The sequence below is a fragment of the Rhizobium sp. Root482 genome (assembly GCF_001426565.1).
In the GTDB taxonomy this organism is placed as follows: Bacteria; Pseudomonadota; Alphaproteobacteria; order Rhizobiales; family Rhizobiaceae; genus Pararhizobium.
In genome coordinates this window covers 1-56975 of sequence record NZ_LMFA01000009.1, presented here as the reverse complement: position 1 = coordinate 56975, position 56975 = coordinate 1, and the positions used below count along the sequence as shown (strand labels likewise).

The following is a 56975-nucleotide window of genomic DNA, read 5'->3' as shown; positions in this document are numbered from 1 at the left end:
TCATAGCCGATATCGGTGCGCCTGAGGCCAGCAGGGCCTCGTTTAGCGTGATCTCGTCTTCGAGCGTCAGGCCCGACGGGGGGGAGGGAAGAAGCGCGGATCCACCGCCGCAAATCAGGGCGATAACGAGATCGTCAGGGCCTAGACCGCCGACCTGCTCGAACAGCCGTTTCGCCGCATCCATACCGGCAGCGTCTGGAACCGGGTGCGATGCCTCTAAAATGTCGATGTTCTTCACATGGCAACCATAGCCGAATCGGGTTACGACCGTGCCTGTGAGTTGACCGTCCCAGACACTTTCCAGCGTGCGCGCCATGTGCGCCGCACCCTTGCCTGCACCAACGACTATCGTTTGGCCCTTCGGCTTTGCGGGCAGATGCGCCTTAATGCCCGTCAACGGATCGGCGGCAGTCACTGCGGCCTCGAACAGTGATCTTAGAAAAAGGCGAGGGTTAATGACTGGCAAAACATACTCCAACGAGAAAACGACGTGCCTCGGACATGGCGGGCTGTGTCATGGCACCTCGAATGGTCTTGATCGATGCTGTTCATCATCATGAAAGCGAGCGACTCTCAACTTCTGGGAGAAAAGCGACGCTGCGGTCTAAAGGCTACGTGTCGTGCGGGTCCCGCAGAAAACGGCACCGGAAAGTGCTGACTTTCTGTTCGAAGAAAATGTGGCCCCAGCCTTACCGATCGTAAGGTGCGTCGAGGCCAAGCTCGCGGAGGAGGCGCATCAACTGATTGGCTGCGATGACCATGTCGCGACCGCGTTTTCGCGCGAACGTTTTACGGTCCTCGACTGCTCCTGCCGCGGCCAACTCAATCCAGAATTCGCTGACCGTTGCGGCGTCGCGGGCAAGCTCTCTAGCCGCCGAGCCTTTACTCGCGATGTCGGCGAGGCCTTCGTCGGTAACCGAGCCGATGCCGGTCGGGACGCGCGGGCCGCCATTGCGATACCCTTTCGGCAGGTCGCCCTTCAGATTATGGACGCACTTGTCCTGAATGACGGCGAAGATCTGGTCGATGGCCTGCTTGGCACCGGCGACCCGGGACGGATGGTCGGTGTCGGCTGCCGCGTGCGGCAGCAATTCCACCCGGCTGCCGAATTCTTTCACGAGCGCCAGATAGGGCAACATCGGACCGGACAGAGCACCGGTGGTCGAGTCCTTGAACAGGTCGGCGTCGATGGCTGCATACGCAACGCGGCCGGATGACAAGGCGCGCGCGAGAGCCGGTACATCCACCAGCTCACCACGATCGTAGTTGATGAGAACGGCGCGGGGATTGAGTACATGGAGCACGTCGTCGTCGATCAGCGCGGCATTGGCGTAACGGTGAAGCGTTTCGTCGAAGGCACCGAGGCCGATGTGAACAGACAGGGCATCGGCACCGCGTGCGGCGGTAATGATAGTCGGCGCGTAATCGAACCCTTCCGCCTCGATCCACTCGCGATGGCGCTCGCGCGCATGTATCACGACGTTCATACCGAAGGCGCGGCCAAGCTTTGCGAATTCACGGCCAATATTGCCATAGCCGATGACGGCGAGCCGCTTGCCTTCCAGCTTTTCGGTCGGGAAGTCTCGTAGCTGCCTGCCGGTGTCGAAATTACCGGCAGCGACCAGCGCGTGGAGCTCATCGACCGGCAGGTCCGGTCTTACTCTGAGGAGCGCCTTCATAGCCATTTGTGCGGTAGCCCGGCTGTTGATGCCGGGTGTGTTCATGAGCGGCGCCCGGCCGCCGTGGCCACTGCCGCCGCCCCAAGAGACGGAGCCCATATTGCCGGTGCCGGCACCGATGCGAACGCCGCCAAGTTGAAACAAGGTTTCCCGCGGCAGATAGGTCGCCGCCGCAATCACGGCGTCATACTGGCCGTCGGCCGCCGCCGCCATCAGTTCCTCGCTGGTGCTCAGGTTTGGTTGGTAGAAGAAGTGAAGCCGTCCATCTTCCAGCGTGCCTGTATTCTCCTGTGGACAGTCGTGAAAGACACCGCCCCTGGCCTCAATATAGGCTTTGGCTTCGCTGAAATCCGGACGCCCGTTCTCGCCGTGGCGAAGGCCGATCAGATCGCAGATGAGAATCTTTGTAGTAGTCACGAGTGGGTCCTATCCCTCTATATTGCTTATCTTCGCTTCGATATTCAGAAGCGTTTGACGCGGAACGGAGTAAGGTCGACCGACGGCGTCTGACCGGCGGCAAGTTCGGAGACGATCTTGCCGGTTACCGAACCCCCGATCAGCCCCTGATGTCCGTGACCGAACGCGTAGATGACGTTCCGGGCTCTGGTGGCGCGATCAATGACCGGGATGCTGTCTGGGGTTCCGGGACGATGCCCCATCCAGCGCGTGACTTCACCTTCCAGCGGCTTGTTGAACATCGGGCGTGCCTGTTTCAGCAGGGCGTCGGCGCGGAACATGTTCGGCGGCGGCTTCAGGCCCGAGAATTCGACATTGCCTGCAATGCGCAAGCCGGCTTCCATCGGCGAGGCGACGAACTTGCGGTCCGCGGAAATCGTCTGGATGCGCAGGCCGGTATCCGTCTTGATCATGGTGTGATAGCCGCGCTCGGTCTCGAACGGAATTCGGTCGCCGAGTTGGCGCGCAAGATCCGCTGACCATGCACCGGCCGAGAGCACCATCTGGTCGATGGCGCGGCGTTCTCCATTTTCGAGGTGGACCGCCGCGATCCCCGACGGGCCCTTTTCAAAGCCTCGGACCCGGGCACGGGTAAAGGTCGCCCCCCGGCGGGCCGCATTTTCGGCGAACTTGGCGACCAATCGACCCGGATTGGGACACTGGCCCTGCTCGGGCAGGTAGACTGCGCTCTTGAAAATGGGGGAAAGTGCCGGCTCGAGCTGGCGGATTTCATCGGCGTTAAGGATTTCGACCTTCACTCCATGACGGCGGCGCAGATCGAGACTGTAGGCGCCGCCGGCAGGCCCGTCGGCGCTTTCGTAGACGAACAACTGACCGCGTTTCTGCAAAAGCTCTTCGCAGCCGGCTTCCTTCATCAAGGGCTCATAACACTCGAAGGTCATGCGGTGTAACGAGCGCATCGCGGCCGAGATCTGTTCGACACGCGGCTTGCGGCTGGCTTCGAGAAAGCGCAGCAACCAAGGAAGAGCGTGCGGCAGATAGGCTAGCCGCACGTAGAGGGGGCCTTCCGGATCCATGAGCCACTTCGGCACGTTCTTCATCACGCCAGGCATGGAATTCGGTATGCAAGAGCCGGGGCAGATGCCGCCGGCATTGCCGAACGAGCACTGGTCCTCCGATCCGGGCAGTGCTGGGTCGATCACCTCAACCTCAAAGCCCTGCCGAAGCAGGTAATTGGCCGAGCAGACCCCAACAATGCCGCCGCCGACGACGGTGACCTTACGACCGATTCCGGATTTATCCGGCTGTCCCATACCTTGTATAGACATGCTGAAGATGACCCTTCGTCAAATTACGGCGTCAGCTCGCTGACAGAGCCGTCGCGGAACGCCTTGAGGTTGCGCGAAACGGATTGCTGCAACATGCGAAAGTCCGAGAGGTAAGCCATGAAGCGATAGCCCATCTTGCGCATGTCCACACCGTAGGCGACCGAGCCGCAATGGATGCCCGGAATGACGCCGGCTTCCTTGCACTTGGCAGCGATGTATTCGATCGCCTCGTAGACCGCCGGATAGCGCGGATCAAAGCCGGGAACTTCGCCCATAGTGACGGCGAGATCGGACGGGCCGACGAAGATCGCGTCAAGGTGAGGTGTCTTAAGGATGTCCTCGAGGTTCTTGACGGCTTCCTCGCTCTCGATCATCGCCATGGTCACGACGGTGTCGTTGGCGTGGTGGAAGTAATCCGCGCCGGCGTAGAGCGACGCGCGCAGCGGGCCGACCGAACGGCCGCCCTGCGGGAAATAGCGGCAAGCTTTGACGAAGGCGGCAGCTTCATCCGCAGTATTGACCATCGGGCAGATGACGCCGTAGGCGCCGGCGTCGAGCACTTTGCCGATGATCGACGGGTCGTTCCAAGGAACTCGGACGAACGGCGCAGTGTCGGTCGTCGAGATCGCCTGCAGCATGGGTAGCATATCAGTGTAGTCGGAAGCGCCGTGCTGAAGATCAACGGTCAGGGCGTCCCAACCCTGCTGTGCCATCAGTTCGGCGGAGACGGAGGACGGTATGCCGAGCCAGCCGGTTACGACCTCGCCACCGGCGGCCCAGATTTCCTTGGCCTTGTTCTTGCGCATGTCATTTATCCTTTTCATTGCGTGTCGTTGAGGATGAGATCGGCAGCCTTTTCGGCTATGGCGATTGTCGTGATGTTGGTGTTGGCAGCGACGATGGTCGGCATGATCGAGGCATCGACCACGCGGAGCCCCTGGACGCCGCGGACACGGCACTCCGCGTCCAATACAGCCATCGGATCCTCGTCATCGCCCATCTTGCAGGTGCCGGAGACGTGCCAGCCGGACCAGACCGACTGCTTGACCCAATCGGTGATCAGATCCTCATCCTTCATCATCGCATGCATGCGGTCGGTCGTGCCGAATTTGCGCTTCAGAAGTGCTTCACGGAAGAAGGGAACATAGTCGAAGGCGTAGGCTGCACTTGCCGTCTTCAGCCAGTTTAACGGCTTGCGGACGCTGAGCGCTCGCGCTTCATCGCTGTAACCGGCAAGGAACCAGGTGTTGACATGACGCTGCACGTCCGGCGTCATCATGATGTTGTAGAGGCGCTTGAACCCATCGACGAGCCGCATCAGGTCTCGGCCGTCGGACGCGAGGTTCAGGTCGACGATGGGTTCGTCGTTCTGGTTTGACGTCTTAAGCGTTACCGTTCCGCGCGAATAGGACTTGTTGACGCAAACGTTGAGCGCACCCATGGCCTTGCCAAGCGGATGCCAGCCGGCCCGATTAACCGGCATGAGCAGCATGTCGCCGGGATGGCAATCGGCGTAGTTCGAGGAGTAGCGAACGCCGAGGAAGATATGGCGGCGCTGGCCGGGACGCAGACGAGCGGACTTCTTAAAGTGCGCGGCGACGGCCAGATGCGGATGATCCGTCAGGTTCTCACCTACGCCGGGCAGATCGGCAACGATGTCGATACCCAGGCGCTTCAGTTGCGCCACCGGGCCGATGCCGGCACGCAGCAGGACCGCCGGCGAATGCAACGCGCCCGAGCAGAGGATGACTTCCCGTGCCTTGTACGCTTCGGTCTGGCCGTCGATCGTGACACGGATGCCGGTGGCGCGCGTGCCTTCGAACGTCAGACCCTCGACGAAAGCATTGGCGAAGATGTGCAGGTTCTTGCGGGCGCGGGCCTCCTTGTGCAGATAGCCCACGGCTGTCGAGACGCGGCGGTCGTTTTCGTTCGACAGTGGCAGCGGGAAGGAGCCGTCTTCGAAGCTGCCGTTGTAGTCAGGCTGGTACGGGTAGTCCTTTTCCGTCGCCTTGAGGACGGATTTGGTGAAGCCTGCCCAGTCTTCCGGAAAAACGCGACGGATCGGGATATTGCCCGTCTTGTTGTGCATCTCGCCGTCGAAGTCGAGGTCGCGCTCGAGCTTCTTAAGATAGGGCAGCATGCCGTCCCAACCCCAGCCCCGGAGGCCGAGATTTTCCCATTCGTCGTAGTCGTGCGGCAGGCCGCGGACGGCGAACTGGCCGTTGATCGAGGAGCCGCCGCCCATGACCTTGGCCTGCTCGAGCTTTGCCGTCTTCGGCGTGCTGGAATTAAGCTTGGGTGACCGGTTATAGACCCTCAGCTTCGTCCAGTGATATTTGGGATCGAAGTAGGACAGGCCGGGATAGCTGTCGGATATAATGTCAGGTACGGCGTCCGGAGGCGTATCCGGGCCGGCTTCGAACAGAGCGACCTGCTTCGTGCCGTTTTCGGAAAGTCGGCTGGCGAGGACGCACCCCGCCGAACCACCGCCGATGATAATGTAGTCTAATTGCATGATAGGGCTCGATTCAGGCGTAGTTGACCCAGATTGCTTTTTCCCGAAGGAATTCTTGGAAGCCCTGTCGACCCATATCCTTGCCGAAGCCCGAACCCTTGTATCCGCCAGCCGTGTAGGTGAACTCGGGGCTGCGGCCATGCTGGTTGACAAAGACCATGCCGGCTTCGATGGCGTCGGCAGCCTTCAGGGCCTTGGCCATGTTGGTCGTGTGGATACTGGCAGCGAGGCCGTAGGTCGGATGTGCAGCGAGCGCGATGCCTTCCTCGAGATCGGTAAAGGTGTGGATGGTCGCGACAGGACCGAAGAATTCCTCGCGAAAGCCGACGTTGTCGTCAGAGACGTTTTCGAGCAGCGTCGGCGCGTAGAAGCTGCCGGCATTGCGGGTTTCGAGCGGGCCGCCGCCCGTGATGACCGAGCCGCCCTGGGCAACGGTCTCGCGCAGCATGCTGTCAATCCGTTCCATCTGCTTCTTGCTAATGATAGGCGCGAAGGTCGTGGTTTCGTCCCAGGTCGCGCCGGCCTTAATTGCCCTCGTCTTGCTGATCAGGCGTTCGGTGAATTCGTCGGCGATTTTATTGTCGATAAGAATGCGCGAACCGGCGGTGCAGACCTGGCCGGCATTGCCCATGAATGCCATCGCGACACGGCTGGCAACGGTGTCGAGGTCACCTGCATCGGCGAGAACGAGTTGCGGGCTCTTTCCACCAAGCTCAAGCGTAACTGGCTTGATGCCCGACTGCGCGGCAAGCGACATGATTATTGCGCCCGTCTGCGTCGAGCCGGTGAACGAGATCATCATGATGTCGCGATGGCGCACGATCGCGGCACCGGTCGTGTGGCCGTAGCCATTGATGACATTGAAGAGGCCGGCAGGGACGCCAGCCTGTGCAGCGAGTTCGGCGAGCGCCATCAGCGTGTGCGGCGTTAGCTCCGATGTCTTCATGACGATTGCGTTGCCCGCTGCGAGCGCCGGAGCAAACTTCCAGGCCGCTGTGATCATGGGGAAGTTCCAAGGAACGATCGCACCGACGATACCGTAAGGCTCGCGGCGGGTCAGGCTCAGCGTGTCGGCTTCCGTCGCAGTGACAGTGCCTTCCACCTTATCGCAGAATTCCGCGAAATAGCGGATCACGCCGGCGGTGCGGACCGCGTCGCCGGTGATCGTGCCCGAAACGAGACGGCTGGAGCCCATGGCTTCGAGCTGGCCGAGATAGACGTTGTTGTCTTCGACCAACTGGGCAAACCGCATCAGAACCTTGGCGCGTTCGCGCGGGGCGATCTTGCCCCAGCGGCTGGTTCTTAGAGCTTCCTTCGCCGCCGTGACGGCCATTTCGACAGCTTCGTCGCCGCCGTCGGTGATGATGCCCATATGCCCATGGTCGGAGGGACGCTGAATGGTGATTTCCGCGCCGGGCATCTCGATGTAGCGACCGCCAATGTGATGGCCCATAGGCACGACAACGTTTGCGGGATCGAAACTCAAAGTCATGACGGATTCCTTTCGCGGTAGCGACGCGAGGTGCGCTACTGTCTTATCGATTCGGGCGCCAGTTGCGACACCGGGACAGAAGACCGGCCGTGCCGGCCTTTAAATCAGCTGTTTTCCTTCATCCGGGCCTCGAGGAACGGACGCAGGAGGTCCGCCGACTCATGGAAGCGACCGACGAAGCTCTTCAGACGCGGATGCTCGGGGTGCAGGAGGACCTTTTGCGGCGCGCCCTGTTCTACGATGACGCCTTCATCGAGGAAGACGATGCGGTCGGCGACTTCGAAGGCGAAGCCGAGTTCGTGGGTGACGATCACCATCGTCATGCCAGTCCTAGCGAGATCGACGATGGCCTTCATCACTTCGCCGACGAGTTCGGGATCGAGCGCCGAGGTCGGCTCGTCGAACAACATGACTTTAGGTTGCATCGCCACTGCGCGAGCGATCGCCACACGCTGCTGCTGGCCGCCGGAAAGTTGGCGCGGATATTTGTCGACGTGCTGTTCGAGGCCCATCATCGTCAATAGTTGCATGGCCTTTTCACGGACCGTTGCCGGGTTTTCCCTCTTGACGATAACCGGACCCTCCATGACGTTCTGCAGCGCCGTCATGTGGGGGAAGAGATTGAACTGCTGAAAAACCATGCCTGTATTTGAGCGAATACGGTTCACCTCCCGCTTGGTGATCTTGCTCCCGACTTTTTTGTCAGACCCTTCATGGTAAATTACCTCGTTATCGATCGAGATTTTGCCACTACTCGGTGTGTAGAGAAGGTTGATGCAGCGGAGCAGTGAGGTCTTGCCGGAGCCGCTTGCGCCGATCAGGACGACGACTTCACCCTCGGTGACGTTGAGATCGACGCCCTTGAGGACCTGTCGCGCGCCAAACTGAAGGCAGATACGGTCGAGGCTAAGCAACTCTGTTTTCTTCGTGGGGGTCATTTCGCGGATACTCCGCCTTTTTCGAGCTTCCGGGCGAGATAGGTTAGAGGCACAAGAATGATCAGGAAGATCGCGCCGACGGCGGTGTAGACCTCCATCGGACGATAGGTGAAAGAGGAGATATAGCTTGCCTGGTAGAGCAGGTCCGGAACCGTTATCATCGATAGAAGCGTAGTATTCTTCATCTGGATGATTGACTGGCCGGCAAGCGGTGGGATCATGCGGCGGAAGGCCTGCGGAAGGATGATGCGGCGCATGCGCTGGCCGTACGACATGCCAATCGCGGTGGCAGCATCCGTCTGGCCGGGATCTACCGACTGCACACCGGCACGGAGGATTTCGGCGTAGAACGAGCCGATGTAGCAACTGAGGCCGATGAAACCGGCCCAAAACTTCGTTACGTTGACGCCCGCGAAGATTGGGAACGCGTAGTAGACCCAGAGCAGCGTCACGAGCAGCGGGATGTTGCGGAAGAACTCAACGTAGATTCTGCCAAGCAGGACGAGCGGCCAGAAAGTGGTGAGCTGGACGAGGCCGACGACGAGGCCGATTGCCAGGCCGGCGGAAATCGTGATCACGGTAAAGTAGAGGGTCATCAGGAGGCCTTGCCACAGCAGGCCGATATTGTTTGTGATGACGGTATAATCGAACATGACTGTCCTCACTCGTTCACTGCGAGGGAAAGACCGGATAAGGCCGGTGGATCCCGATCGCTGTCGAGCAGCGACCGGGCATTGAGATTGGAATTAAAAGCTGAAGTTCGGCGGTAGGATCGAGAGGTCGATGCCACGGCTTTCCCAAGCGCGCTGCAGTTTGCCCTGGGCCTTGCCGAGAGAGCGCTCTTGCTGGATCCAGTTAGTCAGGAAGTTGATGTACCCAGCGTTGCCGGGCTTACGTGCAACGGCGAGGGTTGCCGGATTGCGCAGGAGCGGCTCAGGAACGGAGACGTCGCCAATCTTTTGATTGGAGATCTGCAGGGCGTCGAAGACCGCGAAGACAACGGCGTCGGCGCGATTGGTCTGCAGTTCCATCAGTGCGAGGCCGCGGTCTTCGACCGGGGTGATTTTGGCCTTCGGCAGGAGTGCTTCAGCGACGACTTGCATGGTGGAGCCCTTTTGGACGACGACGGTCTTCGACGCATCGTTCAATTCAGCCCAGGTCTTGACCGGCTTGCCGGGAGGCGTCAGCACCGCCCAAGCGTCGGTGAACAGCGGTTCCCACAGATAGTCAACGACGAGGCCGCGCTTCGGGTTGGGGTTCACGCCGATGGCGATGTCAATCTTATTTGACTGGAAGTCGGCAGCGAGGTTGCCCCATGTCGTTTCGACCGGCTCGAGCTTGACGCCAAGCTCATTCGCGATTTCGCCGAGGAATTCGTAGTAGAAGCCGCTCCACTCGCCGGTCGCCGGGTCCTTGATATAGCCTGGCTCCTCGCCGGTCATGACCGGAACCTTGAGAACGCCGGAGGACCGGATCTGATCGAGGACGGCGGACGGATTGTCTTGAGCCGATGCGGCGATTGGCGCGGAAAGCAGCGATAGCGCGAGAGCTGCTGCCGAAAAAATCTTGCTGAACGATATCATAACGTTCCCCTATTATTCGTTGTTAACGGCTGAGAAACCCCTTCGAGAGCGGATCGTTTGCCTCGAAGAAGATGGTTTGAGATGAGGTGACGAAGGCATTGCCTTCGATCTCGACGACTACGGCATCTCGGTCTCCCACCCGTGTCGTTTCCGACAGGCGAGCCTCGAACGGAATGCCGAAGATATTGCGGGCGCGATAGGTGTCGCCCGGATTGAGAATGCCCTTGTGCAAAAGGTACGTTAGGCGCGCTGATGTGCCCGTGCCGCAAGGAGATCGATCAAACTTGTTGGATTCCAGCACCAGGAAGTGCTTGGCCTCCGAAGCCGAGTCGGCTGTATAGAAAAGCACGCTCGGCGCCGCCGAGCCGGCAAACAGTGGCGTGGCGGCGATGGTTTGCTTGATCGCCTGCTTGATGGCTGATCCTTTGAGCATCAGCGTCGAAGCAAAGTCCGGATCGAGATTGAGTCCGAGCGATGCGGCATCGACGAGCGCGTACCACATGCCGCCATAGACAATGTCGGCCTTCACCGTGCCGATGCCATCCACCTCGATAGTAAGATTTTCCAGCCCGACGTAGCTTGGCACGTTGCGAATCTTGACCGCCTTCAAGGCGCCATTCTCACCCCAGACCAGGCCTACGGTGACAACGCCCGCAGGTGTTTCGAGTGTGAAGCTGTCGCCTGTCTCCGGGCTGATCTGGCCGGTAAAGGCAAGGGTTTTGGCAAAACCGATTGCGCCGTGGCCGCACATGTCGAGATAGACATAGGAGGAGATAAAGAACGCGCCGTAATCCGCAACGTCCGAATGTGTCGGAATCAGGCCGACCATGGCCGCATGGCCGCGGGGCTCATGTAAAAGGGCAGGGCGCAGACGGTCGAGCCGGCTCTTGAAGTCGTTTCGGCGCTCAAGCACGCTGGTACCAGACAGCTTCGGTATGCCGCTCAGGATGACGCGGGTCGGGTGGCCTGCGGTGTGGCTGTCGATAACGGAGAAGGATGCGGTCAGCGATACCATGCCGTTTAATTTCCGAAGGAGCGACCGACTTCGTCGCGCATGTTTTGCCAGATTTGATGGATGAGGTTTTCCGTCAGGGACTGCGCGGCATCGCCATTACAGGCAAGAATGGCGTCGAAGATCCGCGTCGTGTCTTCGAGCGACAGCTTGATCATGTCGACGTTCTGCTCGTAGGCGTGAAAACGATACCGAAGCATCTGCTTTTCAAGACTCTGTAGGAGTCGTCTCAGCGTACGGTTGTCCGCAAGTTTGTAGATCATGAGAGAACCGCGAACGTCAGCGGTGAAGAAGCTGCGAACGTCGCCATTCGTTTGGGCTTCCTCAAGTTCGCGCTGTACGGCGCGCAGTTCCTTCTTCAGGACGTCATCCCGGGACAGGGCGGCCTGCCGTGCGGCCAAGCCTTCCAGTGGGGTACGACACGTATAGACCTCGTCGAAATCCTTCTGAGATAGCGGGGCGACCCAGATGCCACGCCGTGCCTCGCGAATGACCAGTCCGTCACGCTCTAGGAGCCGCAGGGCTTCTCGCACGGGAGAGCGGCTCACGCCGTATCGCTCAGCGACCATCTCCTCGGTCAGGCGTTCTTCGGACTTGATCCGCCCGACGATAATCTCTTCCTCAAGAGACTCGGCGAGACTCTCGGGAATGGACAGCGAAAATTTCTGAGTGCGTTGTAAAAACATGTCGACACCATACTGTATACAATGTACATGTCAATTGCAGTGCTGAAAGATTTTGGAGGGCTGTGAATTGGCGCAGTTCTGCCCGGCCCAGCAACGGGCAATGTGTTTTGCGATTGGCGGCTCGTCGATGAACAGCGGCCTGAATGAAAGGGAACCGAATGTACAGCGAGCGACTTGAACTATTGATCGACGGCGTCTTCCGCGCCGGCAGCGAAGGCGCGGGCGAAGATTTGATAGATCCGGCGACAGGCGATGTTTTGGGCCGACTGCCACATGCCTCGAAGGCGGACCTCGACGAGGCACTGGCGTCATCGGCGCGTGGTTTTGCGGTATGGAAGACAATGACGGCGATCCAGCGTTTCGACATCATGGACAAGGCAGCCGACCTCATCGCGCAACGTAAGGGTGAGATCGCCCGCACGCTAACGCTTGAAAACGGCAAGCCGCTCGGCGAAGCAACCGGCGAAGTGCAGTTTTCGGCCGATGTCGTTCGCTGGTACGCCGAAGAGGGTAAGCGCGCCTATGGTCGCATTGTCCCGGCGCGTATTCCCGGTGTTCGTCAAATGGTCTTCAAGGAGCCGATCGGGCCGGTTGCAGCCTTTGCGGCGTGGAATTTCCCAGCCAGCAACGTCATTCGTAAGATTGCGGGCGCGCTCGGGGCAGGCTGCTCGATCATTATCAAGCCGGCCGAGGAAACTCCCGGCACTGCGATCGCCTTCGGCCGCTGCTTCCAGGAAGCCGGCCTTCCGGCAGGCGTCCTGAACATCGTTTTCGGCATTCCGGCTGATGTTTCGTCCTACTTGCTCACCTCGCCGATTCCGAAGAAGGTATCGCTCACCGGTTCGACGCCTGTCGGCAAGCTGCTGCAGAAGCTCGCTGCCGACACGCTAAAACGTTGTACGATGGAACTCGGCGGCCATTCGCCGGTCATCGTCCATGCCGATGCCGACCTCGATCGGGCGCTCGATGCCGTAGTCGCCGCGAAATTCCGCAATGCCGGACAGGTCTGCACGTCGCCGACCCGCTTCTACGTGCATGACAGCCTCTACAAGCCTTTCATCGAAGGGTTTGCGGAGCGCACCCGCAGGATCAAGATTGGCCATGGTCTCGAAGACGGTGTCCAGATGGGGCCAATGATCGCGTCCCGCCGTCTTGACGTGATGGACGGCTTCATCGCCGATGCCAAGGCGGATGGCGCCGAAATCGTCACCGGCGGTGAGCGCATTGGCAACAACGGTTATTTCTACGCACCAACGCTGCTCAAGAATGTTCCCGACAGCGCTCGTATCATGACGGAAGAGCCCTTCGGCCCGGTCGCTCCGACAACGACCTTTTCAACCTTCGACGAAGTCATTGAACGGGCGAATTCGTTGCCCTACGGCCTTGCCTCATTCGTCTTCACTCGCAACGGCACGTTAGCGCGTAACACCGAGATGGCGCTGGAGGCTGGCATGGTCGGCGTCAACCATACCGTGATCTCGACTGCGGAGACTCCGTTCGGCGGAGTTAACGAAAGTGGCTATGGCTCCGAATCCGGTATTGAGGGCCTAGAAGCCTTCCAGCGCACAAAGTTTGTCTCGGAAATTTGACAACACGGTACTCCGGCTGCAGGTGTATGCGGCCGGAGGCAATCAGCAGGTTTTTTCGAGGATACCAGATCGTCATGCATGGCGCTGACCGAGCCGTAGCACACTAAGCTTCGCTCAAGTTATTTGGTCCTCCGAAAGTTGGACGTCCAACCTCGGGGGCATGCCCAAGTGCCTGACCTTCTAGCACTGACCCATGTTTTGCGTAAGCTGCAACCATCTGGTAGTTCACACGACAATGAGAAGGCATGACGCTTAATGCTACAGAATAAAATCCAAAGAATCTCATCCTGTTAAGCCGGTGCGCCATCGATAAGTTTCCCCAGTTAGGGCACGAAAATTCCCTGTTCCATTGAGAAGGGTATTCTAAGTTAAATAATTGATAGTAATAGAATTTATTGCTTTAGGAATGGATCTCGAATTCGAATTATGGGAAAATTCCCTGTAAATCCGCCGTTATCAGCGAAAAGCAATTCCGAGACGGGTTCGCTACGGACTGCGTCCACTACCATTAATTGCGCCTGGGCAGCCACTGTCAAAATCACTTCCGTTTCCGCGACAATTGCGCTGCAGCTGTTCGAGAGGCATTGCTGCAGCTTTTCCAGCGTTTCCGCATGTGAACCGGATTTCGGTTGCCAAGCCCGGACTGGTCCTGTCTTGGTCGTGGCTCGCGATCCTTCAGCCGCACCGCAACTGCGTGCCTCAATGCAAGTGAACAATGATGTCCATAGCTCCGCTTTTTACGCCTCTCACGCTTGATCCGGTGACACTGCCGAACCGCATTGCTGTCGCGCCGATGTGCCAGTACATGGCCAATGACGGCTGTGCCTCGCCCTGGCATCTGCAGCACCTCATGTCGCTCGCCATGTCGGGCGCCGGATTGGTGATGATCGAGGCGACGGCCGTTTCGCGCCGCGGTCGCATCACCCACGGCTGCCTCGGTCTCTACTCCGATGCCTGCGAGGATGCCTTGGGCGCCGTTCTGGACCAGGCCCGCCGGGTGGCTCTGCCGGGCACCGAATTCGGGATCCAACTGTCGCACGCCGGCCGCAAGGGTTCGGCCCATCGCCCCTGGGAGACGCCCGGCGGAAGCCTTTCGGGCAGTGACGCCTGGCAGACACTTGCGCCATCCACGATTGCCCATCGCGCGGGCTGGGCCCTTCCGCAGGCGGCGACGGAAGAGGACCTCGACGGGATCGCGGACGATTTCCGCAACGCGTCTATCCGCGCGGCGAGACTGGGCCTCAAGGTCATCGAGATCCATATCGCGCATGGCTATCTGCTGCATCAGTTCCACTCCCCGCTCTCCAATACACGGCAGGACGCCTGGGGCGGCGATGACGAGCGGCGCATGGCCTTTCCGCTGCGTATTGCCGAGACGGTTCGCAATGCCGCAAGCGGCATCGCCGTGGGTGCACGCATTACCGGCAGCGACTGGGCGGAAGACGGCCTCACCGTCACGCATGCGACGACGCTCGCAACGCGGCTGAAAGCCATAGGTGTCGATTATGCCTGCGTGACATCGAGTGGCATTCCCGTCAGCAATCCGACCGTCGCCAATGCGGAAGACGAGCATCCGTCGCTGGCCGAGGCCGTGCGCCGGGAAAGCGGCATCATCACCCGCGCGGTTGGCATGATTACCGGATCGCAGCAGGCAAACGACCTTATCGAGAGCGGCAAGGCCGATCAGGTTGCGATCGGGCGCGGTTTTCTCGACGATCCCCGCTGGGGCTGGCACGCCGCGTTCGACCTCGGCGTCACGCTTGCCTACCCCGCGCCCTACGCATGGGCGGCGCCTGCCGAATGGAGCGGCCTGCAAAATCGCTCGACCTGACGAAGAACAGAGCGCTCGCCACCGGGCGCTCCCGACAATCCGTCAGGCGATCAGTCTGACGATCGATGCCGCGACGATGGAGGCGCGCTGCGAGAGCGTCTCGACAAGGATGTATTCATCCCCGGTATGGGCTTTTCCGCCGACAGGGCCTGCGGCGCACACCGTCGGCGCGCCCGCGCTGGACGCAATGCCGGAATCCGCGCATCCGCCTGTATATTCACCCACTATGTCGAAGCCGAGCGCCGCCGCCGCCCCGCAATAAAGGGCAGAAAGCACGACATTGTCCGGTGTCGGCGCGAGAGGCAGGGATTCGCTCTGTCGCTCGAAGGTGATCGTAGCGCCTGGGACGATCGCGCCCGCAAGGATCGCCTCGATGTCCGTGATCAGCCGGCCGCGCTGCTCGCCATCGACAAAGCGGACATCGACTTCGCCGGAGGCCTTCGCGGCCACGGTGTTGGTGGAAGAACCGCCATTCACCAGGCCGACATTGAGCGTGATGCCGCGCTCCACATCCGTCAGCCCGTGCAGCGCGGTGATCTTGTGCGCCAGTTCACTGATGGCGCTGACGCCCTCAGTGAAATTGACGCCCGCATGCGCGGCCTTGCCGCCGATCTCGAAACGATAGGTGAAGCCACCCTTGCGGCCGCTGACGAAATTGCCCGTCGGGCGCGCCGGCTCGGCATTGAAGACGGCCCTCGCAAAGCCGGCCTCTTCCTCGATATGCGCCCGCGAAGCCTGGGAGCCGATCTCCTCGTCCCCGGTCATCATCACGACAACCGGCACATCGGGCGAAAATTTCTGAAACGCGGCAAGGATGAAGGCATTCATAACCAGGCCGGCCTTCATGTCCGCAACGCCCGGACCATAGGCGCGGTCACCCACGATATGAAACGGTCGGCGGGCGGCCTCCCCCTTGCCGAACACGGTATCCCTGTGCCCCATCAACAGGATATTGTGACGCCCGCCGTCGCGGCGGACAGCCTTTGTCCCGGCAAGCAACGTATCGCCAAAGCGTTCCACCGGGAGTGCCCGGGTCTGGATTCCATGATCGGCGAAAAAGCGCGACAGGAGCACCCCGACCGCATCGACGCCTTCCTTGTCATAGGACCCGGAATCGACATTCACCAGGGTCGATAGCAGCGACACCATATTGTCCTGCTGCGAGGATATCCATTCGAGGATTTCGGCTTCCCGTGCGTGCATCCGTCTGTCCTATCCTTCAGCCGTGCTGGGTGTTGGAGATGAACCTGCGGAACCGCTCCGATTTCGGATTGCGAAAGACCTCGTCGGCAGGGCCGTCCTCTTCGATGACGCCCTCGTGCAGAAAAATCACCCGGGTCGCCACATCCCGCGCGAAGGCGATCTCGTGCGTGACGAGCAGCATGGTGCGTCCTTCGTCCGCAAGGGAGCGCATCACGGCCAGAACCTCCCCGACGCGCTCGGGATCGAGCGCCGATGTCGGCTCGTCGAAGAGCATGACATCCGGGTGCATTGCCAGGGCCCTGGCAATCGCGGCACGCTGCTGCTGGCCGCCCGACAGGTGGGAAGGATAGGCGTCACGCTTGTCCGCGATGCCGACCTTCTCCAGAAGCGCCATCGCCTCGGCGATACATTCCGCCCGTGGACGCCGCTGTACATGGATCGGCGCTTCGATCAGGTTTTCGAGAATAGTCATGTGGGACCACAGATTGAAGCTCTGGAAAACCATCGCGGCGCGGGACCGGATGCCATCGATCTGGCGTCGGTCGGCGATGGCAAGGCCGTGGCCCTGCTTCTTGAGCTTCACGGTTTCCCCGCCGACCACGACGTCACCGGCAGTGGGTATTTCCAGCATGTTGATACAGCGCAGCATGGTACTCTTGCCCGAGCCGGACGAACCGAGGATCGCGATCACATCGCCCTTGTGCGCATCGAGAGAAATGCCCTTGAGGACTTCGAGTGCCCCGAAGCTTTTGCGCAGGTTGCGCAGGGAGATAACGGGTTGCATGGTTGCCTTTTCAGTCATTTGGCTTGCTCCGTCTTATCGGTCGTTGGGAGGCCGCGCAGATGCGGCGTCAGCCACCAGTCCAACATCGAAACAGCGCGTGTCAGCAGGAAGTTGATGATGAGATAGATCGTTCCGGCGGCGATGAAGACCTCGACCGGCCGATAGGTCTCGGAAATCAGCCGCGCCGCGACACCGGTTACTTCCATCATGGTGATGATCGAGACCAGAGAAGTTGCCTTGACCATCAGGATCAGTTCGTTGCCATAGGCCGGCAGCGCCTGGCGCAGCGCCAAGGGCAGGATGATGCGGCGGTAGAGCAGCAGGCCCGACATGCCACAGGCCTTTGCCGCCTCGATCTCGCGCCTGGACACCGAGAGCAGGGCGCCGCGCAGCACTTCGCTGCCATAGGCAGCGCTGTTCAGCGACAGGGCGAGAATTCCGCACCAATAGGCCTCGCGGAAAAACTGCCACAATCCAAGGCTCTGCAATGTGGGGCGAAACTGCCCCAGGCCGTAGTAGATCAGGAAGATCTGCACCAGAAGCGGCGTGCCGCGAATGACGAAGACATAGGCACTCGCCGGCATGCGAAGCACGCGCAGACCGGATACCTGCATCAGGGCGATCAGCACAGCCAGTACCAATCCGATGACAAAGGCGAACGCCGTCAGTTCAAGCGTCAGCGGCACGCCGGAGAGCAGTTGCAGAAAACTGTCGCGGACAAAAACCGGATCCATCAGACGATCCCCCCGGGCATGCTTCGGCGTGCCCGGCTTTCAAGCCACGAGAACACATGCTGCGACAACCATGTGATGACGAGGAATATTGCCCCGGCGATGAGATAGAATTCAAACGGCTTGCGGGTCGATCCCGCGGCGATCTGCGACTGGCGGAGAAGTTCGACCAGGCCCGTCACCGAAATCAACGCGGATTCCTTCAGGGCCATCTGCCAGATATTGCCGATGCCCGGCAGCGCATGACGAAGGACCTGTGGAGCGATGATGCGGCGGAAGAGGAGGACCGGGCTCATGCCCGCGGCCTTTCCAGCCTCGATCTCGCCTTTCGCCAGAACACGGAATGCGCCGCGAAACACCTCGGCCTGATAGGCGCCGGAGACGACGCCGATCGCCGTTGCGCCGGCCGCAAATGGCGGCACGCCCACGAAGCCTGCCTCACCCCAAAGGTTGAAGAGCCCCGTTACCGCCATGCTGCCGCCGAAATAGAAGAGATAGATCACGAGCAGATCCGGGATGCCGCGAAGGACCGTCGTATAGGCATCCGCGGAAAACCGGACCGGCAGGTTTCCGGCCAGCTTCCCCCAGGCAATGACGGCGCCGATGACGCCGCCGATCAGGAAGCCGCAGACCGCGACGGAAACGGTCATGAAGGCAGCGATGAGCAATGCGAAGCCCCATCCGCCGGGACCGAAACTCACCAGTTGCAATAACTCCGTCATCTTTGCCCTGTCCTTCTAAAGCCGGTTCGATGGCAGATCAGACGTTGAACTGGAAGCCATCGACCGTCAGCGTCTGCCCGGTCATGAAGCACGGCTCCGACGTCGCGAGGAATGTCACGAGCCGCGCCACATCGTCGGCGCAGCCAAGCCGGCCGAGCGCAATACCCTTGATCACCTCGTCGGCGCGATCGGTCACGTTGGTGTCGATCTCGGTGCGGATCACACCCGGGCATATAGCATTGATCGAGATAACCGGGCCGAGTTCCTTGGCCAATGCCCGCGTCATACCAAGAATGCCGGCCTTTGCGGCAGCATAGGCAAAGCGGCTGACGGCTGCCGTCACGCCGCCCGACAGGGCGTTGAGCGACGACATCGAGACGATGCGCCCGCTGCCCTGGTGCAGCATATGGGGTGCGGTGTGCTGGATATAGTTAAAGCAGCTCTTCAGGTTGATCGCGATGGCGCGGTCGAATTCGTCTTCGGAAATCTCCAGAATGCCGACCGGCGCCGAGCGGCCGGCATTGTTCAGGAGGAAGTCGATGCGGCCGAACGCCTGGATCGTCTCGGCAACGATCTCGCCCGCGCGCTTGTGGCTGGAGACGTCGGCGACGAAGGTCAGCACCTTGCGGCCTTCCGCGGAAATCAGCGCGGCGGTGTCCGAGAGCTCCTTCTCAAGCAGGTCGACCAGAACGAGCGAATAGCCCGCCCGCGCCAGATCCATGGCACAGGCCTTGCCAATTCCACGCGCTCCGCCGGTGACGATTGCGACCTTCTCTTGTGCACTCATGTTTAAAACTGCTCCTTTTCAAAATTTCAGGAACATGGTATGGCTGCATCCATATTCTTCAATGAGAATTTGGTTCACATATATGAATATAAGCAGTGACTCTGAAGTAAAGTCCGCCGTTCGCGTTCTAGAGGTGCTCGAGCTCCTCGCTCGCGCGCAAAAGCCCCTCACCCTCAAAATGATCGTCTCGGAACTGGGATATCCGAAAAGCAGCACGTTCAATCTGCTGGCGACGCTGGTCTCCCGCGCCTATGTCACGCGCGACGAATCCGAAGCCTATCGCATCCATGAGGCCTTCCGGAACGGACCCGGCTGGTCGAGCGGGCGCGATGCGCAACTGATCGCAACCGCGCAGCCGATCATGGATGCGCTTCGCGACACCGAGGGGGAAACCGTCTTTCTTGGCGCGCGCCGCCGTGATGGCCGCATCAAGCTTCTCGCCAAGAGCGTGAGCCATAAATCCGTGCGTTTCGATTCCGACCTGACCGGTTCGGATGCATCCTTCTGTACCGCGATGGGCCGCGTGCTGCTTGGATATTGGAAGCCGGACAAGACCGCGGCCTATCTGGCACGCGAGCGGATCGTCCAGATTACCGAACACACGGTGATCGACCGCGTGCAGATCCGCCGGATTATCGAGACGGCGCGTCAAAACGGCTATGCCATCAGCGACCAAGAAGCGGTGGCCGGCGGCTCGGGCGTCGCAGCGCCCGTGCGCGACGCGACGGGCGACGTCATCGCCGCCCTCAACATCGCAACCGTCACCGCCCGCTTCGACGCCAGCCGCGACAGAATGATCGCCGCCGTCATCCGCAATGCGGACGAACTCAGTTCCAGGCTCGGCTACAAAAGCCCAAACACGGAAAATCAGTAAGATGGATATTCAATTCGAAGGAAAGCGCGTGCTCGTCACGGGCGCTGCCCGCGGTATCGGGCGTGCAATCTGCGAGGCGTTCGCGGCCGATGGCGCTGCCGTTCTGGCAACCGACGTCAATCTGGCGGAACTCGAACTCCTGCAGCAGTACACGATTGCCAAGCGCGGCGGATCGATCGTCACGGCGCGGCTTGACGTGACCGATGAGGACAGCATCGCCCGGCTTGTCGAGAAACAGGGTGCGGATTTCGACATCTTCGTCCATGTCGCCGGCGGTGTGCTCGGTCAGAAGCGTCAACCGGTGGAAAACGTTCCGGCAGCCGATTGGGACAGTATCTACGACGTCAATGTTCGCGGCGCCTTCATGGTCGCCCGCGCGGTCGTTCCGGCAATGAAGGCCAGCGGCGCCGGCAAGATGGTCTTTATTTCCAGCGGCGCCGGCCTTGGCGTCAGCCTGACCGGGATTCAGGCCTATGCCAGCGCCAAGGCGGCACTGATTAGCCTTGCCCGCCAGCTCGCCCATGAGCTTGGCCCCTTCGGCATCAACGTCAATGCGGTGGCGCCCGGCTTCCTTCGGACAAGCCCCGACTACGAGCGCCAGTGGGCCTCCTACGGCGAAGAAGGCCAGCAAGCCATGCTCGAGCAGATTCCCCTGCGTCGTATCGGGCTGCCGGACGACATATCGAATGCCGTTCTCTTTCTCGCATCCCCGTTCGCCAACTGGATCACCGGCCAAACCCTGTCTGTCAGCGGAGGGCCTGTCTCGTGAGTGGAGAAAACACCGTGCTCCCGACTTGGACCTGGCCCGAAGAGCGCCTGCAGGGGCTGATGAACCGCGCCCGCGCAGGGCACAGCCTCAAGCCCGCAGCGTGGCCGGGCAGCGCCAGATGCGCCGTCGCGCTCTCCTTTGATTCCGATCACGACACGTTCGAATTGCGTGACGGCGGCAAATCCATATCGGCCCTGTCTCAGGGCCATTTCGGACCGCGACAGGGCATTCCGCGCATCCGCAAGCTGCTTGCGGAACATTCCATTCCCGCCACCTTCTTCGTGCCGGCCATCACCGCTTTGCACTATCCGGACGAACAGCGCGCGCTCATCGCCGAAGGCCACGAAATCGGCCTGCACGGCTGGATCCATGAGCGCAACACGTTATTGGACGAAGCGACGGAACGGGACCTGCAATACCGCGCCGCCGATACGCTGGAGCAGATCACCGGCGTTCGCCCCGTCGGCATCCGCACGCCGTCCTGGGATTTCAGCGAGAACACGTTGAAGATCACGGCCGAAATGGGCCTGCTTTACGATTCTTCGCTGATGGCGGATGTGGATTGTTACGAGCTTCTGCTCGACGGCGCGCCATCGGGCGTCATCGAATTGCCTGTCGAGTGGATCCGCGACGACGCCGCCTATCTGATCATGGATCGCTGGGGCAGCCTTCGCCCCCAGATCGCGCCGCACGACATCCTGCGGATCTTCATCCAGGAATTCGATGCGGCCTATGACGAAGGCGGGCTTTTCCAGCTGACGATGCATCCTGATATCATCGGGCACCGCAGCCGGATCTGGATCCTGAAGGAGCTGATTTCGCATATTCGAGGCAGACGGAATGTGTGGTTCGCCACGCATGCGGATGTCGTCACGCACGCAAAATCTGCCTGCAACTGATTTTTACCGAATCGGAAAGCAACCCGCCGGCTATTCAGGCACGCCGCACCCGGCGCGTTTTTCGTGTGCCTGATGCCCCTCCGACGGGTGATTCAAGATTGCGATTTTTCTGAACAGAATTCATATATGTGAACATAATTTCTCTTCCCAGAGGCGTTGAGCCGGTCCAAACTCTTCCCAGTCAGGCAACGGATGCTGGGGCTCCGGATGTCGGCACATACCACCCGGCAATAAACAAGGAGGGAACCATGTTCAAAAAATCCGCGCTCGCGACAGCCACGGCGCTCTGCGCATTCGCCATGATCCTGGGCGGCACCGCGCTCGCCAAGGACTGGAAGAAAGTCACTGTCGGCGTCGAAGGCGCGTTTCCGCCCTTCAACTCGACCACGGCCGGCGGTGAGCTTCAGGGTCTCGATCTCGATGTCATCAGTGAGGTCTGCAAGCGCGCGGCGCTTGAATGCGATATTGTCGCGCAGGACTGGGACAGCCAGATTCCCTCGCTCATTGCAGGGAAGTTCGATGTGGTCCTGACGATGGGCCCGAATGAAGAGCGCCGGAAGGTGATCGACTTCTCCAATCCCTACGTCATCACGCCCAACACCTTCCTGGTGGCCGCCGATGGCCCGCTGGCAAAGCTGCCGCATATGGGCGAGCACCTGTCCACCGACACCGAAGAAGGCCAGAAAGCCATCGCCGAAATCAAGGATGCGCTGAAGGGCATGACGCTCGGCGCCTCGCTTTCCACCAGCCAGTTGAAAAAATTCGTCGAACAGAATTTCGGCGATGTCGTGGACGTCAAGACCTACAAGTCGTCCGAACAGGTCCAGCTCGATATCGAGGGCGGCCGTCTTGATGGCCAGTTCGACAATGTCGTGTTTGCGCGAGACCGCGCAGAGGCCAGCAAAGGCACGCTGACGACGAGCGGCCCCCTCCTCGTCGGCGGTATCCAGGCTACCAATGTCTGCCTCGGCATCCGCAAGAACGAGCCGGAGCTTCAGGCCATACTCAACAAGGCGCTCGGTGAAATGGCCGCTGACGGCACGCTCGCGGAACTCTCGAAGAAATGGTTCAAGGTCGATCTCAGCCCGAAGAGCTGATCGTCATCATAACCGGCGAGCCGCCACGTTTTTTAACAGCTCCGCCCAAGTTATTTGGTCCCCCCGAAAGTTGGACATCCAACCTCGGGGGTGCATGCCCGAGTGCCTTGGGTTTCAGACGCCGAAGGAGATCTTCAGCCATCATCTGTTGGCCTTGCAACGGCAAAGCATGTAGATTTCCGACCAGCGTTGCGTTCAATCTGGCACCCGCAAACGGGTGGGTTCAAGGATGAAGTGCGACTTGGAAAGACAACACCAGCTTGAGCTGGATCAAGTGCGAACTGCCTTTGCTGGATATCTCGTAATTGTGTTCGAGGACTGTAGGAACCTTTGAGTGCACCGCGTGGTTTCGCCGCCTCAAGGAGACGAGCTATGAAATCTCTAATGATCTTTGCCATGGCCACTCTGGTCGCATCCTGCACGACCTCGCATCAGCCACTTGAACCTATCCCCGGTAGCATCACTTACGGCGGACAGCCGAGAACAAAGCTCATGAAGTCGCCGATCGGCAGCACGTTCGAACATGAGTTTCGTGGCGACAACGGCACGCGCTGGTCAGAAACCTATCAAATCCAACCGGACCGAACAGTAGAGATCATATCCCGCAGGAAGTGGTCCGACTTCGAATTCTTCAGCGACACCCGGTGAGCCTTTCCTCAACTTGCGACCGGCAAGAAATCGGCGAAATACGAAATCCAACTGCGCGTCCATACCGCGCATGCCAAGGCTCCGGATCTCTAAAGAACCAGCGCCTTTTATGTTGTTGCCTTGTCTCTCTGATATTGACCTCCAGCACTGCGAACCCATGCTCTCTCCGGAGCGAAACCTGACTTAGAGGCTCGCGCGGCAATGAGAACGCGTGACGCTTGCTGCTACCGAGTAAAATCCAAGTAGCTCAATCTGTTAAGCTGGTGCGCCGTCGATAAACTTCCCCAGTTAGGGCGCAAAAATTCCCTATTCCATTGAGAAGGGTATTCTCAAATTAAATCGTTGATAATAATCGGATTTATTGCATGAGGAATGGTTGTCGAGTTCGAATTATGGGAAAATTCCCTGTAGATTCTCCGTTATCAGCGAAAAGCAATTTCGAGACCGATTCGCTCCCGACTGCGTCCACTACCAAAATTCTGCCAAAACAGACCCGGTGTCCACCTCCTAGAATTTTGTAACTTTTTCAGTGCTTTAATCCGGCCTGAGAGCGGCGAGTGACCGTGCTCCCCTCGTGCTGCGGGGAGGCTTCCTTGGTCTGCGTTCGCGTTATTGGAGTTCGCGTTACCAGATCGCGACGCCGTCTTCACATAATATTGAGACAGACGATCCTTCAGCCGTCGTTTTGATCGACGACCGGAGCGCCGCTGCCGTTCGTCGTCTCATTGATTTTCCCGTGAGCGGTCGTGTTTGCAGAGTTGCTCGCCCGTGCGAACTGGTAATCAGCGGCACGCCGTAAGTCGCAACGTATGAGGTAACGGGAATTATCGGTTTATACTTTGCGTCCTCCATGGCGCGCAGGAATAGCCAGGCATTTTGCCAGCCGGTTGGACTGTTGGATTTGTTGGCGGCAAAGAGCGTCAGAATTGCATCAGCCGACAGCGTGATGCCCCACGAGATGGCCATCGCCGATGTCAGCCAGCTTCACGCGTTCGGGGCCTTCGCCGACCTTCCAGACAGGGCTCGGAATCTCGCCGGATAGTCTCAAGCTTGCCTGACGCTCACGGCGCGGATCCGGCACCGGCACCGCGGCAAGAAGGCGCTTCGTATAGGGGTGCTGCGGATTGCCGAACAGTTGCGCGCGCGTTCCCATCTCAACGATCTGGCCGAGATACATCACTGCCACGCGGTCGGAGATATTTTCCACCACTGCCATGTCATGGCTGATGAAGAGATAGGTGACGCCGCTTTCCTTTTGCAGATCGCGGAGAAGATCCAGCACCTTTGCCTGGATCGACACGTCGAGGGCCGCGACGCTCTCGTCGCAGATGATCAGCTTCGGCTTCAGGGCAAGCGCACGGGCGATGCAGACGCGCTGGCGCTGGCCGCCCGAGAACTGGTGCGGGTAGCGGTTATAGACGCCGGGCGACAGTTCGACCCGCTCGAGCAGTTCGCGCACGCGTGCCTTCTGCTCGGTGGCCGTGCCTATGCCGTGTATGACCAGCGGCTCGCGGATCAGTTCGCCAACAGTCATCCGGGCATCAAGTGCCGCCATCGGATCTTGGAACACGATCTGAAGATCGCGCCGGATGGCCTTCCGGCCCTTGCTGTCGAGATCGCTCAGGGCCTGGCCGTTGATCTCGATGCGGCCCGTGTGCGGCACAAGTCCCACCAGCGCCTTCGCCATCGTGGACTTGCCGCAACCGGATTCACCCACGAGAGACAGCGTCTCGCCGCGGAAGATTTCCAGCGAAACATGCGCGACGGCATGGACGCGCGCGGCGACACGGCCCAGCAAGCCCTGCCGGATCGGAAAGTTCACCGACACATCGTCGTAGCGCACGAGGACGTCCCGCTTTTCAAGCTCAGGCCGCGTGGCGCCGGCGCCGATGCGGGGGACCGCGGCGAGGAGGTCGCGGGTGTATTGTTCCTTTGGCGCATCGAACAGATCGACGGTCGATGCGGTCTCCACCATCCTGCCCTTGCGCATGACGATGACGCGGTCGGCCATTTCGGCGACAACGCCCATGTCATGGGTGATCAGGATGACGGCAGTGCCGAGTTCCTTCTGCAGATCGCGCAGGAGGTCGAGCACCTCGCGCTGCACGGTCACGTCCAGCGCGGTCGTCGGTTCATCGGCAATAAGAACGGCCGGCCGCAGCGCAATCGCCATGGCGATCATCACACGTTGGCGCATGCCGCCTGACAGTTCGTGTGGATATTGCTCGAGCCGCTTTTCCGGCTGCGATAGACGAACGGCCTTGACCGCCTCCAGCGCACGGGCGCGGGCCTGTGCGACGGACAGCGGTTCGTGGGCACGGATGGCCTCGACAAGCTGTCGGCCAATGTTCATAACCGGATTGAGCGCGGTCATCGGTTCCTGAAAGATCATAGCAATGCGCGCGCCGCGAATGGCCTGCATCTTCTTTTCGGGCAGTATCGTCAGCTCCTCATCGCCGAACCGGATGGAGCCGCCCGTTACCCGGACCGCCGGCGCGGGCAGCAGCCCCATGCAGGCAAGCGAGGTGATCGACTTGCCTGAGCCGCTTTCCCCCGCGATCGCCAGCGTTTCGCCCCGATGAAGATCGAAGTTCAACCCTTCGACCAGCGGAACTAGTCCCTGGTCGGAACGTGCAGAGACCTGCAGGTCGCGCACGGACAGGACGACGTCGGTTACTGTACCGGCTGCGGGAGAAAGCATGGCCGCGGTCATTCGAAAACGGCCCTCGGGAAGTAGAAGCTGACCACGACATTCGGCATGTCCACGATCTCGGAGATGCGAAGATCGCCGCAGGTCGAAACGAGCATGTAAGCGTCTATCGGGTCGATCTTCTGCGTCGTCGCGAGAAGATCAACCATGTTGGCGACCGCGTCCCTGGCGGCGGCCCAAAGATCAGGACCTATGCCGGTTGTGACCTCATAGCCCTTGGTGTCGAGGTGGCGCGTGACCGGACCAGGTGTCGTGAAGCGCGGCGTCTTCAGCGGCTGGTCCTTGATGAGGTCGAGCGTCAGCACGACGTCGAAGGGGCTCTCGATTGCGGTGCCGCAAACCTCACCGTCTCCCTGTGCGGCGTGGGTGTCGCCAACGGAGAACAGCGCGCCGTCAACCTCGACAGGAAGATAGAGCGTCGTGCCCGCGGCGAGATCGCGGATGTCGAGATTGCCTCCGACCCGGCGCGGCGGGACGACCGTATGATGGCCATTTTCGGCCAGCGCATTGCCGATGGTACCGGCAAAGGGTTTCAGCGGCACGCGACCGTTCCTGCCGAAGAGTGCAGGCTCCATGCTCGACGCGTCGAACTTCCAGATATTGAGAGCCGGTTCGGTGAACTGGTCGGCAAGAAGACCGAAGCCGGGGATGTTGGCCGTCCAGCCAAAGCCGGCGCCGTCGCGAAGTTGCGGTGTAAAACTCTCGATGGTCACCTTGAGCACGTCGCCCGGCTTGGCGCCATCGACATAGATCGGACCCGAGACCGGGTTGATCTTGGCGAAATCAAGCGCCTTCACGTCCTCGACGGTGGACTGGGGGCCGAGTTGGCCCCCAGAACTGTCAAGGCACTGGAACAGGATCGTCTCGCCCGGTGCAGCCGTCAGGGCGGGGGCAAATGAATTGTCCCAGCCGAAATGGTGCTGACGGGCGTGGATCGTGTGATTGCAGTGCTTGCACATGGCCTGCCTTACTCCTTGATGAAGACGTAGTCGTAGTTGACCGGAATTGAGACCGGATCGACGTAGAGTGCGTTGTCACCGCCCATACGGGCAGACTTCATGGTGAAGCGCTGTTCGTTGAACACCGGCGCCCACGGCGCGTCTTCCATCACCTTCATGTAGATCTCGGACCATTTTGCGAGACGCTCGTCCACCTTTGCCGGATCGACGATGGAGTCTGCATCGGCGGCCAACTTGTCCAGGTCTGCGTTGCAGTATTTCGACCAGTTCCAACCGCCTTCAACCGCGCCGCCGCAGCCGAGAATCGGACCGTAGAAGTTTGCCGGATCCGGAAAGTCGGCAATCCATGCCATGCCGCCCGACCAGATCATCGGAGCTGTGCCCGCGCCGCCGGCTTCGATCACGTTGGCCTGGGCCAGCGACTTGATCGAGGCGTTGATGCCGATCGCCTTGAGGTCTTGCTGGATTGCCTGGGCGATACGTGGGTTCGGGTCGGTGTTCATGACGAAGAGTTCGGTGTCGAAGCCATCCGCATAGCCCGCGTCGGCAAGCAGCTTCTTCGCGCCTTCCTGGTCGAACTTATAGCCCTCGTAGTCCTTGGTGTAGCCGGGCATGGACGGGGGCAGCGGCTGGGTCGCGGGAACCGCACGGCCGTTGATGACCTGGACGATACGCTCCTTGTTGATCGCCATGTTGACGGCGCGGCGCACCTCGACCTTATCGAACGGAGGTTGGGTCACGTTCATGGTGATATAGCCCGTATGCAGCTGGCCGCCTTCGACGACGAGGCTCGCCTGGGCCTCGTCCTTCATGACTTCCACGAATTTTGCCGGCGGAATGCCGTCGCCCGGAATATCGACTTCGCCGTTCTGCGCGCGCAGGAGGGCAACGACCGGTTCCTGACCGACTTCAACCGTGAAGCTGTCGAGGTAGGGAACGCCCGAGATCCAGTAGTCCGGGTTCTTCTCGAAAACGAGGCGCTGGCCAAGCGTCCATTCGGTCAGCTTGAAGGCGCCGGTGCCGATCGGCTTCTTGCCGAAGTCCGCGCCGGCTTCTTCGACGGCTTCCTTCGGCACGATGAACGAGAAGTTCAGCGCCATGATGTGGAGGAAGGTTGCATCCGGGCGCGAAAGCTTGAACACGACGGTGCTCGCGTCGGGGGCGGTAACACCCGAAACCGTCTCTGCCTTGCCCTCGGCGGCTGCGTCATAGCCGTCGATCATGGCGAAGAAGCCCTGACCTGGAGATTGGGTCGCCGGGTTGACGACGCGGTTGATGGAATAGACGACGTCGTCAGCGACCAGTTCACGACCGTTGTGGAATTTCACGCCCGGGCGCAGCTTGAACGTGTAGGTCAGCCCATCTTCGGAAATGCTGTAGCTTTCGGCGAGGCCGGGGCGCAGTTTGGTGGTCCCGGGGTCATAGTCCATCAGACCGTCGAAGACCGATTTGATCATCGACCAATTCTGCCAGTCGTAGCCGATGGCCGGATCGAGCGTGGCGACATCGTCTTTGTAGGTGACGACCATGTTGCCGCCGTGCTTGGGCTCCTGGGCCTGCGCCGGGGCAAGCGCGGGCAACGCCATCAGCATCGCAAGCGCGGTGGAAAGGATCAGCTTCTTCATAGTCTTCACTCCTCTGGGTTGAAGGTTTCAGCGCAGCTTGATGCGCGGATCGATGAGCGGCGAAATCAGGTCGGCGACGAGGTTGCCGAGGACGATGCCGCAGGCTGAGACGAGCGTAACGCCCATGATGATCGGGATGTCGACGCGCTGGATTGCTTGCCAGGCGAGCTGGCCGATACCGGGCCAGCCGAAAACGCTTTCGACAACGACGATACCCGACATGAACAGGCCGATATCAATACCGATCATGGCGATGATCGGCAGGATCGCATTGGGTAGGGCGTGGCCAAGGATGACCTTGCTGCGGCCGAGGCCCTTGGCACGTGCCGTGCGAATGAAGTCGGCGCGCAGCACGTCAACCATCGAAGAGCGCATGATACGCGAGTACCAGCCGGAGCCGAGGATGCCGAGCGTCAGCGCCGGCAGGATCAGATGCATAAACGTTCCGTACCCGCCGATCGGAAACCAGCCGAGCTTCACGGCAAAGACGAAGAGCAGCAGCAGCGCCACGACGAACTGGGGAGCAGAGACCGTCAGGAAGCTCGTCAGCATCAGACCATTGTCGAGCGCCTTGCCGCGGTTCAGCGCGGCGACGATGCCGAGCGGCAGGCCGATCAGAAGTTCGCAGGCAATGGCCGCCACGAGCAGAAGCAGCGTCGCCGGCAGGCGGGATGCGATCAACTCCGCCACTTCCGTTTTCTGAAGGTAAGAGCGGCCGAAGTCACCCTGAACGAGGTTCAGCAGGTAATGTCCGTACTGGACGAAGAAGGGCTGATCGAGACCGAGTTGCTGGCGGATGCTTTCGACCGTCGCCGCTGTCGCCGAACGGCCGGCGATTTGCCGCACCGGGTCTGCCGGCAACACATAGAGCAGTACGAAGGTGATGAAGGAGACACCGAGCAGGATGAGCGCGGACTGGACGAGGCGTCTGAAAATATAGGCGGCCATCAGTCACGTCCCTGCTGTGTCGGGTCGAGAATGTCGCGGAGCGCATCGCCGACCAGGTTGAAGGCCAGTGCGAGAAGCAGGATCGCGGCACCCGGAATGAAGACAAGCCATGGTGCCGACTGGAAGTAGGTCTGGTTCTCGAAGATGATATTGCCCCAGGACGGGATGGGAGGCTGAACGCCGATGCCAAGGAAGGACAGCGTTGCTTCGAGCAGAACGGTCGTTGAAATGCCGAGCGTGCCCCAGACTATCAGCGTCGGGACCAGATGCGGCAGGATGTGCTTGAAGAGGATACGGCCGTGCCCCGCGCCCAGCGTCTTTTCGGCGGCGATGTAATCGCGTTCGGCGAGCGACGAGGTCTGTGTGAAGATCACGCGTGCGGTCTGCACCCAGTTCACGAAGGCGATCACCATTGCGACGATCCACAATGATGGCGAGAAGATCGCGGCAAGGCAGATTGCCAGAAGCAGCGCCGGAAACGCCATCATCAGGTCGGTAAAGCGCATCAGTACGGCGCCGATGACGCCCCGGAAGTAGCCCGCCGTCACGCCGACGATCGTGCCGATGAAGAGCGCGGCGCCGTTGGCCACAAGCCCTATGATCAGTGAGGTCTGTGCTCCATAAAGGATACGGGAGAACAGGTCGCGACCAAGGAGATCGGTCCCGAACCAGAAAGTCTCGTTCGGCGGTAGCGGCGCGCCTTCGAGTGTCAGGCCGTCGAAGAACTGCTCATAAGGGTCGTGAGGCGCAAGCCAATCGGCAAAGACCGCGCCGCCGACGCAAATGAGCACGATCAGCAGCCCCAAGACGGCAAGCTTGCAGCTCATTAGCCTGCGCAGGACCGAAGGTCCTTCCGCCGGCACGACCAAGGGTTCAGGCGAGATCGATGCGTCTGCCATCGTCGGTGCCCCTCTCATTTGAATGGTTCGCCACCAGCCGCTCGGCGGCGGTTTCGATTGTGACGCGCCAAGCCATCGCGGTCTGGCGCAAAAGGTCATAGGCCTCAGCCTCTGTCTTGCCCTGCATCACGAAGATCATGACAGCGCGAACGATCGTCTGTCGCGCCGACAGGCGGTTCTGCAGGTCGGTGATTAGGGCTTCTGATGCCTTGGCTCGATCGAAATTGCTGCGCGCAACGAGGAGGGCGGCGTATACGCCCTTGTCGCTCATGGGTTTGAGGAGCTGCGCATGCGCGCCCATCTCCATGGCCCAGCGAAGGCGACCCGGCGCTTCCGATCCGATCAACGCGATCATGGGCATCGGTGATTGCCCGGACGACCAGTGGAACTGCTCATCGTGGCCCATGTCGGCGTCATAGAAGATGAAGTCGGCAGCGATCGCCTCGACCGGCAACTCTGGCCAGGCTTCGCGAACTGCAAGTCCAATTACTCCCAGTTGGCGGATGAGCCCCTGCACCGACGGGTGGGGCCGATGCAGGATCCAGGCTGTCGCTCCCCCGAGGTTTTCCGTCCTGATGGCTGTCATGACACCACCTTCAGCATGGAGCCGCTGGAGGAGGTCTGCGGATGACGAGTGAGATAGGGATCGGCCCGGAGTGCCGGGAGGCGCTTGATCTCGTGAAAGCGACCATCTGCAAGCCGCGCTATGATGGCTGGCTGGCGCGCATGAAGATGCGTCGGGTCGAGCCGCGGTGTGTAGCCGGACGTGATGGCGGAACGCAGCAAGTCGGAAAGTGGGAGCATTTCTGCGCGCGGACGGCCGTGCAACAGATTGGCGAGTTCATGCACGGACTGGCGTGCCATCTCATGGAATGATCCGCCGTAACTGCCATCCGGCTCGAACCACGGGCCCGCCGATACCAACCCCTCGGCCGCGCCACCCGCGGATTTGATTTCGCATTCGGTGAAGTTGCAGGACAGGACGGTGAGGCCGTTGCCGATCCCCGTTTCCTGTTTTAGCTCCGCCAGTCGCGCAAGAAACGCATAGGAGCTGTCACCCACCAGCGAGTTCAGGACGAAATCCGGCTTCAAGACGCGGATCTCCTGGATGATGTGATCCACGTCGGTGTCGCCGACGGCGAGATAGCGATCGCCCAGCACTTCGCCGGCCGATGCCGCTACTCGCTCTCGGGCAATGCGGGCTATTTCCCAGCCCCATATGTAATTGGAGCCGACGAAGTATGCTCGCTTGCCGAGGGCCGGCAATGCCCAATCGAGAAGCGGGAGCAGATGCTGGTTCGGACAGGCATGCATATAGGCGACGTGTTCAGACGCCTCGAAGCCTTCATAGGGGACTGGATACCACAGCACCCCGTCGTAGCGCTCGAGCTCAGGGATGACCTCTTTGCGGCTCGCCGAGGTGATGCAGCCGAAGATATGGCGGGCTTCAGACTCCCTCAGAATTTCGCGGCACAATGGTGCATAGCGGTCGAGCCGACCTTCCGGATCGCGCTCTACCACTCGGAAGGCGACATCGAGCCGGGAATCGGCATTCACCTCGGTGACGCCTTGCAGAACTCCCTGACGACTTGCGTGCGCCAACGCTGCGTACATGCCGCTGCGAGATAGGAGCACGCCTATGTCTATCACCCGTTTCATTGAGGTCCCAATACAAAAAGCCCCGAGCGATGCGCGTTGCAAAACGCGATCGAAACGGGGCTCGAATGCCGGCTATTTGTCTCAGCTTAGCGCTGGAGATTGCAGATTGGAAGTAAAATTACGTGATAAGGTGGCGAAATTGCACGATTGCATCTCGCGCCATTCTTGCTGCGCAATAATTATGTGAACTGCCGCCTTCTTGTCCGATACACTTCGATGAAATTGCCAGGGCCTGTGCGATCGAGTTCCGTACCCTGAGCAAAGCTTCGGAGGTGGCCGCCCCTTATCTGGAGGCTCGATGCCGGCGGCCGGTTGGCAAGATACGACGAGTGAACCGATGCATGACAGCGTGTTCGAAGACAAGGCGCTGTTCTCCATCCCGGGTCAGCGGTTCAAGTCCCGTCAGCGGCTTAAAATCTAAAGGGTCTTGAACTGTCGTTCGATCTCTTCCTGGCGATCCCCTCGCGCAAGGCAGAGCGCCAACAGTATGCGAGCTTTGACCGGCCCGATGTCGCTGCCAGCGATAATTCCTGAGATCCTGTTTTGAGCGCTATCCACGACCAGGCCGGAATGGGTCCTTGATGACTGCACCACGACGACCCCTCCGGCGATCGCTTCGAGAACAGCCGAAGACTCTGCAGGTGTTGTCATCCCTGGGCCGAAGCCTGCGGAGACGATTCCGCGCGCGCCCGCGGCAACGTATGCCCGGATGCCAACACCATCCGCTCCGATGTAGCTGTAAGAGATGTCAACGCGCGGAAGGTCTCGAAGTAGACTATGCGCAAAGATCGGGGGTGGATTCTCCTTACACCGCATCAGCCGAACATCCGGACCATCGATGTATCCGATAGGACCAACCCACGGCGACTGAAATGCTCCAAGTCGTAGCGTATGGGTCTTGGTCACCAATCTTGGCGAATGGATCTCGTCATTGATAACGACGAACACACCCGCAAGACCGGGGTTGGATGCCACCCTAACCGCGGAAGCAAGGTTCGCGTGCGCGTCGGTCGATATGCCTGTGAGAGGTCGCATCGAGCCGGTAAGGATAACCGGCTTCTTCGCGTCGAGGACCAGTGACAGCGCCCATGCGGTTTCTTCAAGGCTTGCGGTGCCGTGCCCGATGACGATTCCAGCAACATCCGGATCTTCCATGATCCTCAAGCAAGTTTCAGCGAGCTTCCACCAGTCGTTGCTGGTCAAAGCAGTGCTGTCGATCTGACGGATGTCGACGGGAATGATGTCCGCAAACTTGCCCTGAATGCCGGTCCGCTCGATCAACGCTGACGCATCAACTCGCTCGCCGCTTGCATTGTAATCCAGCAGATCGAACTGGTCTGCACCAATCGAAGCGATAGTTCCGCCTGTTCCGATGAAAGCAATTTTGGGAAGCATCTGAGTTCTGATCCGAGCGGGAAGCCCAGTGGCGCTCGAAGCCGCACCGGGCGTTTTGAGGTTGAAAATGGAAGAAGGATGGGTGGCTGCGCTCGTTGCATAGACTGCTTTCAGGCGCTCATGCAAGCCGCTTCGTTCGAGGCAGAGGCTCGACCAAATCACGTCATAGCAGCGTGGGTGCGCCTGCGTAAGCAATAACCTACAGGAATTGAGTGGCGCAGTATTATTATTGGACGTACTTGCTGGAAGACCCCATAGTTGCTGCGACGGAGAGGATGCGATCCTCCCGAGGCCGCGCCCGGCCCATCGTAAATATAACAAGAGGGGAACATCAAATGTTCAATTCGGTTTTTCGCGCTTCGTTAATCGCGGCTGTTGCGTTGAGTGCAGCCACATCTGTTTGCGCCCAGAGTTTCGATACCTCCAACATCAAAGTGGAAGAAGCGCTCGCGTCGCGTCTGCCGGCAAAGATCAAAACGGCGGGGGTCATCACAATCGGCTCCGACACGGCCTATGCGCCTTGGGAATTCCTGAGCGAGAAGGATGGTCAGACGCCGGAAGGCATCGACGTCGATATAGCGAACGCCATCGGCAAGAAGCTCGGTGTGAAAATAGACTTCCAGACGTCGGCATTTGAAGCCATCCTTCCAGCCCTCGGTACCAAGTTCGACCTCGGCGTTTCGGCGTTTTCCGTCACGGCGGAACGCATGAAGGCGGTCAACTTCGTCAGCTATGCCGACACCGGCAGCATGTGGGCGGTGAAGGCTGGAAATCCGGGCGGGTTCGATCCAGCTGACCTCTGTGGTCGCAAAGTCGCGATTCAGTCCGGCAGCTATCACGAGCGAGCCGTCAATGAGGAAAGCGAGCGCTGCAAGACGGAGGGCAAGGCGGCCATCGAAATCCTTCCGTTCTCAAAGCAGCCTGAAGCACTCACACGCGTCGCGGCCGGCGGCGCCGATGCCACGGTGTCGGGCGAGGCGGGTATCGGCTATGCGGCGAAGCAATCGAAGGGCGCTTTTGATACCCTCAAGCCGACAACAGGTCCGTTGGCAAAACACGGTCCGAACGGGATCGCAGTCGTCAAGTCGGACATGGAACTCACCCAGCTCATAGCCGACACGATCAATTCGTTGATTGCCGACGGCACTTACAAGTCGTTGCTCGATACCTGGGGCGTCGGCTCAGTGATTGTCGAGCAGGCCCTTGTCAACCCTGAAGTCAAGATCTGAGCCAATGACGTCCGAGGTAGAGAGCATTGGGGCCGGCTTTAAGCCGGTCGCCGATGAGAGGCGGGAGATCACGCGTAACGTCGTGGTGCCGCGCCGTCATCCGGGAAGATGGATCGCAGTCGCGGTCCTTGCGGTCCTTGTCCTTCAGTTTGGTCAAGCGATATCGGTAAATCCCAATTTTCATTGGGATGTCTACCTTACCTACCTGTTTGCGCCGCCGGTTATTCGCGGGGTTGGCTGGACTCTTCTCCTCACAGTTGTCGCGATGACGGTTGCCATCACTGTTGCTGGCTTGCTGGTCGTCATGCGAGACAGTGAAAATCCGATCCTGCGCGGCATTGCGTATGGCTGGGTATGGTTTTTCCGAGGAACACCGATTTACACCCAGTTGCTGTTCTGGGGTCTTTTCGCTGTTCTCTTTCCCAATCTCAGCTTGTCCATCCCTTTTGGTCCGGAATTAATCAGCGTCGAGACGAAATACATTGTGACGCCCGCAATTGCCGCAATCCTCGGACTTGGCTTCAATGAATCGGCCTATTTGACGGAAATATTCCGGGCAGGCTTCAACTCGATCGATCGCGGACAAGCCGAAGCTGCCCAGGCGCTCGGCATGAAACGGGCAAAGATCTGGATGCGGATTTTGATGCCACAGGCGATGCGCGTCATCATTCCACCGACTGGAAACGAAACCATCGGCATGCTGAAAATGACATCGCTGGTCTTGGCCATCCCGTTCACGCTGGACCTGACATTTGCCACAAACGCGATTTCGAACAGGCTCTACCTGCCGATTCCCCTGCTGCTTGTTGCTGGCACATGGTATCTCGCCATCACCAGCTTGCTAATGATCGGTCAGTATTTTCTTGAGCGTCATTTCGGCAAGGGCGTGTCCGCTCATTCAACACGGGTGGGGTAGGTCATGACCGCCAATATCTCCGAATTCTGCGTCGAAATGCAGAACATTCATAAATTCTATGGGCCGTTCCATGCCTTGAAGGGGGTGAGCTTGCGTGTGCGCCGGGGCGAGGTGTGTGTCGCAATCGGTCCATCCGGGTCGGGCAAGTCAACCCTTCTCCGCTGCATCAATCAGCTTGAAACAATCTCGGCAGGCCGTGTTCTTCTGAAAGGCGAATTGCAGGGCTTTGTCGAGCAGGACGGTCGATTTCACCCGCTTTCGTCCGGACAGATCGCCGCCCAACGACGGTTGACCGGCATGGTTTTCCAACGATTCCACCTTTTCCCGCACATGACAGCGCTGGAAAACATCATGGAAGGTCCCGCGCATGTGAAAGGCTGGAGCAAAGATCAGGCGCGAACCAAGGCAAACCAATTGCTCGAGCGCGTCGGCTTGGGTGGATTTGGCGGCCGTTATCCGGAACAGCTGTCTGGTGGTCAGCAGCAGCGCGTTGCGATTGCACGGGCGCTCGCGATGGAGCCGGAAGTAATGTTGTTTGATGAACCGACTTCCGCTCTCGACCCCGAGTTGGTCGGCGAAGTGCTTGATGTCATCAAGGATCTGGCGCGAAGCGGCATCACCATGGTCGTGGTCACCCACGAGATCGGTTTTGCGCGTGAAGTTGGCAATCACCTCATCTTTATGGATCAGGGGCAGATCATGGAAGAAGGGCACCCACGTTCCATGTTGGCCGACCCCCAGAATCCGCGGACCGCAGCGTTTCTCTCCAAGGTTCTGTGATCGCCATGGCCATCATCATCGAATGCCAGTCAGATCGCCGCTCGCAGATCCCTGATGAATTCCTCCAGGTTCTGCGACGCAAGCCTATTGGGCGGCGTGATCATAAGCGTACGAAAATGCAGCGCGGGCTCGAACGGCCGCAAAAGCAGTCCGTGATCCACATAGGGCTCGGCGGTCAATGGATTAACGAGGCCGACACCGATACCTGCAGCAACCATCGCACAAATGGTGGTGGAGTACGGGGTTTCGATGACGGGTCGAATGGTAACGCCGGCGCTCTCGAATGCAGCTTCGGCTTCCCTACGCGTCGTGTCCTCTGGAGCAAGCGCAATAAAGGGGTGACCGGCGAGATCGGCCGGGTGAATCACATCCAGCGCTTGAAGCGGGTGACCTTGAGGAATGGCGACCGCAACCCTGAAGCGGGCAAATTCTTCAACCTCCACACCTGTGCTGTCGATTTCATCGGCAACGATGCCGAGGTCGAACTGCCCGGACGCAACGAGATCGCGTACGTTGGACGACATCCTTGCCTGAAAGGTGATGGCGACATTGGGGTTTCTAGCCATGAAGGCCTGCAAAGCGCGGGGCACGACATTGGTCGACAGAGCCGAGAGGCATGCGATCCGGAGTTCGCCCGAGCCGTAGTCACGAATGCGTGCGGCGGCTCCGCGAAGATGCGCCAGTCCCAGAAAAGCCTGTTCGACCTCACGGAAGAAAAGTTGCCCTTCCTGCGTGGGGTGAAGGCGCCCCTTGATACGCTGAAAAAGGTCGAAGTCGAGCGAACGTTCCAGTTCCTGGATCATCTTGCTGACCGCAGGCTGGGAGACGTGCAGAATCTCCGCTGCGCGCGCCGTAGTGCCGCTGGTCATCACCACCCGAAAGACCTCGACCTGTCGCAGGTTCATCGTTGCTCTCAATCATTGTCAATAACTCTTGCGAATAGCAGTAGCGCAAAAACACCTGTTGTGGGCTTTCTTTCCGCAGGTGTGGCCAGTCGCTTCAGAAAGGCTCTACCATGAACGACCTCACCCAATGTGTCTTTACGCCCGAGGTTTTGGCGAACGGCTTTAACCCGCTTGGTGTCGGCGTGCATCGCGCATCGACGATCGTTTTCAAGGATGCCGCTGCCTACGCATCTCGTGGTGACCGTGGCCACGAGGGATACTCCTACGGACTTTACGGGACGCCAACGACGCGCACGCTCGAAGCCAAGCTGACGACCCTGGAAGAAGGTGCTTGGAGTTTTCTGACACCGTCGGGCCAAGCTGCCAATGCGCTGGCGGTCCTGCCGTTTCTGGCGGCTGGCGATCATATCCTGATCGCCGACACGGCCTATCCGCCGATGCGGGAACTCGCCGAAACAGATCTGAAGCGGCTGGGCGTCGAGGTCGAATTCTTCGATCCGATGTCTGCGGATGATGTCGCAGCCAAGATGCGCAAGACAACCAAGATCGTATGGTGCGAGAGCCCTGGATCGACCACGATGGAGATTATGGATCTTCCAAAGATCGCGGCCATCGCCCACGAGCACGGGGCCATTGTTGGTGTTGATAATACATGGGCGACACCACTTAATTTCAAACCGCTTAAGCACGGGGCTGATATCGTGACCGAAGCGCTGACCAAATTCGTATCAGGTCACTCCGACGTGCTGATGGGCTCGATTACTATCAAGGACACCGCGCTGCTCAAGCCGATCCGGTCACTCATCGGTAGAATGGGAATAGGCGTTTCTCCAGACGATGCATCGCTGGTGTTGCGCGGATTTGAGACGCTCGGTGTGCGTCTGCGGCACTCGGAGCGTGTCGCTCTGGAGTTCGCACGCAAGATCGCCGCTCATCCCGCGGTCGAACAGGTCCTCCATCCGGCGCTCGAAAGCTTTCCTGGACATGCCCTCTGGAAGCGGGATTTTCTTGGATCAAGCGGGGTGTTCAGCATCGTTTTCAAGCCGGAGGCTGCTGCCCACGTGGCAACCGCACTCGACACCTTGAAGGTCTTTGCCATTGGCGCGTCTTGGGGGGGAACCCGTAGCCTGGCAGCCCCCATGTCCATCGATGGGTTCCGGACAGCGACGTCCTGGTCGGGCCCGGGTGTCATCTTGCGCCTCAGCATCGGGCTCGAAGACGAAACCGAACTCTGGGCCGATATCGACCGATTGCTTGCGGCCCTTGTCCCCGAAATCGACGTATCGAGCGAAGGTCCGAGATCAGCTGCAGGCCGCGGCTGATTGGTCGACCAGTGCTTCGACAGTTAAATTAGTAAGGGAACAGGGACGTGCCCAATATAGATGACGTGCTCGGCGATATCGACCTGAACTTCGAGAACACGGTCGCCAAGCTGCTTGAGCTGATTGCCATTCCATCCATTTCGAGCGAGCCTTCAGGTGAAGCTGATATCGCCCGCGCGGCCGACTGGTTGAAACACGAGCTGGACGCCATAGACCTCCCTGCGGAGATCGTCGCGACCAAAGGACATCCGGTAGTGCTGGCGCGCTCGATGGCCACTTCCAATGCGGAGCATCCCAGACTTTTGTTTTATGGTCACTACGACGTTCAGCCGGTCGGTGATCCGGCACAATGGACACATGCACCGTTCGAGCCGCGCGTGATAGAAGAAGACGGCGTTCATCGATTCTACGGTCGCGGTTCGTCCGACAGCAAAAGCCAGCTTTGGACGTTCATCGAGGCCTTGCGGGCCTGGAGAGCGGTTCATGGCGAGTTTCCAGCTCATGTCACCGTTCTTTTGGAAGGCGAGGAAGAATGCGGTTCGCCCAGTCTTCCAGATTTCATCGAGAGCCGTAGGAGCGACCTTGAATGCGATGTTGCCTTCATTTGCGACGCCGAAATGTGGTCGCCATCGCAACCGGCGATTACCACGCAGCTCAAAGGGCTGGTGCACGAGCGGGTTACGATTTTCGCTCCGAATCCTGATCTGCATTCCGGGCATTATGGCGCTGTTGCCGCAAATCCGATCCGTATTCTGAGCACCATCCTTGCCGGCCTCCACGACGAAAAAGGCAAGGTCACGATCGAAGGGTTCTATGAAGGCATCGACGACATCCCGCAGAGTGTCCGGGAACAATGGGCCGAGCTTGCAAAAGAACGCAGCCTCATTGGTGACGTCGATCTCACAGGCGGCGTGGCGGAGGAAGGATATTCTTCGCTGGAAGCGATGTGGGGACGACCGACCGTCGATATCAATGGGATTACCGGTGGCAATCAGGGTCCCGGCGAACGATCGGTTCTTCCAGGATCGGCTACCTCGCGCCTGTCGTTCAGGCTCGTTGCTGGCCAGAAGCCGGAGACGATCAGGCAACGCTTCCGCAGCCATGTCGAGGCCCGCCTGCCTCAAGGATGCAAAGTCGAGTTCGAAGGATCTGGTGGAAGTTCAGCCGTCGTGTTGTCGCAGGACAGCCGTTTCCTCAAGGCTTCGTCTCGCGGGTTGGAAGGGGAGTGGGGTACGCCCGCCGTACTTCGCGGAACGGGTGGCGCCATTCCGCTTGTCGAACAGTTTAGCCGCAATCTCCGCGCTGAATGCGTGGTCATAGGGTTCATTCTACCGGGTGACGCCATCCACGCGCCAGATGAACGCTATGACACCAAACGCCTCCGAAAGGGTGTGCGAAGCTGGGTGAGGATTTTTGAACAGATCCGCCGGACGCAGGGGGCTGATTGTGGAGGATAAGCTCGCCGTATCGACCCGCCGCGAAGAGGATGCGCTCGGTGTACGGTTCATCCCTGACGATACCGCCTATGGCATTCAGACAGTCCGCGCAGTCGAGAATTTCTCGATTTCCGGCAGGACCATCGCGGATATTGAAGGTTTTGTGCCTGCAATCATCATCATCAAGCAGGCCGCCGCCAAAGCCAACAGTCGCGCTGGTGAACTTGATCCAGCCATCGCGGAGGCCATCATGACGGCTGCCTCCGAGCAATTGGCTAATGTCGTTGTAGGGAGTTATCCGGTCGATATCTATCATGGCGGCGGAGGCACGGCCGCCAATATGAATGTCAACGAGGTGTTGGCAAATCGCGCCAGCGAAATCCTGACCGGCCGGAAAGGACCCTATCCGGTTCATCCCAATACTCATGTAAATATGTCGCAATCCACCAACGACGTCATCCCGGCGGCAATGAAGATGGCCGTGGGCGCTGAACTTGGGTCGCTCCGGGCTGCCTTGGGCCATCTCGTCGATGCCTTGACGGAGAAAGAAAGGGTTTTTGCGAGCACCGTGAAGCTGGCGCGAACCTGCCTGCAGGACGCACTCCCCATTACCTTTGGTCAGCAGTTTTCCGGTTATCGCTCGGCTCTCGAGCGTCAGTTGCGCGATCTGTGCGTGCTTGAGACCTCTTGTCTCGGCTTGCCGCTCGGGGCCACGGCTGTTGGTACCGGTTTCGGTGCTTCGGCGGGCTATCGTCAGTTCGTCTTCGAGGACCTTTGCGCATTGACCGGCAAGAATTATCATGCAGAGGAGAACCTGTTCGATGCGTTGCAAAATGCGGATCACTGGATACGCGTATCAGGCGGCCTCAAGGCAATCGCGATTACTCTTTCCAAGCTATCGTCTGATCTCAGGTTGATGTCTTCGGGGCCACGTGCCGGGCTTGCCGAGATCACATTGCCGGCGGTGCAGCCCGGCTCTTCGATCATGCCGGGCAAGGTCAATCCGGTGATGCCGGAAATGATGATGCAGGTCGCGTTTCGGGTGGTCGGGAACGATGCGACGGTCACCCGCGCAGCCGAAGGCGAACTGGATCTCAATGTGTGGGAATCCATCATTCTGGAGGCGGTCAGCGAGTCCATCCGCCTTATGCACCGTGCTGTCCCGCTTTTTGTCTCCGGCTGTGTTGCCGGGATAGAGGTGAATGATGCGCGCGGGCATGCCGACGCTTCCGGCTCCATCGCTCTTTCGGCAGCTTTGGCTGCGATCTATGGATATTCGGCGGCTTCGGCGGTCGCCAAGCATGCGGCGACGCGAGGCATTTCCGTATCGCTTGCCGCTGTTGAATACGGGCTCATGAACCAGACGGATGCCGACGCCCTTTTTGCCGATGTGTCGGTATTCGCGAACGCTGAACTCTCAGAACGTAGTATTGCGGAGTTCAGGAAGGCGGCTTCGTTGACCTCGCCGCCGCAGCCATAATAATTATTGTTGCAGGTTCTGCACCGGAGGCCATGTTATCAAGCTATCTCACTACGGGCTGATCGATGTCAGGTAGTTCAATTCCGCCAAGACCTCGCGAACCGTATTGACGCAGGCGCGTGTGTTGGGGCTTTCGGCGCTGAACGGAAATTTGGCGAATACCGGTGTATCGGGGATGGGCGGGATCGTGTTCAAGAGCCGAACTGTACCGCTCTCGAGTTCCCGCTCCGCCATTTTACTGGGATACACCCCGATCGCGACGCCCGTGTTGACGAGATGGGCGAGCATGGCGACGCTGTTGCATATGTCCAGTCTCTTGGGGCTGAGGCCAGCGCTCGCAAACCATCCTCTGACCTGCCGGTAGTTGATGCTGCCGATCGGGTTGGAGATGATGGGATGGGCCATCAGGTCATGAGGTGTGACAAGAGAGGGCAGGTCCCATCGGGTGGAAGCCACCCATGAGGTGGGCTGCGCGCCCAGCGGGACGAGGCGGAAGTCGCCGTGTTCCGTCGGATGAACCAGAAAGGCCAGATCCAGTTCACGCGCATGCAGGTCGGGCTCTATGAACGGCGTGGTGGAGACCATGAGCTCCGGATTGAGGTCGGGATAAAGCCGGTGCAGCTTCGCCAATATCAGCGGCAGGCAGATGATCGCGAAACCTTCCGAAAAACCGACGCGAATGCGGCCACCCACACGGTTGTCGTTCTTCTGCGACGCGATCCTTTCGACGCCGTCCAGCACTTCGCGGGCATCCTCCAGCAATGCAAGCCCGTCCGGAGACAGGCGAATTCCTCGCCCGATACGGTCGAACAGGTTTGTTCCCAGCACTGTTTCCAGTGACTTCAATCGAAGCGAAATGGTGGGTTGAGAAAGATGAAGACGTTTTGCAGCCTGGTCCACGGAGCGCATGGTGGCTGTCCAGTAGAATGCCTCGAGTTGGGCTACGGTGATCCGACTCATTTAAAATATCAATCCATAGCGGGCGAAACATTTAATTTGTCGGGGCAAAACTAATTGAGTATTCCCTAGGTTGCAAGTCCATGAGGAGAGATGAGTGGTCGCGAGTGCTCAGGTCGTCAAGATTGAAGGTTTCCAGCTTCGGTGCGAGATGCCACGAATGGCAGGCAACGCCTTGCGCGTGTTCAACGATCGCTCGGTCTTCCTGGTCAAGCTGACGACGCGCTCTGGAGCGGTCGGATGGGGAGAGAGTTGGGCTTATCCCGGTCCGGCTGGCGCACTGATCAGGTCCTCTCTTGCGCCAATTATTCTCGGAGCCGACGCCACCAATCCTCGTGCGGCCCAAGCGCGGATGCTCAAGGTGGCAGTGCCGGATCGTCGCGGGCAAGCGCATATGGCGGTCAGCGCGATCGACATTGCAATGTGGGACGTTTTTGGCCGGACAGTCGGCAAGCCGATCCATGCTCTTCTCGGCGGTGCATTGCGCGACAAGGTCATGACCTATGCCAGCGGCCCTCTTCTTCCATCTGGAGACGACCGGTATGCCGGTTTCTCCGAGGAGGTCAGCCGATATGTCCAGATGGGCTTCCGAGCAGTCAAAATTCGGATCGGAGTCTCGCTGCGCGAAGATGTACGTGTGATTCGGGAGGCTCGCAGCATCTTGGGCCAAGACGCGTTTCTGATGGCCGATCTCAATGAATCGTCGAATATTCGCGATGCCGTCACGCTTGCCCATGAGGCGAAGGATGCAGATCTAGGCTGGCTCGAAGAGCCGGTTTCGCACGACAATCTTCCAGCCTACAAGCGGCTCTCCGAACTGCTGCCCGTGCCGCTGGCGGGTGGGGAGTCCTTCTGCGGCGTCCAAGCTTTCCGCGATATCCTGTCAGACGGTTCGCTTGATGTAATACAGCCCGATCTGGCGCTGTGCGGAGGGCTTACCGAAGGGATGCGGATCGCCGGATTGGCGGACGCTTTCGAGGTTCCGGTCGCACCTCATGTGTGGGGCTCCTGCATCAATTTTCTCGCATCGCTTCAGTTCACTGCGGTTCTGAGTTCGCGGCAGGGGCGACTGCCGTTCCCGCTTTTTGAATACGACATGAGTTTCAACCCGCTTCGATCGCTGATCTACGATCCTAAGCCCGATGCGAAGGGCAATCTTTCGATACCCGATGGGCCTGGACTTGGAGTGGACATCGATATCAGCCGGCTGGCCGATTTTGTGACGGATCACTGGGTGCTGGAGCTTTAGTTTCCGCTCCAGAATTTGAGGAGGAGAAAGACATGAAACGACATTTACTTGCTGCGTGCCTCGCATTCGCGGGCTTTGCCGGTCCTGTGTTTGCCGAACCGGAAACCACGCTCAACCTCGGCTTCGTCGGAGGAACGAATGCCCCTGAAGCGATCGCCATGGGGCAATTTGCGCAAGAGATTGCGGAAAAGACAAATGGGCGCGTCGCAGTCCGTCTGCAAGGCGGAGGCGCGCTTGGGGGTGACCGCGACGTCATCGAAGGGGTTCAGCTTGGAACCGTGGACATGACGGTTGTCAGCACCTCGATCGTCGTCAACTTCGCTCCGGAATTTGCGCTTTTCGATATTCCATTCCTTTTTCGTGACTTTGATCATGCCGAAGCGGTGCTCAACGGGCCTATTGGTCAGGACATGCTCAATAGCCTGCCGGAAAAAGGCCTGGTTGGCCTTGCCTTCGGCGGCATGGGCTTTCGGCAACTGACCAACAATGTCCGCCCGGTCAAAGAACCCGACGACGTGGTTGGCCTGAAGATCCGCACGCAGCAGAACGACCTTCATATTGCAGTGTGGAACGAGCTCGGCGTGCTGCCGACGCCGATGGCAATCCCCGAAGTTTATACTGCTCTCCAACAGGGAGTGGTCGATGGCCAGGAAAATCCGGTCGGTGCAATCATCAATAACCGGTTTGGTGAGGTGCAGAAATATCTCAGCCTCACGGATCATGCATTTACACCGCTCGTCCTGCTGATTTCGCCGAACGTCTATTCCTCGATGTCGGACGAGGACAAGCAGATCTTCGCAACGGCTGCAAAGAACGCAATGGTGCGCAATCGCGAGGAAGTTGATGCGGTCCTGACAACCGGGCTCGACACTTTGAGGTCAGAGGGAGTAACCGTCGTCACCGATGTCGACAAAGAAGCGTTTCGATCGAAACTCGATGATCTCTATGCAGATTTCGCAAAGCGGTTCGGACAGGACACGCTCGACGCGATCCGCGAGACAAAGTGATGAAGGCGCGCTCGCGCTTGATCTCGGCCTTCCTTAAAACGGAAGGCCGAATTACGCAGGCGGCAGTGGCATTTGGCACTGCAAGCCTGGCACTCGCCGCAGTCGTGGGCTTGTTTCAAGTCCTTGCACGCTTCGTCTTCCACGCGCCTGCTTCATGGTCTGAGCCGCTGATCCAAGCGACGTTGATCTGGATGACCTATGTGACGCTCGCCGCTGCCATGCGAACCGGTACGCTGATTTCCGTGGATTTGGCACTCAGCGTCAGCACCGGGACCGCTCGCGTTCTTCTCAGGACACTAATTGCGATATCCATTCTACTGTTGCTGATTGTCCTTTTCTGGTTCGGCTGCGAGCTCGTCTGGAGAGTGCGCTTCCAGACTATTGCCGGTCTCGGGGTCTCCGCCTCCTGGGTCTACGCAGCCTTGCCTGTCGGCTCCGTCCTCTCAGCCATCGCTCTTCTCGCGAACGTTCTCGACCCGAGCAAGATAGGCGACCATCAGACAGAAAACGCAGGTTAGGATACGCCATGCTGGCTATAATGATCATTATGCTGGTGGTCCTCATGGGGCTTTCGGTTCCCGTCGCCGTGGCCATCGGGATCGCGGGTGTCGTCGGCACTGTCGGCTTTTCAAATCTGCCGCTGATCGTCGTTCCGCAGCAGGCCTTCATCGCCCTCGACAAGTTTCCGCTTGCTGCAATTCCGTTCTTCATCCTGGCGGGGAACATCATGGCGGCCGGTGGCATCTCGTCGCGCCTCGTGGACCTCGTCGAGAGCTTGATCGGCGAGACACGCGGCGGCCTGCCTTTGACCTGCATCCTCGTCTGCATGATCTTTGCTGCCGTGTCCGGTTCCAGTGTCGCCACGACCTATGCCATCGGCGCCATCCTTATCCCGGCTATGGTCAGGCAAAATTACCCGGTTGGCTTTGCTGCGTCGTTACAGGCCACTTCCGCCGAGCTCGGCGTCATCATTCCACCGTCCATTCCGATGATCCTCTATGGTGTCTCGGCTGGCGCCCCGGTGGGGGACCTTTTTGTTGCGGGCCTGGGGCCTGGGTTGCTGATCGCGATTGCCCTTGGCATATTCGTCGTGATCTGGTCGCGATTGAAGCATGAACCGCTGGAAGCCGAATTTCGTCGAAAGCAGTTCCTCCCAAGTCTACGCAAATCACTTCTCGCGCTGGCGATGCCGGTTATCATTCTCGGCGGGATCTATGGCGGCGTCTTTACGCCCACGGAAGCCTCGGTGATCGCGGTATTCTACGCTTTGGCCGTGAGTATGTTCGTTTATCGTCAAATGGGGGTACAGGATCTGATCGGCGTCCTGCGTCGGTCGACCATTTCCTCCGCCATCATCATGTTTATCATTTCGATGGCCGGACTGTTTTCCTTCGTGCTGACGAGAGCCGGGGTTCCCGCGGCCATCAGCGCATGGATCGTTTCGACGTTTGACAACGGTTTTGCGTTCCTTCTTGCGGTGAACGTTTTGCTGTTTCTGATCGGCATGTTCATCGAAACGTCGGCTTCAATCGTCGTCATCGCGCCAATCCTGGCCCCTGTCGCACAGCGCTATGGCATCGATCCGGTGCATTTCGGGATGATCATGATCACCAATCTTGCACTGGGCATGATCACGCCTCCTTTTGGCGTCAATCTCTTTGCAGCCTGTGCCGTTGCGAAGATCTCGCTGCACAAGATGATTCCTTATCTAATACCCTTCGTTGCCGTGATCCTCCTGTGCCTGATGCTGATTACCTACCTACCAATGATCAGCCTGGGTCCTCTCTATCTGCTTGGGGTCCGATAGAAACGTTGCCGTCCATTTCGATCCTGGAGGAGTTGCCGTGTCAGTTGATTTGCGTCCCACAGTCCTCATATTTCCGTCGCTGGACCCGGCTGTGAGGGTGGGGCTGGCTGGAAACTTCAACCTGATCGAGGTTGACGCGGCCGGCCTCGCCGGCCTGTCTTCCCCGGAAGCGGCCAGTGTCAGAGCCGTAGCCTGTAGTGGCAGCTTTGCTTCGACAGACATGGACCGCCTGCCGAACCTCGAACTCATTGCCTCGTTCGGTGTGGGGTATGACGGGATCGATATTTCCCATGCCGCTTCCAGGGGTATCGTGGTGACGAACACCCCGGATGTCCTTACTGACGAGGTTGCCGACGCAACAATCGGATTGTTGATCAACGTGGTCAGGGAATTTCCCAAAGCAGAGGCATGGCTTCGTTCTGGCCACTGGGCGCAAGGGCAAGCCTATCCATTGTCGCCGCTGACGCTTCGCAACCGCACGGCAGGAATCTTTGGTCTCGGCCGGATCGGTCGAGCCATTGCAAGACGGCTCGAAGCCTTTGGCATGCCGATCGCATATCACAATCGGTCTCCGGTGGAGGACGTGCCCTATCGATATTGTTCATCGTTAATCGAGCTTGCCTCGACCGTAGACACTCTCATCGTGGCCGTCCCTGCTGGCCCTTCCAGCGACCATGCGGTGAGGAAGGACGTTTTCGATGCACTGGGTGCTGATGGTGTGTTCATCAATGTGGGAAGAGGCTCGACGGTAGACGAGGAGGCGCTCGTCCGGGCACTTTCGGACAGAACCATCGCGGCCGCCGGGTTGGACGTGTTCGCAAACGAACCTGCCGTTTCCCCCGAGCTGCTGAAATTAGACAACTTGACGGCTCTTCCTCATATCGCTGCCGCCTCCAGGGCGACGAGGGCCGCTGTTGCCAAACTCGTTGTCGATAATGTGGTGCAGTGGTTTACGCTTGGGCGGGCGCTGACACCGGTGTAGGCGCGCAGAGGTGAGACTGAACAGCCAAATTGGTTGAGATGCGGTCAAAAGGCCCTGATGGCGCGGGAGCTTGGCTAAACGCCGCATCCCAGTCGGAGAATTTTTCGCGCATCTCAATCACTTTGAAGCTGCTTCAATCCCGTCAGGCTGTTTCGCTACTCGGCCGGCGCGACCCCGACGATCTCGCCGCTGGGCTCGGCGCTAAGCCAACGATAGAGAGAGCCGCCCATGATGCCGCCGGCGATCGGCGCCACCCAGAACAGCCACAACTGCTGAATTGCCCAGCCGCCCGCGAACACCGCGACGCCCGTACTCCGAGCCGGGTTCACGGACGTATTCGTCACGTCGATGCTGATCAGGTGGATGAGCGTCAGGCCAAGTCCAATGGCAAGCGGCGCAAATCCCGCTGGCGCCTTGCCATGTGTTGCCCCCATGATGATGAACAGGAACATCGCGGTCAGCACGACTTCGGCCACAAGGCAGGCAAGCAGGCTATAGTTTCCTGGCGAATGCTCGCCATAGCCATTGGAGGCAAACCCGCCTGCGAGGTCGAAACCGGCTTTTCCGCTTGCGATCAGGTAGAGGACGCCGCCGCCGACAATGCCGCCGATGACCTGCGCGACGATATAGGGGAGGATCTGGTTTGTTGGAAACCGTCCGCCCGCCGCCAGGCCGAGCGTGACTGCCGGATTGAGGTGGCAACCGGAAATGTGGCCGATCGCGTAGGCCATGGTGACCACGGTCAGGCCGAATGCCAGAGCCACGCCCAGATAGCCAATCCCGACATTGGGCAGGCCCGCCGCTATGACGGCGCTGCCGCAGCCGCCAAATGTCAGCCAGAAGGTTCCGATCGCTTCCGCCGAGTATTTTCTCATCGTCATGGACGTTTCCCCTTTGAAATGAAGCGCCGCTCAAGCGGGCGCCGTGACATGATACAACCACAAGGTTGTGCCAACCATTCGGTTGGCGTATGTCTTTCGGCCGCCGAGAAGCGTCTTCGCGATCGAGCGGCAGGCCGCCGAAGCGCAGAGCGGTATTCGGGGCAGGGCGGGACAAGCACGATGAACTGACAAAAGTTATCGACGCAATCACGGAGAGGCGATTGCGTCTTCGTCCTTGGGGCAAGCCGGTGAGGTATTCCATCGACTGCCCTGAGATGCCGGGATGCACCGAGCTGCATCTATACCCTTAATGCAGTCCGAACTCGGCCAGGAGAGACTGGCGCAGTGAAACGAAGCCGGGATTGCTGCGATCGCGGGGGCGAGGGAGATCCACTTCAACCGTGCGAATGGCGCTGCCCTTTTGCCGCGGCAGGATCACGACCTTGTCGGCCAGATAGATCGCCTCTTCGAGGTCGTGGGTGACGAGGACCATCGTCACATGCTCCTCCGCCCATATCCGCGCCAATTCCTCCTGCATCGTCATCTTCGTCATCGCATCGAGCGCTCCCAGGGGTTCGTCGAGCAGAAGGAGTTCTGGCTGTACCGCAAGTGCCCGCGCGATGCCCACACGCTGGGCCATGCCGCCGGACAACTGAGCGGGATAGGCGTCCGCGAAATCGGTAAGCCCGACCAAGCGAAGGTAACGATGCGCGCATTTTATGCTGTCATCGCCTGCAATTTTACGGATTTCGAGCGGGAAGACGACGTTTTCCATGACCGTCAGCCAAGGCAGAAGACGCGGCTCCTGGAAGATCACGGCTCGCTCTGCTCCGACGCCATGGATCGGAGCCCCGTCGATCAGGACGTCGCCACTGTCGGCCGCCTCCAGGCCCGCCAGGATGCGCAGCAGCGTCGTCTTTCCCGAGCCGCTTGCGCCGACGATGGCGATGCACTGACCGCTTGCCACATCGAGATCGATGTTGCGCAACACCTTGAGGGCGCGTCCGTTGAGAGAGAAGGACTTGGAGAGGTCTCGGATCGAGACCTCTCCGCGGCTGGTAACATGCGTCTGCGTCATGATCATCCTCCGTTCACAACGGTTTCGGGCACATAGAGGATGTCGGCCGCCTTGATCTGACCTTCGGAGAGCTTGCCGTCGCGGATAAGGACGTCGATCCAGAACTGCAGGTCGCGGTCGACCGCCCGACCACCTGGCCGCACGCCAAAACCTGCGAAATACTGTGCGATCTCCGGATTTTCTCCCCGCTCCTTCAGAACGCGCGCGAGTATCTCCTTCGTCTTGTCCGGGTTCTCGCGGGCGAAATCGAGCGCCTTGGCGGAGGCGTTGACGAAAGTCTCGGCGGCGTGGGGATGGTCTTCGATCCAGTCGCGCCGCAAGACGACGAAACCGCCCGCGATCTCTCCGAGCACCTGCGTATCGTCGAAGACAGCACGCAGGCCGCCGACCTTGCGCGCCGCGCCTTCAAAAGTGGTCTGCCAGTACCCGAAGGCCGAAACGTCAACCTGCTTCGAACGCAGGACCTGTTCGAGTTGCGGACCCGGTACCACGATAAGGCGCGTCGAATCTTGCGGCCAGCCGTTTGAATGCAGAGCTTCGCGCACGGTGTGGTCGAGGTGCGCGCCAAGTGTATTTACCGCTATCGTCTTGCCGACGATGTCCTTGATGGTGCGGATCGGGCTGTCCTCAAGCACGTAAAAGATGCTTTTGACATCGGCATTGATGCCGTTGCTGGGATAGGCCGCAACGAAGTCGTTGCCGCCTGCTATCGAGTTCAGAACCGCCGCGGTCGCTGCGCTGCCGAGTTCGACGCTGCCGGATGCCAGTGCGAACAGGGATTCAGGGCCGCCGCCTGCATAGCCGATATTCTGGAGAACAACGTCGGTACCTTCGAAATAACCCAGTTCCACAGCCAGTTCATGGGCCGAAACACCGCCATGGCTGGCGAGGAAGCGGATCGTGGTTGGCTCCTCGGCGGCCTGTGCGCCGCTGAGAAGGGCCGTGCTGAAGAAAAGCGCGGCAGCGGAGTGCATGGCCAGAAGATTGATATGTCTGCGCGTGATGTTCATGATTGTGCGTCCTTTCGAAGGGGAAGGGATTGCTTCAGCGGTTCAGTTGGTTCCAGCGGCAGAGCCTGCCTTGCAGGCGCTCCAGCATGTAGTTTGCGCCGAGCCCGAGGATGGCCAGCAACAGGATCGCGGCGAACATCAGCGGGATCTGGAAATTGTACTGAGCGTTCATGACCTGGAAACCGACGCCGCTATTGGCGCCGATCATCTCGGCGGCGATCAACAGGAGAAGGGCGGTGGTGGCGCTGAGCCTCAGACCGACGAAGATCGAGGGGACGGCGCCCGGCAACACCACACGGCGAAAGATGGACAGTCGCGACGCTCCATAGACGCGTGCCATCTCGATAAGCTTCGGGTCGGCCTGTTTTACGCCTCCGATCGTGGCCAGAAGTGTTGGAAACAGGGTGGCCCAGAAGATGACGAACACCTTGGAGGCTTCGCCGAGGCCCAGCAGAAGAATGAAGACCGGATAGAGCGCCAGGGCCGATGTCTGCCGGAACAACTGAAGGATCGGATCGAGGCTTCGCTCGACCGCCTTCACTTGCCCCATGAACAGCCCGAGCGGGATACCGACGAGCACGGCTGCCGAGAATGCGATCCCGGCGCGCTGCAGGCTGATGGCGATGTCGTCCAGCAAGCCGCCGCCGGCAAGGCCATTCCAGAGGGCGGTCAGTATCGCATCGAGTGGCGGGAAGACGGCCGGGCTCAACCAGCCCAGCCGGCTCGCAATCTGCCACAGGATCAGAAAGGCGATGAGCACTCCATAGCGACTTCCGAACCGGGTCAGGCTTTTGACGGTTTTCCCGGCAAGGGCGGCGGAGACGGAGGGTTCGTATTGCACTCTGCGATACGCATCGCGTTGTTCCGATTGGACGATAGCCATTGTGGTTCCTCTCCGTTCACCAGTCATTCGGCTGCTTGAACGGCGTTTCGGGCGCCTGCCCAGCGATTTTCGGGATAGGGAAGGCCAAGGTTCTCCCGAAGAGTGCGGCCCTCGTATGCGGTGCGGAACAGCCCGCGGCGCTGTAATTCCGGGATGACGAGTTCGATGAAGTCGTCCAGGGCGGTAGGAAGCCAGGGCGGCAGGATGTTGAAACCATCCGCGCCTTCATTTTCAAACCATTCCTGCAGCGTATCGGCGACCTGCGCAGCCGAGCCGACCACTGTAAAATGGCCGCGAGCGGAGGCCACCCACTGATAGAGCTGGCGGATGGTGAAGTTGTTCTCGTCGGCGATCTGACGGATGAGGGCCTGGCGGCTCTTCATGCCTTCCGTGGGCGGTGCCGGGGGAAGGGGGCCGTCGAGGTCATAGCCCTTCAGGTCGAGCGTGCCACCGGTCAGGCCATTCAGCAGAGCGATCCCATCCTCCTCGAGGATCAGGCTGGTAAGACGCTCATATTTTTCGCGCGCCTCGTCTTCCGTCCTGCCGACGAAGGGCGATACGCCAGGCATGACGAGAATATGGCGGGGGTCGCGCCCGAGACCCTGTGCTCGTGATTTGATGTCACGATAAAATTCCTGTGCCGTATCGAGCCGCTGATGAGCGGTGAAGATGACTTCCGCGGTTGCGGCCGCAAGGCCACGGCCGTCTTCGGATTGACCGGCCTGCACAATGACCGGATGGCCCTGCGGAGATCGGGGAACGTTCAGAGGTCCCTTGACCTTGAAATGTTCGCCCCGGTGGTCGGTGACGTGCAGTTTCTCGGGGTCGAAGAATGTGCCGGTATCCTTGTCGCGGATGAAGGCGTCGTCCTCGAAGCTGTCCCAGAGCTTCTTGACGACATCGACATGCTCCTTGGCGCGGGCATATCGGAAGGCATGCGGATGCTGCTGGTCGAGGCTGAAGTTGTGGGCCGCAGCTTCCGTCGCGGTGGTTACCACGTTCCAGCCCGCTCGCCCGTTGGAAATGAGGTCGAGCGACGCGAATTTTCGGGCAAGATTGTAGGGCTCTTCGTAGGTGGTGGAGGCCGTCGCGATGAAGCCGATATGGGAGGTAAGCGGTGCAAGCGCGGAGAAAAGCGTGACGGGCTCCAGCCCGGCCACCTTGGCGCTGCCGCCTTCGGTGCTGCCACCGAAGGAGACGGCAAGTCCGTCTGCAAGGAAGTAAGCGTCGAAGAGGCCGCGTTCGGCGGTCAGTGCGAGTTGCTTGTGAAACTCGAAGCTGGTCGCGCCTTCGGCCGGCTGGTCTGGGTGACGCCATGAAGCGATGTGCTGGCCACCGCCGGGCAGGAAGGCTCCAAGTTTGATCTGTCGGGACATTTGTGAATTCTCCTCGTGAGATCGAAGGGTGGGTCAGGCAATGGCGGCGATAGCGTCCAATGTGCCTCGCCAGCGATCGATCCGCGCGGCGAAGGGCAGGCTCCGGCTGTCCTGCTGCAGATATGGTTCGAATTGCGCCACAGCGCGATCCAGTCTGGCGATCAGGCCGGGCGACGTGATCTGGCCATCGGTGAAATCCCGCTCGGCGGCATAAACGCCGGTGGCAAGTGTCTGGGCCTCGAAGAACGCAAAGAGCGGACGCAGGTGATGCTCGATGACCAGGGCGTGTTTGTCTCCGCCTCCGGTCGCGGCAAGCAGCACGGGTTTTTCCGCAAGCGCGGTGGGTTCTATCAGGTCGAAGAGATGCTTGAAGAGGCCCGGATAGCTTCCCTTGTAGACGGGACTCGCCACGACGAGCGCATCGGCCTCGACGATAAGGTCGATCATGTCGCGGGCCGAACCGGTGAGATCCTCGATGTGGCGCGCTCCGGCAATATCGGAGCCCAGTTGCGAAAGGTCGATGACCCTGGAGTGTCCACCATAGCGAGCTACAGTCCGGTCAACCGCTTCTTCGACGAGACGGCGTGTGCGGGAGGGTAGGCTGAAACTGCCGGCTAGGCCGAGGATGTTGAAACTGGGCATTGGCGTCTCCATTAAATCCACTGTTTTTGTAGACTAATGGCGACGTACCTCCGGCGTCCATTTCATAGTTGAGGCAAAAAAGAGAAGAGATTTAGCGCGCAATGGGGACAGAAGAGGACAGTTGGCCTACCCTGCCGGCTCACGGAATGTCGCAATGGCGGATACGAAAAGATCTGGCCCTGATATCAATTTGGCCACGCGCCCAGCCTTTCATCACGATCGAAGGCATGGCGCTGATCGATGTTCAGGGCCCAGGTTCAAGAAGCCGATCCGCGCCAAACCGCCATCAGGCGGCGGTCGTCGCGGCAGGCGCCGCCCTGCGTTGCTCTCGCTTCATGGATTTGAACGGCACCTCTTTCGTGCAACCGTGAATCTTATCTACCGCGTCGTCGTATCGACGGGGTAGGCGGTAGAACTCTTGATCCTCTCCATGGCGAAGTGGGAGGTCACATTCTTCAAGCGGACAAGTTCAGTCAATCGCTGGTAAAAGGCGTCGTAGACAGCCATGTCCGCGACAGCAACCCTCAGCATATAGTCGATTTCGCCTGCCATTCTGTAGACTTCCATGACCTCCGGGAGGGTCTCGATTGCCTGCGTAAAACTCGTCCGCCATTCAGGCGTGTGGTCCCCTACCTCGATCGATACGAAAACGGTCAGTCCGAAACCGACCTCTTCTGGAGCGACCAATGCAACCCGCCCGAGAATGACACCTGCCTGCTCGAGCTTCTGAATTCTCTTCCAGCAAGGTGTTGGGGAAAGGCCCACGCGTTCGCTGATATGGGCCACTGACAAGGTCGCATCGCGTTGCAGTTCAGCAATGATCTTGCGGTCGATCAGATCGAGCATCGTGCCCTCCAGCTTGCATGGTTGGCGGCAAGGCTAGCGAAAACGGAGGGATTGTCTACTAAATAGGTGTATTTTAATTTTGCGGTCGAGATGGATGCGCACTCGCCTTGTCCCGGGTGGAAATGTCGTAATCCGCGATATCGGGCGTTATCGCCTCTATCACGAAATCGATGAAGGCTGCTGGAACATCAAGGAAGAATTCCTTGTCCGACCACTGTCCCACTGTCGCGTCCAGTCCCTTGCCACGTAACCAAGCCACGAGCCGTTCCAGATCGGCGCGTGGTGCTTCGCTCAGGAACGCCACCTGCGATCCTCGCTTGTCCGCGTCGCGGTTGACGACTTCGCTGCGTGAGAATTGGAGATCGACATTGGCGCCAGCCTGTCGCATCCAGATGGATCGTTCGGTGCGGCGAAGTTCAATAAATCCTAGCTCAGTTTTCAGCATTTCAACGACGATGTCGAAATATGTGTCTTCGACCCGGTTGGAGAAATGATTCAACTTCATGATCTTGACCTCGATAGACGGTGAAAATGTTCAAAAGCCCGGTACAGATATGCGGATTGTTCTCGTCGGCGCCTTGCAGACAGAGGATGATGGCGATGCCTTCACCGCGGCAAACCGGGCCAGTTTTTCGCGTGACCGGCCACGGCAGCGCGGCAGGACATGCCGCACTGCCGGTCTGTTTCGTGCCTATACGACCGGGTTGATATAACCCAGCTGAATCAACCTGGAATAATTGTCGGTCAGTCCCCATTGTTCGACCAGCCTGTTATCGACGACGCGGCAGATCATCATGTCCTTCACCTTGAATGACTTGTCGGTATGCGGCAGCGCCCCGTCTCCCAGACTGGTGTCGGTGAGATTCATCCGAACCGTGACAAGTTCGCCCGCGCCGAAGATGAGTTCGACTTCCTCATGGTAATCAGGCCACATCTTCCTGATTTCCGCTACGTGCTTGTGCAGCCCGTCCCAGCCGGGCTCCCACAACATCAATCCGTAGCCACCCTGATGCGTCCGGAACTCGGGCGAATAGAACTCAGGGATTCTATCAAATTGCCCCTTGTTGAAAATCACGTCTATCGAATTGAGGACCGTCTGAACGTTATTATCTGCACTCATGATACCTTATCAACCTTCCTATGGGTTTTATTGTATCGTGAAGACGCCCTTCTTGTTCCAGGTGTTATCCTGGCAAGAAATTCTTCACGGATTTGTTTCTGGGCCGTTCTCAATATTAAGAAACGGGCATGGACTTCAGGATTGAAATTGCGTCATCGCCTAACCCCGCTTGCCCCGGATGATCCAGATGGTGGTGAGGCGATACAGGGCGATGCCCCGGGCCAGGGCGAAGAGAACCAGCACCGCAGCGGCGGCGGCCGTAACATCGACGCCGTACTGGATTCCGGAGAAGAACCGCAAAGGCAAAGTCTGCGTGCTGAAATCAGCGACGAGATAAGTGATGATGAATTCATCCCAGGAGATAATGAATGCGAAAACACCGCCCGCAATGATCGCCGGAGCAATAATGGGCGCGGTAATGCGCAGGAAACACTGCACCTGCGAGGCTCCGAGACTTTGGGCCGCCCGCTCCAGCGATGCATCGAAAGTCGAAAGACGTGAGGCGACATTGATATAGACGAATGGAACGGCCATCGCGCTATGCGCCAGCACGAGGCCGATGGTCGTCCCGGTAAGATTCAGGCGAGAGAATATTCCGAATATGCCGATGGCAAAGGTGATGTGCGGTCCGATCATCGGAAACAGCAGAAAAATAGAGATTGTATTGCCGTACCGCATCTTCTTTCGCACGGCAGCAAAGGCAGCCAGCGTTCCGCATATCACTGACACAATTGTCGTCGCCACGGCGATCTCAAGGCTCCTGACGGCGGCCTTGATCCATGTCGGCTCCTGGAAGAACGCGGCAAACCATTGCACGGAAAAACCTTGCGGTGGAAATGCAAGATATGGGGCGGAATTGAATGCGAAGGAAAATATCATCAACACCGGCAGCAACGTGAAGATGACGGCGATGCCTGCATAGAAATATAGCAGGACCCACGAGACATTCAGCGAGTTTCTATTCATCTTGCGCTGCTCCCGAAAAGGGTGTTGAGACTGAAGAACCGCCCATAAACCAGCAGAAGGAGAATGGTGACAACCATGAGAATCTAGCCCATCGCGGCGGCAATGTTGAACTCACCCAGGTTCATCACCTGCACTTGGATGATCTGTGCGATTATGGAGTCCTTTCGCCCGCCCAGAAGCGCCGGAGTGATGACGCCGCGGTTTGAACTGCACCGGGTTTGCCGGGGACCCCAACTCGCGAGAAGTAGGGTCTATGACAAGCAAGACGACAAACAAGTTTTCTCCTGAAGTCCGCGCCCGCGCCGTTCGAATGGTTGTCGAGCA

At 59.4% G+C, this 56975-nt stretch carries 53 protein-coding genes and 1 pseudogene (1 of these 54 running past the window's edge); 18 read left to right on the top strand and 36 right to left on the bottom strand.

The window, feature by feature from the left end:
* From ASD31_RS07365 to ASD31_RS07315, 11 genes are all read right to left on the bottom strand, one after another.
* Window positions 1-466: the 5' portion of a glycerate kinase gene (locus tag ASD31_RS07365; protein WP_056331456.1), read on the bottom strand. It extends 800 nt beyond the left edge of the window; only the first 466 of its 1266 coding nucleotides appear in the window; its start codon is at window positions 464-466; its stop codon lies off the left edge, out of view.
* Between the two features lie 223 nt (window positions 467-689).
* Window positions 690-1892, bottom strand: coding sequence for an NAD(P)-dependent oxidoreductase (locus ASD31_RS07360; RefSeq protein WP_244483790.1), 1203 nt, complete (start codon window positions 1890-1892; stop codon window positions 690-692).
* A 248-nt stretch (window positions 1893-2140) separates the two neighbouring features.
* The gene (locus ASD31_RS07355) at window positions 2141-3409 is read right to left on the bottom strand and encodes an NAD(P)/FAD-dependent oxidoreductase (protein ID WP_056331451.1); all 1269 of its coding nucleotides are present in this window, start codon (window positions 3407-3409) and stop codon (window positions 2141-2143) included.
* A 38-nt stretch (window positions 3410-3447) separates the two neighbouring features.
* Window positions 3448-4230: an HpcH/HpaI aldolase family protein gene (locus ASD31_RS07350; RefSeq protein ID WP_056331449.1), complete on the bottom strand. Its 783-nt coding sequence runs from the start codon at window positions 4228-4230 to the stop codon at window positions 3448-3450.
* Window positions 4231-4244: 14 nt separating this feature from the next.
* Entirely contained in the window at window positions 4245-5939 is a 1695-nt protein-coding gene (locus ASD31_RS07345; protein ID WP_056331447.1) for a GMC family oxidoreductase, read from the bottom strand.
* A gap of 13 nt (window positions 5940-5952) precedes the next feature.
* Complete coding sequence (locus ASD31_RS07340; protein ID WP_056331445.1) at window positions 5953-7431, bottom strand: aldehyde dehydrogenase family protein; 1479 nt, start codon at window positions 7429-7431, stop codon at window positions 5953-5955.
* Window positions 7432-7535: 104 nt separating this feature from the next.
* Window positions 7536-8369 carry an amino acid ABC transporter ATP-binding protein gene (locus ASD31_RS07335; RefSeq protein ID WP_156392553.1) on the bottom strand — a complete coding sequence of 278 codons (834 nt, stop codon included), beginning with the start codon at window positions 8367-8369 and terminating at the stop codon, window positions 7536-7538.
* Window positions 8366-9022 carry an amino acid ABC transporter permease gene (locus tag ASD31_RS07330; RefSeq protein ID WP_056331443.1) on the bottom strand — a complete coding sequence of 219 codons (657 nt, stop codon included), beginning with the start codon at window positions 9020-9022 and terminating at the stop codon, window positions 8366-8368. Before ASD31_RS07330 ends, ASD31_RS07335 begins: the two co-directional genes overlap by 4 nt.
* Window positions 9023-9115: 93 nt before the next feature.
* Entirely contained in the window at window positions 9116-9952 is an 837-nt protein-coding gene (locus tag ASD31_RS07325) for a transporter substrate-binding domain-containing protein (protein WP_056331441.1), read from the bottom strand.
* A 22-nt stretch (window positions 9953-9974) separates the two neighbouring features.
* Entirely contained in the window at window positions 9975-10967 is a 993-nt protein-coding gene (locus ASD31_RS07320) for a proline racemase family protein (RefSeq protein WP_056331439.1), read from the bottom strand.
* A 5-nt stretch (window positions 10968-10972) separates the two neighbouring features.
* Window positions 10973-11650, bottom strand: coding sequence for a GntR family transcriptional regulator (locus ASD31_RS07315; protein ID WP_056331438.1), 678 nt, complete (start codon window positions 11648-11650; stop codon window positions 10973-10975).
* Between the two features lie 158 nt (window positions 11651-11808).
* On the opposite strand from ASD31_RS07315, the gene ASD31_RS07310 reads away from it, so the two are divergent.
* Together ASD31_RS07310 and ASD31_RS07305 are read left to right on the top strand one after the other, a co-directional pair.
* Window positions 11809-13239, top strand: coding sequence for an NAD-dependent succinate-semialdehyde dehydrogenase (locus ASD31_RS07310; protein WP_156392552.1), 1431 nt, complete (start codon window positions 11809-11811; stop codon window positions 13237-13239).
* 718 nt (window positions 13240-13957) lie between these two features.
* Window positions 13958-15070, top strand: a complete 1113-nt coding sequence (locus ASD31_RS07305) for an oxidoreductase (protein WP_056331473.1) — start codon at window positions 13958-13960, stop codon at window positions 15068-15070.
* Between the two features lie 42 nt (window positions 15071-15112).
* Here ASD31_RS07305 and ASD31_RS07300 read toward each other — a convergent pair whose 3' ends face one another.
* From ASD31_RS07300 to ASD31_RS07280, 5 genes are read right to left on the bottom strand one after another with little or no spacing between them, the layout of a single operon-like run.
* A complete protein-coding gene (locus ASD31_RS07300; RefSeq protein ID WP_056331434.1) occupies window positions 15113-16273 on the bottom strand; it encodes a M20 family metallopeptidase in 1161 nt (386 codons plus the stop codon).
* Window positions 16274-16289: 16 nt separating this feature from the next.
* Window positions 16290-17075: an ABC transporter ATP-binding protein gene (locus ASD31_RS07295; protein WP_056331432.1), complete on the bottom strand. Its 786-nt coding sequence runs from the start codon at window positions 17073-17075 to the stop codon at window positions 16290-16292.
* The gene (locus tag ASD31_RS07290; protein ID WP_056331430.1) at window positions 17072-17791 is read right to left on the bottom strand and encodes an ABC transporter permease; all 720 of its coding nucleotides are present in this window, start codon (window positions 17789-17791) and stop codon (window positions 17072-17074) included. Before ASD31_RS07290 ends, ASD31_RS07295 begins: the two co-directional genes overlap by 4 nt.
* Complete coding sequence (locus ASD31_RS07285; protein ID WP_056331428.1) at window positions 17791-18510, bottom strand: ABC transporter permease; 720 nt, start codon at window positions 18508-18510, stop codon at window positions 17791-17793. The genes ASD31_RS07290 and ASD31_RS07285 overlap by 1 nt, the downstream gene beginning before the upstream one ends.
* A 37-nt stretch (window positions 18511-18547) precedes the next feature.
* Window positions 18548-19297, bottom strand: a complete 750-nt coding sequence (locus ASD31_RS07280) for an SDR family NAD(P)-dependent oxidoreductase (protein ID WP_056331426.1) — start codon at window positions 19295-19297, stop codon at window positions 18548-18550.
* On the opposite strand from ASD31_RS07280, the gene ASD31_RS07275 reads away from it, so the two are divergent.
* The 5 genes from ASD31_RS07275 to ASD31_RS07255 all read left to right on the top strand — a co-directional run bounded on the left by ASD31_RS07275 (window position 19266) and on the right by ASD31_RS07255 (window position 23584).
* Window positions 19266-20171, top strand: a complete 906-nt coding sequence (locus tag ASD31_RS07275; RefSeq protein WP_244483788.1) for an IclR family transcriptional regulator — start codon at window positions 19266-19268, stop codon at window positions 20169-20171. The two genes, ASD31_RS07280 and ASD31_RS07275, sit on opposite strands and share 32 nt — an antisense overlap.
* Before the next feature lies 1 nt (window position 20172).
* Entirely contained in the window at window positions 20173-20940 is a 768-nt protein-coding gene (locus ASD31_RS07270) for an SDR family NAD(P)-dependent oxidoreductase (protein ID WP_056331423.1), read from the top strand.
* A gap of 59 nt (window positions 20941-20999) precedes the next feature.
* Window positions 21000-21839: a polysaccharide deacetylase family protein gene (locus ASD31_RS07265; protein ID WP_082520470.1), complete on the top strand. Its 840-nt coding sequence runs from the start codon at window positions 21000-21002 to the stop codon at window positions 21837-21839.
* A gap of 248 nt (window positions 21840-22087) precedes the next feature.
* Entirely contained in the window at window positions 22088-22936 is an 849-nt protein-coding gene (locus ASD31_RS07260) for a transporter substrate-binding domain-containing protein (RefSeq protein ID WP_056331418.1), read from the top strand.
* A gap of 372 nt (window positions 22937-23308) precedes the next feature.
* Window positions 23309-23584, top strand: a complete 276-nt coding sequence (locus tag ASD31_RS07255) for a hypothetical protein (RefSeq protein ID WP_056331416.1) — start codon at window positions 23309-23311, stop codon at window positions 23582-23584.
* Between the two features lie 931 nt (window positions 23585-24515).
* Here ASD31_RS07255 and ASD31_RS07250 read toward each other — a convergent pair.
* The 8 genes from ASD31_RS07250 to ASD31_RS07215 all read right to left on the bottom strand — a co-directional run bounded on the left by ASD31_RS07250 (window position 24516) and on the right by ASD31_RS07215 (window position 33905).
* Complete coding sequence (locus ASD31_RS07250; RefSeq protein WP_056331414.1) at window positions 24516-26297, bottom strand: ABC transporter ATP-binding protein; 1782 nt, start codon at window positions 26295-26297, stop codon at window positions 24516-24518.
* Window positions 26294-27253 (bottom strand): acetamidase/formamidase family protein, encoded by a 960-nt coding sequence (locus tag ASD31_RS07245; protein WP_056331412.1) that lies wholly within the window; start codon window positions 27251-27253, stop codon window positions 26294-26296. Before ASD31_RS07245 ends, ASD31_RS07250 begins: the two co-directional genes overlap by 4 nt.
* Window positions 27254-27261: 8 nt before the next feature.
* The gene (locus ASD31_RS07240) at window positions 27262-28878 is read right to left on the bottom strand and encodes an ABC transporter substrate-binding protein (protein WP_056331411.1); all 1617 of its coding nucleotides are present in this window, start codon (window positions 28876-28878) and stop codon (window positions 27262-27264) included.
* A 27-nt stretch (window positions 28879-28905) separates the two neighbouring features.
* The gene (locus ASD31_RS07235) at window positions 28906-29826 is read right to left on the bottom strand and encodes an ABC transporter permease (protein ID WP_056331408.1); all 921 of its coding nucleotides are present in this window, start codon (window positions 29824-29826) and stop codon (window positions 28906-28908) included.
* Window positions 29826-30725, bottom strand: a complete 900-nt coding sequence (locus ASD31_RS07230) for an ABC transporter permease (protein ID WP_056331406.1) — start codon at window positions 30723-30725, stop codon at window positions 29826-29828. The genes ASD31_RS07235 and ASD31_RS07230 overlap by 1 nt, the downstream gene beginning before the upstream one ends.
* Complete coding sequence (locus ASD31_RS07225) at window positions 30700-31311, bottom strand: ANTAR domain-containing response regulator (protein ID WP_056331404.1); 612 nt, start codon at window positions 31309-31311, stop codon at window positions 30700-30702. Before ASD31_RS07225 ends, ASD31_RS07230 begins: the two co-directional genes overlap by 26 nt.
* A complete protein-coding gene (locus ASD31_RS07220) occupies window positions 31308-32384 on the bottom strand; it encodes a transporter substrate-binding protein (protein WP_056331403.1) in 1077 nt (358 codons plus the stop codon). Before ASD31_RS07220 ends, ASD31_RS07225 begins: the two co-directional genes overlap by 4 nt.
* A 417-nt stretch (window positions 32385-32801) precedes the next feature.
* Window positions 32802-33905, bottom strand: a complete 1104-nt coding sequence (locus ASD31_RS07215; RefSeq protein ID WP_244483787.1) for an asparaginase — start codon at window positions 33903-33905, stop codon at window positions 32802-32804.
* 209 nt (window positions 33906-34114) lie between these two features.
* On the opposite strand from ASD31_RS07215, the gene ASD31_RS07210 reads away from it, so the two are divergent.
* Genes ASD31_RS07210 through ASD31_RS07200 form a run of 3 tightly spaced genes read left to right on the top strand, consistent with a single transcriptional unit; the run spans window position 34115 to window position 36704 of the window.
* The gene (locus tag ASD31_RS07210; RefSeq protein ID WP_056331399.1) at window positions 34115-35008 is read left to right on the top strand and encodes an ABC transporter substrate-binding protein; all 894 of its coding nucleotides are present in this window, start codon (window positions 34115-34117) and stop codon (window positions 35006-35008) included.
* Between the two features lie 4 nt (window positions 35009-35012).
* The gene (locus tag ASD31_RS07205) at window positions 35013-35924 is read left to right on the top strand and encodes an amino acid ABC transporter permease (RefSeq protein WP_082520465.1); all 912 of its coding nucleotides are present in this window, start codon (window positions 35013-35015) and stop codon (window positions 35922-35924) included.
* Between the two features lie 3 nt (window positions 35925-35927).
* The gene (locus ASD31_RS07200; protein WP_056331397.1) at window positions 35928-36704 is read left to right on the top strand and encodes an amino acid ABC transporter ATP-binding protein; all 777 of its coding nucleotides are present in this window, start codon (window positions 35928-35930) and stop codon (window positions 36702-36704) included.
* A 29-nt stretch (window positions 36705-36733) separates the two neighbouring features.
* On the opposite strand, the gene ASD31_RS07195 is transcribed toward ASD31_RS07200, so the two are convergent.
* Complete coding sequence (locus ASD31_RS07195) at window positions 36734-37609, bottom strand: LysR substrate-binding domain-containing protein (protein ID WP_056331395.1); 876 nt, start codon at window positions 37607-37609, stop codon at window positions 36734-36736.
* Window positions 37610-37719: 110 nt separating this feature from the next.
* Here ASD31_RS07195 and ASD31_RS07190 point away from each other — a divergent pair, with 110 nt between their 5' ends.
* The 3 genes from ASD31_RS07190 to ASD31_RS07180 are packed head-to-tail and all read left to right on the top strand — an operon-like array spanning window position 37720 to window position 41847.
* On the top strand, window positions 37720-38931 hold the full coding sequence (locus ASD31_RS07190; protein ID WP_056331393.1) for a trans-sulfuration enzyme family protein: 1212 nt from the start codon (window positions 37720-37722) through the stop codon (window positions 38929-38931).
* Between the two features lie 47 nt (window positions 38932-38978).
* On the top strand, window positions 38979-40388 hold the full coding sequence (locus ASD31_RS07185) for a M20/M25/M40 family metallo-hydrolase (protein WP_056331391.1): 1410 nt from the start codon (window positions 38979-38981) through the stop codon (window positions 40386-40388).
* Window positions 40378-41847, top strand: a complete 1470-nt coding sequence (locus ASD31_RS07180; RefSeq protein WP_056331389.1) for an aspartate ammonia-lyase — start codon at window positions 40378-40380, stop codon at window positions 41845-41847. The genes ASD31_RS07185 and ASD31_RS07180 overlap by 11 nt, the downstream gene beginning before the upstream one ends.
* A gap of 51 nt (window positions 41848-41898) precedes the next feature.
* On the opposite strand, the gene ASD31_RS07175 is transcribed toward ASD31_RS07180, so the two are convergent.
* Window positions 41899-42807, bottom strand: a complete 909-nt coding sequence (locus ASD31_RS07175; RefSeq protein ID WP_082520464.1) for a LysR family transcriptional regulator — start codon at window positions 42805-42807, stop codon at window positions 41899-41901.
* A gap of 94 nt (window positions 42808-42901) precedes the next feature.
* Between ASD31_RS07175 and ASD31_RS07170 the strand changes: the two genes are divergently transcribed.
* The 5 genes from ASD31_RS07170 to ASD31_RS07150 all read left to right on the top strand — a co-directional run bounded on the left by ASD31_RS07170 (window position 42902) and on the right by ASD31_RS07150 (window position 47849).
* Window positions 42902-44053 (top strand): mandelate racemase/muconate lactonizing enzyme family protein, encoded by a 1152-nt coding sequence (locus tag ASD31_RS07170; protein ID WP_056331385.1) that lies wholly within the window; start codon window positions 42902-42904, stop codon window positions 44051-44053.
* 86 nt (window positions 44054-44139) lie between these two features.
* On the top strand, window positions 44140-45060 hold the full coding sequence (locus tag ASD31_RS07165; RefSeq protein WP_162251142.1) for a DctP family TRAP transporter solute-binding subunit: 921 nt from the start codon (window positions 44140-44142) through the stop codon (window positions 45058-45060).
* Window positions 45060-45578 carry a TRAP transporter small permease gene (locus ASD31_RS07160; RefSeq protein ID WP_056331381.1) on the top strand — a complete coding sequence of 173 codons (519 nt, stop codon included), beginning with the start codon at window positions 45060-45062 and terminating at the stop codon, window positions 45576-45578. Before ASD31_RS07165 ends, ASD31_RS07160 begins: the two co-directional genes overlap by 1 nt.
* 20 nt (window positions 45579-45598) lie before the next feature.
* The gene (locus ASD31_RS07155) at window positions 45599-46867 is read left to right on the top strand and encodes a TRAP transporter large permease (protein WP_244483786.1); all 1269 of its coding nucleotides are present in this window, start codon (window positions 45599-45601) and stop codon (window positions 46865-46867) included.
* Between the two features lie 37 nt (window positions 46868-46904).
* On the top strand, window positions 46905-47849 hold the full coding sequence (locus tag ASD31_RS07150; protein WP_056331377.1) for a 2-hydroxyacid dehydrogenase: 945 nt from the start codon (window positions 46905-46907) through the stop codon (window positions 47847-47849).
* 155 nt (window positions 47850-48004) lie between these two features.
* On the opposite strand, the gene aqpZ is transcribed toward ASD31_RS07150, so the two are convergent.
* From aqpZ to ASD31_RS07090, 10 genes and pseudogenes are all read right to left on the bottom strand, one after another.
* A complete protein-coding gene (aqpZ, locus tag ASD31_RS07145) occupies window positions 48005-48730 on the bottom strand; it encodes an aquaporin Z (RefSeq protein WP_056331376.1) in 726 nt (241 codons plus the stop codon).
* A 307-nt stretch (window positions 48731-49037) separates the two neighbouring features.
* Window positions 49038-49739: pseudogene (locus ASD31_RS07140) on the bottom strand (ABC transporter ATP-binding protein); the annotation flags it as partial.
* A 71-nt stretch (window positions 49740-49810) separates the two neighbouring features.
* Entirely contained in the window at window positions 49811-50818 is a 1008-nt protein-coding gene (locus ASD31_RS07135; RefSeq protein WP_056331374.1) for an ABC transporter substrate-binding protein, read from the bottom strand.
* A gap of 34 nt (window positions 50819-50852) precedes the next feature.
* A complete protein-coding gene (locus ASD31_RS07130; RefSeq protein WP_056331372.1) occupies window positions 50853-51701 on the bottom strand; it encodes an ABC transporter permease in 849 nt (282 codons plus the stop codon).
* Window positions 51702-51724: 23 nt separating this feature from the next.
* Window positions 51725-53077 (bottom strand): LLM class flavin-dependent oxidoreductase, encoded by a 1353-nt coding sequence (locus ASD31_RS07125; protein ID WP_056331371.1) that lies wholly within the window; start codon window positions 53075-53077, stop codon window positions 51725-51727.
* A gap of 33 nt (window positions 53078-53110) precedes the next feature.
* A complete protein-coding gene (gene msuE / locus ASD31_RS07120; RefSeq protein ID WP_056331369.1) occupies window positions 53111-53719 on the bottom strand; it encodes an FMN reductase in 609 nt (202 codons plus the stop codon).
* A gap of 378 nt (window positions 53720-54097) precedes the next feature.
* Window positions 54098-54565, bottom strand: coding sequence for an Lrp/AsnC family transcriptional regulator (locus ASD31_RS07110; protein WP_056331365.1), 468 nt, complete (start codon window positions 54563-54565; stop codon window positions 54098-54100).
* A gap of 73 nt (window positions 54566-54638) precedes the next feature.
* Window positions 54639-55070, bottom strand: a complete 432-nt coding sequence (locus ASD31_RS07105) for a hypothetical protein (protein WP_056331363.1) — start codon at window positions 55068-55070, stop codon at window positions 54639-54641.
* Between the two features lie 186 nt (window positions 55071-55256).
* The gene (locus ASD31_RS07095; protein ID WP_056331359.1) at window positions 55257-55685 is read right to left on the bottom strand and encodes an ester cyclase; all 429 of its coding nucleotides are present in this window, start codon (window positions 55683-55685) and stop codon (window positions 55257-55259) included.
* 159 nt (window positions 55686-55844) lie between these two features.
* Window positions 55845-56651 (bottom strand): ABC transporter permease, encoded by an 807-nt coding sequence (locus tag ASD31_RS07090; RefSeq protein WP_056331357.1) that lies wholly within the window; start codon window positions 56649-56651, stop codon window positions 55845-55847.
* Window positions 56652-56975: the final 324 nt, after the last annotated feature.

What these genes read in the sequence shown, in the direction of transcription:
- ASD31_RS07095 (WP_056331359.1), bottom strand. Translation starts at nt 55,685, where the DNA reads ATGAGTGCAGATAATAACGTTCAGACGGTCCTCAATTCGATAGACGTG.
- ASD31_RS07295 (WP_056331432.1), bottom strand. Translation starts at nt 17,075, where the DNA reads ATGACTGAAAAGGCAACCATGCAACCCGTTATCTCCCTGCGCAACCTG.
- ASD31_RS07280 (WP_056331426.1), bottom strand. Translation starts at nt 19,297, where the DNA reads ATGAGTGCACAAGAGAAGGTCGCAATCGTCACCGGCGGAGCGCGTGGA.
- ASD31_RS07345 (WP_056331447.1), bottom strand. Translation starts at nt 5,939, where the DNA reads ATGCAATTAGACTACATTATCATCGGCGGTGGTTCGGCGGGGTGCGTC.
- ASD31_RS07340 (WP_056331445.1), bottom strand. Translation starts at nt 7,431, where the DNA reads ATGACTTTGAGTTTCGATCCCGCAAACGTTGTCGTGCCTATGGGCCAT.
- ASD31_RS07175 (WP_082520464.1), bottom strand. Translation starts at nt 42,807, where the DNA reads ATGAGTCGGATCACCGTAGCCCAACTCGAGGCATTCTACTGGACAGCC.
- ASD31_RS07225 (WP_056331404.1), bottom strand. Translation starts at nt 31,311, where the DNA reads ATGACAGCCATCAGGACGGAAAACCTCGGGGGAGCGACAGCCTGGATC.
- ASD31_RS07310 (WP_156392552.1), top strand. Translation starts at nt 11,809, where the DNA reads ATGTACAGCGAGCGACTTGAACTATTGATCGACGGCGTCTTCCGCGCC.
- ASD31_RS07270 (WP_056331423.1), top strand. Translation starts at nt 20,173, where the DNA reads ATGGATATTCAATTCGAAGGAAAGCGCGTGCTCGTCACGGGCGCTGCC.
- ASD31_RS07255 (WP_056331416.1), top strand. Translation starts at nt 23,309, where the DNA reads ATGAAATCTCTAATGATCTTTGCCATGGCCACTCTGGTCGCATCCTGC.
- ASD31_RS07105 (WP_056331363.1), bottom strand. Translation starts at nt 55,070, where the DNA reads ATGAAGTTGAATCATTTCTCCAACCGGGTCGAAGACACATATTTCGAC.
- ASD31_RS07190 (WP_056331393.1), top strand. Translation starts at nt 37,720, where the DNA reads ATGAACGACCTCACCCAATGTGTCTTTACGCCCGAGGTTTTGGCGAAC.
- ASD31_RS07200 (WP_056331397.1), top strand. Translation starts at nt 35,928, where the DNA reads ATGACCGCCAATATCTCCGAATTCTGCGTCGAAATGCAGAACATTCAT.
- ASD31_RS07290 (WP_056331430.1), bottom strand. Translation starts at nt 17,791, where the DNA reads ATGGATCCGGTTTTTGTCCGCGACAGTTTTCTGCAACTGCTCTCCGGC.
- ASD31_RS07125 (WP_056331371.1), bottom strand. Translation starts at nt 53,077, where the DNA reads ATGTCCCGACAGATCAAACTTGGAGCCTTCCTGCCCGGCGGTGGCCAG.
- ASD31_RS07265 (WP_082520470.1), top strand. Translation starts at nt 21,000, where the DNA reads ATGAACCGCGCCCGCGCAGGGCACAGCCTCAAGCCCGCAGCGTGGCCG.
- ASD31_RS07195 (WP_056331395.1), bottom strand. Translation starts at nt 37,609, where the DNA reads ATGAACCTGCGACAGGTCGAGGTCTTTCGGGTGGTGATGACCAGCGGC.
- ASD31_RS07305 (WP_056331473.1), top strand. Translation starts at nt 13,958, where the DNA reads ATGTCCATAGCTCCGCTTTTTACGCCTCTCACGCTTGATCCGGTGACA.
- ASD31_RS07300 (WP_056331434.1), bottom strand. Translation starts at nt 16,273, where the DNA reads ATGCACGCACGGGAAGCCGAAATCCTCGAATGGATATCCTCGCAGCAG.
- ASD31_RS07330 (WP_056331443.1), bottom strand. Translation starts at nt 9,022, where the DNA reads ATGTTCGATTATACCGTCATCACAAACAATATCGGCCTGCTGTGGCAA.
- ASD31_RS07315 (WP_056331438.1), bottom strand. Translation starts at nt 11,650, where the DNA reads ATGTTTTTACAACGCACTCAGAAATTTTCGCTGTCCATTCCCGAGAGT.
- aqpZ (WP_056331376.1), bottom strand. Translation starts at nt 48,730, where the DNA reads ATGACGATGAGAAAATACTCGGCGGAAGCGATCGGAACCTTCTGGCTG.
- ASD31_RS07155 (WP_244483786.1), top strand. Translation starts at nt 45,599, where the DNA reads ATGATCATTATGCTGGTGGTCCTCATGGGGCTTTCGGTTCCCGTCGCC.
- ASD31_RS07355 (WP_056331451.1), bottom strand. Translation starts at nt 3,409, where the DNA reads ATGGGACAGCCGGATAAATCCGGAATCGGTCGTAAGGTCACCGTCGTC.
- ASD31_RS07135 (WP_056331374.1), bottom strand. Translation starts at nt 50,818, where the DNA reads ATGAACATCACGCGCAGACATATCAATCTTCTGGCCATGCACTCCGCT.
- ASD31_RS07130 (WP_056331372.1), bottom strand. Translation starts at nt 51,701, where the DNA reads ATGGCTATCGTCCAATCGGAACAACGCGATGCGTATCGCAGAGTGCAA.
- ASD31_RS07110 (WP_056331365.1), bottom strand. Translation starts at nt 54,565, where the DNA reads ATGCTCGATCTGATCGACCGCAAGATCATTGCTGAACTGCAACGCGAT.
- ASD31_RS07335 (WP_156392553.1), bottom strand. Translation starts at nt 8,369, where the DNA reads ATGACCCCCACGAAGAAAACAGAGTTGCTTAGCCTCGACCGTATCTGC.
- ASD31_RS07160 (WP_056331381.1), top strand. Translation starts at nt 45,060, where the DNA reads ATGAAGGCGCGCTCGCGCTTGATCTCGGCCTTCCTTAAAACGGAAGGC.
- ASD31_RS07260 (WP_056331418.1), top strand. Translation starts at nt 22,088, where the DNA reads ATGTTCAAAAAATCCGCGCTCGCGACAGCCACGGCGCTCTGCGCATTC.
- ASD31_RS07360 (WP_244483790.1), bottom strand. Translation starts at nt 1,892, where the DNA reads ATGGCGGCGGCGGCCGACGGCCAGTATGACGCCGTGATTGCGGCGGCG.
- ASD31_RS07090 (WP_056331357.1), bottom strand. Translation starts at nt 56,651, where the DNA reads ATGAATAGAAACTCGCTGAATGTCTCGTGGGTCCTGCTATATTTCTAT.
- ASD31_RS07235 (WP_056331408.1), bottom strand. Translation starts at nt 29,826, where the DNA reads ATGGCCGCCTATATTTTCAGACGCCTCGTCCAGTCCGCGCTCATCCTG.
- ASD31_RS07210 (WP_056331399.1), top strand. Translation starts at nt 34,115, where the DNA reads ATGTTCAATTCGGTTTTTCGCGCTTCGTTAATCGCGGCTGTTGCGTTG.
- ASD31_RS07240 (WP_056331411.1), bottom strand. Translation starts at nt 28,878, where the DNA reads ATGAAGAAGCTGATCCTTTCCACCGCGCTTGCGATGCTGATGGCGTTG.
- ASD31_RS07220 (WP_056331403.1), bottom strand. Translation starts at nt 32,384, where the DNA reads ATGAAACGGGTGATAGACATAGGCGTGCTCCTATCTCGCAGCGGCATG.
- ASD31_RS07350 (WP_056331449.1), bottom strand. Translation starts at nt 4,230, where the DNA reads ATGCGCAAGAACAAGGCCAAGGAAATCTGGGCCGCCGGTGGCGAGGTC.
- ASD31_RS07230 (WP_056331406.1), bottom strand. Translation starts at nt 30,725, where the DNA reads ATGGCAGACGCATCGATCTCGCCTGAACCCTTGGTCGTGCCGGCGGAA.
- ASD31_RS07285 (WP_056331428.1), bottom strand. Translation starts at nt 18,510, where the DNA reads ATGACGGAGTTATTGCAACTGGTGAGTTTCGGTCCCGGCGGATGGGGC.
- ASD31_RS07320 (WP_056331439.1), bottom strand. Translation starts at nt 10,967, where the DNA reads ATGGTATCGCTGACCGCATCCTTCTCCGTTATCGACAGCCACACCGCA.
- ASD31_RS07245 (WP_056331412.1), bottom strand. Translation starts at nt 27,253, where the DNA reads ATGTGCAAGCACTGCAATCACACGATCCACGCCCGTCAGCACCATTTC.
- ASD31_RS07325 (WP_056331441.1), bottom strand. Translation starts at nt 9,952, where the DNA reads ATGATATCGTTCAGCAAGATTTTTTCGGCAGCAGCTCTCGCGCTATCG.
- msuE (WP_056331369.1), bottom strand. Translation starts at nt 53,719, where the DNA reads ATGCCCAGTTTCAACATCCTCGGCCTAGCCGGCAGTTTCAGCCTACCC.
- ASD31_RS07250 (WP_056331414.1), bottom strand. Translation starts at nt 26,297, where the DNA reads ATGACCGCGGCCATGCTTTCTCCCGCAGCCGGTACAGTAACCGACGTC.
- ASD31_RS07205 (WP_082520465.1), top strand. Translation starts at nt 35,013, where the DNA reads ATGACGTCCGAGGTAGAGAGCATTGGGGCCGGCTTTAAGCCGGTCGCC.